The 57,671-nt window shown below is 51.9% G+C and carries 55 protein-coding genes and 1 pseudogene (2 of these 56 only partly in view); 24 read left to right on the top strand and 32 right to left on the bottom strand.

Annotated elements, in window-relative coordinates:
- Both MKO97_RS07875 and MKO97_RS07880 read left to right on the top strand, forming a co-directional pair.
- Positions 1-529 carry the 3' portion of a protein-L-isoaspartate(D-aspartate) O-methyltransferase gene (locus MKO97_RS07875; RefSeq protein ID WP_241102663.1) on the top strand. It extends 113 nt beyond the left edge of the window, so the window shows 529 of its 642 coding nt (coding positions 114-642); its start codon lies off the left edge, out of view; it ends in the stop codon at positions 527-529.
- Between the two features lie 4 nt (positions 530-533).
- Positions 534-1,811, top strand: a complete 1,278-nt coding sequence (locus MKO97_RS07880) for a T9SS type A sorting domain-containing protein (protein WP_241102664.1) — start codon at positions 534-536, stop codon at positions 1,809-1,811.
- On the opposite strand, the gene smpB is transcribed toward MKO97_RS07880, so the two are convergent.
- Genes smpB through MKO97_RS07910 form a run of 6 tightly spaced genes read right to left on the bottom strand, consistent with a single transcriptional unit; the run spans position 1,808 to position 7,016 of the window.
- Positions 1,808-2,263, bottom strand: a complete 456-nt coding sequence (gene smpB / locus MKO97_RS07885; RefSeq protein ID WP_241102665.1) for an SsrA-binding protein SmpB — start codon at positions 2,261-2,263, stop codon at positions 1,808-1,810. The two genes, MKO97_RS07880 and smpB, sit on opposite strands and share 4 nt — an antisense overlap.
- A 41-nt stretch (positions 2,264-2,304) precedes the next feature.
- Positions 2,305-3,894 carry a hypothetical protein gene (locus MKO97_RS07890; protein ID WP_241102666.1) on the bottom strand — a complete coding sequence of 530 codons (1,590 nt, stop codon included), beginning with the start codon at positions 3,892-3,894 and terminating at the stop codon, positions 2,305-2,307.
- 9 nt (positions 3,895-3,903) lie between these two features.
- Positions 3,904-5,052, bottom strand: coding sequence for an ATP-binding cassette domain-containing protein (locus MKO97_RS07895; RefSeq protein WP_241102667.1), 1,149 nt, complete (start codon positions 5,050-5,052; stop codon positions 3,904-3,906).
- Between the two features lie 51 nt (positions 5,053-5,103).
- The gene (locus tag MKO97_RS07900; protein WP_241102668.1) at positions 5,104-5,529 is read right to left on the bottom strand and encodes a hypothetical protein; all 426 of its coding nucleotides are present in this window, start codon (positions 5,527-5,529) and stop codon (positions 5,104-5,106) included.
- 42 nt (positions 5,530-5,571) lie between these two features.
- Positions 5,572-6,159: a GNAT family N-acetyltransferase gene (locus MKO97_RS07905; RefSeq protein ID WP_241102669.1), complete on the bottom strand. Its 588-nt coding sequence runs from the start codon at positions 6,157-6,159 to the stop codon at positions 5,572-5,574.
- Complete coding sequence (locus MKO97_RS07910; protein WP_241102670.1) at positions 6,156-7,016, bottom strand: aldose 1-epimerase family protein; 861 nt, start codon at positions 7,014-7,016, stop codon at positions 6,156-6,158. Before MKO97_RS07910 ends, MKO97_RS07905 begins: the two co-directional genes overlap by 4 nt.
- A gap of 143 nt (positions 7,017-7,159) precedes the next feature.
- Between MKO97_RS07910 and MKO97_RS07915 the strand changes: the two genes are divergently transcribed.
- Positions 7,160-9,406: a M1 family metallopeptidase gene (locus tag MKO97_RS07915; RefSeq protein ID WP_241102671.1), complete on the top strand. Its 2,247-nt coding sequence runs from the start codon at positions 7,160-7,162 to the stop codon at positions 9,404-9,406.
- Between the two features lie 67 nt (positions 9,407-9,473).
- On the opposite strand, the gene MKO97_RS07920 is transcribed toward MKO97_RS07915, so the two are convergent.
- From MKO97_RS07920 to glyA, 17 genes are all read right to left on the bottom strand, one after another.
- A complete protein-coding gene (locus tag MKO97_RS07920; protein ID WP_241102672.1) occupies positions 9,474-10,019 on the bottom strand; it encodes a DUF4199 domain-containing protein in 546 nt (181 codons plus the stop codon).
- Positions 10,020-10,115: 96 nt separating this feature from the next.
- Positions 10,116-10,562: a response regulator transcription factor gene (locus MKO97_RS07925; RefSeq protein WP_241102673.1), complete on the bottom strand. Its 447-nt coding sequence runs from the start codon at positions 10,560-10,562 to the stop codon at positions 10,116-10,118.
- A 200-nt stretch (positions 10,563-10,762) separates the two neighbouring features.
- On the bottom strand, positions 10,763-11,611 hold the full coding sequence (locus MKO97_RS07930) for a polysaccharide deacetylase family protein (protein WP_241102674.1): 849 nt from the start codon (positions 11,609-11,611) through the stop codon (positions 10,763-10,765).
- Between the two features lie 38 nt (positions 11,612-11,649).
- Positions 11,650-12,048 (bottom strand): hypothetical protein, encoded by a 399-nt coding sequence (locus tag MKO97_RS07935; protein WP_241102675.1) that lies wholly within the window; start codon positions 12,046-12,048, stop codon positions 11,650-11,652.
- Positions 12,045-12,440, bottom strand: coding sequence for a glyoxalase (locus MKO97_RS07940; protein WP_241102676.1), 396 nt, complete (start codon positions 12,438-12,440; stop codon positions 12,045-12,047). Before MKO97_RS07940 ends, MKO97_RS07935 begins: the two co-directional genes overlap by 4 nt.
- Before the next feature lie 3 nt (positions 12,441-12,443).
- Positions 12,444-12,641 (bottom strand): hypothetical protein, encoded by a 198-nt coding sequence (locus MKO97_RS07945; protein ID WP_241102677.1) that lies wholly within the window; start codon positions 12,639-12,641, stop codon positions 12,444-12,446.
- 48 nt (positions 12,642-12,689) lie between these two features.
- The gene (locus MKO97_RS07950) at positions 12,690-13,199 is read right to left on the bottom strand and encodes a hypothetical protein (protein ID WP_241102678.1); all 510 of its coding nucleotides are present in this window, start codon (positions 13,197-13,199) and stop codon (positions 12,690-12,692) included.
- A gap of 39 nt (positions 13,200-13,238) precedes the next feature.
- Positions 13,239-13,790: a hypothetical protein gene (locus MKO97_RS07955; RefSeq protein WP_241102679.1), complete on the bottom strand. Its 552-nt coding sequence runs from the start codon at positions 13,788-13,790 to the stop codon at positions 13,239-13,241.
- Between the two features lie 46 nt (positions 13,791-13,836).
- A complete protein-coding gene (locus tag MKO97_RS07960) occupies positions 13,837-14,460 on the bottom strand; it encodes a carboxypeptidase-like regulatory domain-containing protein (RefSeq protein WP_241102680.1) in 624 nt (207 codons plus the stop codon).
- Positions 14,457-14,912: a hypothetical protein gene (locus MKO97_RS07965; RefSeq protein WP_241102681.1), complete on the bottom strand. Its 456-nt coding sequence runs from the start codon at positions 14,910-14,912 to the stop codon at positions 14,457-14,459. Before MKO97_RS07965 ends, MKO97_RS07960 begins: the two co-directional genes overlap by 4 nt.
- Positions 14,913-15,077: 165 nt before the next feature.
- Entirely contained in the window at positions 15,078-15,866 is a 789-nt protein-coding gene (locus MKO97_RS07970; protein WP_241102682.1) for an NYN domain-containing protein, read from the bottom strand.
- A 312-nt stretch (positions 15,867-16,178) separates the two neighbouring features.
- Positions 16,179-16,724 (bottom strand): flavodoxin family protein, encoded by a 546-nt coding sequence (locus tag MKO97_RS07975; protein WP_241102683.1) that lies wholly within the window; start codon positions 16,722-16,724, stop codon positions 16,179-16,181.
- Between the two features lie 50 nt (positions 16,725-16,774).
- Positions 16,775-17,368 (bottom strand): Crp/Fnr family transcriptional regulator, encoded by a 594-nt coding sequence (locus tag MKO97_RS07980; RefSeq protein ID WP_241102684.1) that lies wholly within the window; start codon positions 17,366-17,368, stop codon positions 16,775-16,777.
- 79 nt (positions 17,369-17,447) lie between these two features.
- The gene (locus MKO97_RS07985) at positions 17,448-17,942 is read right to left on the bottom strand and encodes a GNAT family N-acetyltransferase (RefSeq protein ID WP_241102685.1); all 495 of its coding nucleotides are present in this window, start codon (positions 17,940-17,942) and stop codon (positions 17,448-17,450) included.
- 29 nt (positions 17,943-17,971) lie between these two features.
- Positions 17,972-18,565 carry a tRNA-(ms[2]io[6]A)-hydroxylase gene (locus tag MKO97_RS07990; protein WP_241102686.1) on the bottom strand — a complete coding sequence of 198 codons (594 nt, stop codon included), beginning with the start codon at positions 18,563-18,565 and terminating at the stop codon, positions 17,972-17,974.
- A gap of 179 nt (positions 18,566-18,744) precedes the next feature.
- The gene (locus MKO97_RS07995; RefSeq protein ID WP_241102687.1) at positions 18,745-21,189 is read right to left on the bottom strand and encodes an outer membrane beta-barrel family protein; all 2,445 of its coding nucleotides are present in this window, start codon (positions 21,187-21,189) and stop codon (positions 18,745-18,747) included.
- 114 nt (positions 21,190-21,303) lie between these two features.
- On the bottom strand, positions 21,304-22,578 hold the full coding sequence (glyA, locus tag MKO97_RS08000; protein ID WP_241102688.1) for a serine hydroxymethyltransferase: 1,275 nt from the start codon (positions 22,576-22,578) through the stop codon (positions 21,304-21,306).
- A 98-nt stretch (positions 22,579-22,676) separates the two neighbouring features.
- Between glyA and fahA the strand changes: the two are divergent.
- From fahA to MKO97_RS08020, 4 genes and pseudogenes are all read left to right on the top strand, one after another.
- A pseudogene (gene fahA, locus MKO97_RS08005) lies at positions 22,677-23,961 on the top strand (fumarylacetoacetase).
- Between the two features lie 105 nt (positions 23,962-24,066).
- On the top strand, positions 24,067-25,248 hold the full coding sequence (locus MKO97_RS08010; protein WP_241102689.1) for a hypothetical protein: 1,182 nt from the start codon (positions 24,067-24,069) through the stop codon (positions 25,246-25,248).
- Between the two features lie 74 nt (positions 25,249-25,322).
- Positions 25,323-26,198 carry a carbon-nitrogen hydrolase gene (locus MKO97_RS08015; RefSeq protein WP_241102690.1) on the top strand — a complete coding sequence of 292 codons (876 nt, stop codon included), beginning with the start codon at positions 25,323-25,325 and terminating at the stop codon, positions 26,196-26,198.
- 92 nt (positions 26,199-26,290) lie between these two features.
- The gene (locus tag MKO97_RS08020) at positions 26,291-27,349 is read left to right on the top strand and encodes an agmatine/peptidylarginine deiminase (RefSeq protein WP_241102691.1); all 1,059 of its coding nucleotides are present in this window, start codon (positions 26,291-26,293) and stop codon (positions 27,347-27,349) included.
- On the opposite strand, the gene MKO97_RS08025 is transcribed toward MKO97_RS08020, so the two are convergent.
- Both MKO97_RS08025 and ytxJ read right to left on the bottom strand, forming a co-directional pair.
- A complete protein-coding gene (locus MKO97_RS08025) occupies positions 27,346-27,957 on the bottom strand; it encodes a hypothetical protein (RefSeq protein ID WP_241102692.1) in 612 nt (203 codons plus the stop codon). The genes MKO97_RS08020 and MKO97_RS08025 overlap by 4 nt on opposite strands.
- Before the next feature lie 30 nt (positions 27,958-27,987).
- Positions 27,988-28,371 carry a bacillithiol system redox-active protein YtxJ gene (gene ytxJ / locus MKO97_RS08030; protein WP_241102693.1) on the bottom strand — a complete coding sequence of 128 codons (384 nt, stop codon included), beginning with the start codon at positions 28,369-28,371 and terminating at the stop codon, positions 27,988-27,990.
- 230 nt (positions 28,372-28,601) lie between these two features.
- Here ytxJ and clpB point away from each other — a divergent pair, with 230 nt between their 5' ends.
- From clpB to mazG, 6 genes are all read left to right on the top strand, one after another.
- Complete coding sequence (clpB, locus tag MKO97_RS08035) at positions 28,602-31,196, top strand: ATP-dependent chaperone ClpB (protein WP_241102694.1); 2,595 nt, start codon at positions 28,602-28,604, stop codon at positions 31,194-31,196.
- Positions 31,197-31,570: 374 nt separating this feature from the next.
- On the top strand, positions 31,571-32,869 hold the full coding sequence (locus tag MKO97_RS08040) for an MFS transporter (protein ID WP_241102695.1): 1,299 nt from the start codon (positions 31,571-31,573) through the stop codon (positions 32,867-32,869).
- Positions 32,870-33,049: 180 nt separating this feature from the next.
- Positions 33,050-34,345: an anthranilate synthase component I family protein gene (locus tag MKO97_RS08045; RefSeq protein WP_241102696.1), complete on the top strand. Its 1,296-nt coding sequence runs from the start codon at positions 33,050-33,052 to the stop codon at positions 34,343-34,345.
- Between the two features lie 103 nt (positions 34,346-34,448).
- Positions 34,449-35,039: a peptide deformylase gene (def, locus tag MKO97_RS08050; RefSeq protein WP_241102697.1), complete on the top strand. Its 591-nt coding sequence runs from the start codon at positions 34,449-34,451 to the stop codon at positions 35,037-35,039.
- Positions 35,040-35,053: 14 nt separating this feature from the next.
- Positions 35,054-35,482: a DUF5606 domain-containing protein gene (locus MKO97_RS08055; RefSeq protein WP_241102698.1), complete on the top strand. Its 429-nt coding sequence runs from the start codon at positions 35,054-35,056 to the stop codon at positions 35,480-35,482.
- A 335-nt stretch (positions 35,483-35,817) separates the two neighbouring features.
- Positions 35,818-36,588, top strand: coding sequence for a nucleoside triphosphate pyrophosphohydrolase (mazG, locus tag MKO97_RS08060; RefSeq protein WP_241102699.1), 771 nt, complete (start codon positions 35,818-35,820; stop codon positions 36,586-36,588).
- 297 nt (positions 36,589-36,885) lie between these two features.
- Here mazG and MKO97_RS08065 read toward each other — a convergent pair whose 3' ends face one another.
- A complete protein-coding gene (locus tag MKO97_RS08065) occupies positions 36,886-37,413 on the bottom strand; it encodes a hypothetical protein (RefSeq protein ID WP_241102700.1) in 528 nt (175 codons plus the stop codon).
- Positions 37,414-37,868: 455 nt separating this feature from the next.
- Between MKO97_RS08065 and MKO97_RS08070 the strand changes: the two genes are divergently transcribed.
- The 11 genes from MKO97_RS08070 (at position 37,869) to MKO97_RS08120 (ending at position 48,588) form a co-directional block, all read left to right on the top strand.
- A complete protein-coding gene (locus MKO97_RS08070; protein WP_241102701.1) occupies positions 37,869-38,123 on the top strand; it encodes a type II toxin-antitoxin system Phd/YefM family antitoxin in 255 nt (84 codons plus the stop codon).
- Positions 38,123-38,380, top strand: coding sequence for a Txe/YoeB family addiction module toxin (locus MKO97_RS08075; protein WP_241102702.1), 258 nt, complete (start codon positions 38,123-38,125; stop codon positions 38,378-38,380). The genes MKO97_RS08070 and MKO97_RS08075 overlap by 1 nt, the downstream gene beginning before the upstream one ends.
- A 126-nt stretch (positions 38,381-38,506) precedes the next feature.
- Positions 38,507-39,937 carry an APC family permease gene (locus MKO97_RS08080; protein WP_241102703.1) on the top strand — a complete coding sequence of 477 codons (1,431 nt, stop codon included), beginning with the start codon at positions 38,507-38,509 and terminating at the stop codon, positions 39,935-39,937.
- Between the two features lie 99 nt (positions 39,938-40,036).
- The gene (locus MKO97_RS08085) at positions 40,037-42,481 is read left to right on the top strand and encodes a heavy metal translocating P-type ATPase metal-binding domain-containing protein (RefSeq protein ID WP_241102704.1); all 2,445 of its coding nucleotides are present in this window, start codon (positions 40,037-40,039) and stop codon (positions 42,479-42,481) included.
- Positions 42,482-42,490: 9 nt separating this feature from the next.
- Entirely contained in the window at positions 42,491-42,676 is a 186-nt protein-coding gene (gene ccoS, locus MKO97_RS08090; RefSeq protein ID WP_241102705.1) for a cbb3-type cytochrome oxidase assembly protein CcoS, read from the top strand.
- Positions 42,677-42,678: 2 nt separating this feature from the next.
- On the top strand, positions 42,679-44,868 hold the full coding sequence (ccoN, locus tag MKO97_RS08095; protein WP_241102706.1) for a cytochrome-c oxidase, cbb3-type subunit I: 2,190 nt from the start codon (positions 42,679-42,681) through the stop codon (positions 44,866-44,868).
- A 5-nt stretch (positions 44,869-44,873) separates the two neighbouring features.
- The gene (locus tag MKO97_RS08100) at positions 44,874-45,065 is read left to right on the top strand and encodes a CcoQ/FixQ family Cbb3-type cytochrome c oxidase assembly chaperone (protein ID WP_241102707.1); all 192 of its coding nucleotides are present in this window, start codon (positions 44,874-44,876) and stop codon (positions 45,063-45,065) included.
- Positions 45,062-45,997 carry a cbb3-type cytochrome c oxidase N-terminal domain-containing protein gene (locus tag MKO97_RS08105; protein ID WP_241102708.1) on the top strand — a complete coding sequence of 312 codons (936 nt, stop codon included), beginning with the start codon at positions 45,062-45,064 and terminating at the stop codon, positions 45,995-45,997. Before MKO97_RS08100 ends, MKO97_RS08105 begins: the two co-directional genes overlap by 4 nt.
- Positions 45,998-46,009: 12 nt before the next feature.
- Positions 46,010-47,428: a cytochrome c oxidase accessory protein CcoG gene (ccoG, locus tag MKO97_RS08110; protein ID WP_241102709.1), complete on the top strand. Its 1,419-nt coding sequence runs from the start codon at positions 46,010-46,012 to the stop codon at positions 47,426-47,428.
- 12 nt (positions 47,429-47,440) lie between these two features.
- The gene (locus tag MKO97_RS08115) at positions 47,441-47,887 is read left to right on the top strand and encodes a FixH family protein (protein WP_241102710.1); all 447 of its coding nucleotides are present in this window, start codon (positions 47,441-47,443) and stop codon (positions 47,885-47,887) included.
- Positions 47,887-48,588, top strand: a complete 702-nt coding sequence (locus tag MKO97_RS08120) for a sulfite exporter TauE/SafE family protein (protein WP_241102711.1) — start codon at positions 47,887-47,889, stop codon at positions 48,586-48,588. The genes MKO97_RS08115 and MKO97_RS08120 overlap by 1 nt, the downstream gene beginning before the upstream one ends.
- A gap of 4 nt (positions 48,589-48,592) precedes the next feature.
- On the opposite strand, the gene hemN is transcribed toward MKO97_RS08120, so the two are convergent.
- The 6 genes from hemN to MKO97_RS08150 all read right to left on the bottom strand — a co-directional run.
- Positions 48,593-49,951 carry an oxygen-independent coproporphyrinogen III oxidase gene (gene hemN, locus MKO97_RS08125; RefSeq protein WP_241102712.1) on the bottom strand — a complete coding sequence of 453 codons (1,359 nt, stop codon included), beginning with the start codon at positions 49,949-49,951 and terminating at the stop codon, positions 48,593-48,595.
- Positions 49,952-50,057: 106 nt separating this feature from the next.
- A complete protein-coding gene (locus MKO97_RS08130) occupies positions 50,058-52,082 on the bottom strand; it encodes a DUF349 domain-containing protein (RefSeq protein ID WP_371820453.1) in 2,025 nt (674 codons plus the stop codon).
- Positions 52,083-52,548: 466 nt separating this feature from the next.
- Entirely contained in the window at positions 52,549-53,280 is a 732-nt protein-coding gene (locus MKO97_RS08135; protein ID WP_241102714.1) for a shikimate dehydrogenase, read from the bottom strand.
- Positions 53,277-54,680 (bottom strand): lipopolysaccharide assembly protein LapB, encoded by a 1,404-nt coding sequence (locus MKO97_RS08140; RefSeq protein WP_241102715.1) that lies wholly within the window; start codon positions 54,678-54,680, stop codon positions 53,277-53,279. Before MKO97_RS08140 ends, MKO97_RS08135 begins: the two co-directional genes overlap by 4 nt.
- A gap of 257 nt (positions 54,681-54,937) precedes the next feature.
- Positions 54,938-56,146 carry an aspartate aminotransferase family protein gene (locus tag MKO97_RS08145; RefSeq protein ID WP_241102716.1) on the bottom strand — a complete coding sequence of 403 codons (1,209 nt, stop codon included), beginning with the start codon at positions 56,144-56,146 and terminating at the stop codon, positions 54,938-54,940.
- Between the two features lie 348 nt (positions 56,147-56,494).
- Positions 56,495-57,671 carry the 3' portion of an OstA-like protein gene (locus tag MKO97_RS08150; RefSeq protein WP_241102717.1) on the bottom strand. Its footprint extends 473 nt past the window's final position, so 1,177 of the gene's 1,650 nt are visible here — the last part of the coding sequence; its start codon lies off the right edge, out of view; it ends in the stop codon at positions 56,495-56,497.

The raw sequence follows: 57,671 nt of genomic DNA on the forward strand, positions 1-57,671 counted from the left end.
TCTTTTCCTGAACTCGGGCTTTGAGGAGTTCGCCTACCAGGATAAGGCCTTTCCCATCGGCGCAGGGCAAACCATTTCCCAGCCGTATACGGTGGCGTTCCAGTCGCAGCTACTCGAGGTAAAAAAAGACCACAAAATCCTGGAGATCGGAACAGGATCGGGTTACCAAACTGCGGTGTTGTTTGCAATGGGTGCGAAGGTCTACAGTGTCGAGCGTCAAAATGAACTCTTTAAGTCCACATCCGTTCTGCTGCCCAAACTAGGCATCCATCCCAAACACCTGTCGTTCGGAGACGGCTACAAAGGACTTCCCAACTACGCGCCTTTTGACAGTATCATCGTCACCGCAGGCGCTCCTGTCGTACCGAACGCCCTTCTCGCGCAGGTAAAGATTGGGGGTCGTCTCGTGATTCCGCTGGGGGAGAAGGAACAGGTGATGACATTGCTGATCCGCAAAAACGAAACACAGTTCGAGAAGCACGAATTTGGTGGATTTCGCTTCGTTCCGCTACTCGAAAATAAAAACTGACGGTATGAAACGAATATGGGTCTTCTTCTTACCCCTGGTGGCAGCCGCGCAGGGGTACACGAGTTATTTTACGGGTAATGCCAACAATGTAGCTACCCAACCGTCATTCGGAGTCTGCCTCATGGGTGGGGCTACCGAACACGACAACGCCATGAAATGGCTGCTTCAAAAAGCGGATGGAGGTGATGTGGTCGTACTTCGCGCCACCGGGAGCGATGGCTACAACGACTACCTCTACAGCGAATTGGGTATCAACGTGAATTCGGTCGAAACACTCGTCATTACGTCGGTGGCGGGCGCGACGAATCCGTACGTTCTCAACAAGGTCGCAAATGCTGAGATGATCTGGCTGGCCGGTGGCGACCAATACAATTACGTCTCATTTTTCCGTAACAATGCGCTTGGAGACCTTCTCAATGAGCATGTGGCAGTCAAACACTATCCGATCGGCGGCACAAGCGCCGGAATGGCGGTACTCGGTGGTTACTACTTCTCGGCCCAAAATGGTTCTATTACCTCCTCAACCGCCACGTCCAATCCGTATGCTTCGAATATGACAATTGGTGCTGGCGACTTTATGACGGTTCCGTTTTTGGAGTCGGTCATCACCGATACACATTTTGATAACCCCGACCGTCGTGGGCGTCTTTCGGCGTTTATGGCGCGCATCACGCAGGATTATGACGTACGGTCATTCGGGATCGCCGCTAATGAATATGTAGCGGTGTGTGTCGACGAAACGGGTTTGGCACGGGTGTATGGCGATTATCCGAATTATCAGGAGTTCGCCTATTTCGTGCAATCGGGATGCAGCGGCGATTTCGGACCCGAACTCTGCAGCGCGGGCCAACCGCTTACCTGGAACTACGGAGGAAGTGCGCTTAAGGTCTACCGTGTGCCCGGTACTATGACGGGCCAAAACTATTTCAAACTCAACGACTGGCAGACCGGATCGGGTGGGACATGGTTTCACTGGAAAGTCACAGACGGGGCTTTCCTGCAGACGAGTGGAACGCCCGCGACCTGCGCCCTTTCGGTAGGGGACGAAGAAGTGCCAATGGCGAAGTTATATCCGAATCCGTTTGGGGATGTGTTGGCGATTGAAATGACGGATGTGGAACCCAAAGAACTAAAGGTGTATAGCATGCAGGGCCGTTTGGTCTACCAAGGACGTGCGCAGGGCACTGCCAACCTTGATACGGCTTCCTGGCCGTCCGGACTCTACATCATCGAATTGTGGGATGCACGCGGCGTTACGCGCTACAAAATGATTCGCGACTAGCGCATGGCTTTTTTGATGCGGTCCAGGTCACGTTTGCTGTCCGCTTCCTTGAGTGATTCACGTTTGTCGTAGGTCTTCTTACCGCGGCATAGTCCGATTTCCAGTTTTGCCAACCCTTTTTCGTTCGTATAAAGTCGAAGTGGGACAATAGTGAGTCCTTTTGCCTGCACAGAGCGATGCAACGATTTCAGTTCGCGTTTGTTCAATAACAATTTCCGCTCGCTCCGGGCCGCGTGGTTGAAGCGGTTGCCGAAGGCGTATTCTTCCACATACGTATTGATGGCAAAAAGCTCGAGGTCATGGAATTCACAGAAACTCTCCGCAATCTGTGCCTTTCCCAATCGGATCGACTTGATTTCGGTACCGGTCAGCACAATGCCCGCCGTATAGGTTTCGAGGATTTCGTAATCGAACCGCGCGCGCTTATTGAGTATGTTGGCCGTTTTCTGCATCAGGCGGCAAAGATACTACATCTGGGGCAATGCGGAAAGCATCAGTCTTCCGGAATGCCCTTCCAGCGTCGGATAACAGGTGAGAGCAAGGCAACGGCGCCAAAAACGAATAAGATGTTACAATAGTGCACGATCCGCATGACGGAGTTATCATCGAGCGATTCGAGAACCGGGAAATCGACGAGGGTATTTTCGGATTGGTAGTAACCCGATACTTGCTTTGCCAACTCAATTCCCAATGTGTAGCAAAGTAATACGACCCCCGGAAGCTGCCATAGTAGGGTATTCAGGGCAATACCCGACCACTTTTTTCGACCTTCCCGCCAAATGCGGGCGAAATAGATATTGAATATAATCACCGTAAGAAGGATCATCACAAGAAAACTATCCCCACTGCTGAATACGACCGCCAGTAATGTTTCGGTAATACCGAGTACACCGGTTGTTATAAGGGCAATGAGCCAGTTGCGCCCCGAGCTAACACGGTAGGAAAAAATCAGGAGGGATAGGATCGCCGAGACGTAAAATACGGCGATTAACCAATCAAAAATATCGTACTTGTCGCGGTAGCTCTTCCGTAGTTCCTGATAGGATACCTCGAGATTATCCCCCGGAACGAAGTATTTGTTATAGACGTAGTCCTGTCCGTCTACCGTTCGCACTGCCTGCGTTGTAGAGTCGATCGTGGCAAGCTCCGCCGTGGGCTCCTCCCCGGTGACGACAACTTCTGCATCGGTGGTGTCAATCGCGGTTGGTGCGGCGACCACACCTGGATAATAGCGTTCACGTTCTTTTTTTCGTATACGGACATAGTCGGTAAAGTCCGGTGCATGATAGACCATCCCCAACCATTGTTTCGCCGAAACCGAGTGGGCCAGGTGATGTTCATCTGCCAACCGAATAAAGTCTGTCAGCAGTTGCTGCACCGAATCGCGTCGGTCGTTATACAACCATTCCCTCATCTGGTGGGTGGACGTGGTATCACCGAACGCTTTTATGGGTTGGACAACGTCGTACTCGTACTCCGGATAGTTATGTTCTGAGACATTTGCCAACCTATTGAAAAGGGAGTTCACAGCATAACGCTTGTCACGGTACGAAAACGATGAAACATGTTGCACATGCCATATCCTTCTCACACTGTCAAAACGCTTAATGTCACGGTCCTGGTAGGCACCTTCATAAAAAAACGATGCGCGTTCAATGATTTTCGACCTATGGGCGAGTTCTTCCTCACTGAAATAACAGCGTTTGCGGAGGCCTTCGGCGAAAAAGAAGCTGGCAGGCATGCACGCAATCAGGAAACATCCCAAAAAAACGAGCGCCCATTCGGCGAAGAGACTGAATCGTGCACGCGGATACAATGCCTTAAAGGAGTTGTTTTTCAGGTAATAGACCAGCCAAATGATCAAGACCAATAATCCCAGTACAATAGCCAGGAAAAACACCGCTGGATAAATTGAGGAAAAATATTCCTCGTGACTATCAGCAAAGTCGATGGCGCCGTTACCGAATCCCCATGCAAAAAACAGGGCGTTCAGGAGCAGGAGTACAACCGTTACGGGAATGATGCGAGTGTTCCATATGAGGGGGCGGCGCAGAAGAAGATGGTGCTGTAATTTTGAAAACATGGTCGCGGATTAGGAAGCGAAGAAACGCCGTGTGGATAATGAGATGTCGCGGAAGTACAGAAGCGGGATGTTCTGGTCGATGATCACTTTCAAGACATCGGAAACCGACGTCCCTTCTTTGAAATACACGATGTAGGTGCCGCCATTGAACTGGATAGAATCAATAGTAGTGGCAAACGCGTCGTAAAGTTGTCCCTGCGTCCAGGCACTTTCCAACTCGATGGCTAATGGGGGTGCTGCCGCTTCTCCTGAACCTTTTTCGAAAAGATTGCGTTGTGCCCCGTTTTTCAGGAATACCACCTGATCGGACGTTTTTTCTACTTCGTACAATTGCTGTGAACTCAATACAATGCCAATCGGACGGAAAGGAGATTTGGCGATGGAACGGAAATCTTCCAGTATCGTCTGTTGGGCCAGGATGTCAAGGTTGGCCAACGGTTCATCTATCAGCAGGATCTTCGGTCGACGTAACAGCATCCGGGCAAGCTCAAAACGCATCTTGTAACCCGATGACAGGCTTTTCCAGCTGTGATCCCTGAATTTACGCAGTCCTAAACGACTCACGATCAATTCCACGACCCACTCGTTTTCTTCGGGGCCATATCCATAGAGTGTGCCCGTAAAAAGCAGGTTCTCGCGCATCGACCCATACCACGTATCCGTGCGTTGCGGGATGTAGACCAATTGAGTGCGAAGGTCATAACCGTCGGTGTAAGGAAAATGATACACCAGTTCCCCTCCGTCGTGCACCAGTTCGCGCGCCAACGAACGCAACAGTGTTGTTTTGCCATTTCCGTTCTCACCGACGAGACCGATGATCTCCCCTTGTTTTATCTGTAAATCAATGGGGCCAAGGCGGAAACGCCCTCCGGAATAGGATTTCGAAAGGCCTTTCGCTACTACCAACAAGTCGTTGTTGGCAAGCGGTTTCTTAGAAAGGGTCGCGTGAAGGGCTGCAAGGCGATGCTCCAGTTTTGGGTTCACAACCGACGCGTCGGTGTGATGGTCAAGCCACTGTAGAAGATCGACGGTTTCTTTGTAGTGGGAAAGCGCTTCTGTGTCAAGTGTAAGATCGATGATGCGTTTTACGACGAGCGAGGTATCACCGAAGCGCAGGAAGTCGCAGATTTCTGCATACTGCCTTTCGAATTCATTCATGTGGCGTGGTTTGCACCAAATATAAAAAAATCCCGGTTGCCCGGGACTTTCTTATTCTGTTACGACGACGTTTCGGACGAAGTAATCGGTGTTACTCTTCTTAAACTTCAAAACGTAGGTCCCGGAAGTAGTCGGCGTGAAGGTGTAGGTCTGGGTCAGCGTACTTTCCTGATCCTGGCAACTACAACCATCGTATTTCGTATTGACCGTGATTTGTCTTTCCGTAGCGTCGATATTTTGCTGGTAGAAGCGATCAAAGCTGTAGCATTGGTTCGGAATTTTGAAGGAGACGCCGAAGGTGACAGGCGTACCCGTAACGACGGTTGTGGTGCCGCCCTCTTCACCCGTCACGGCCGTAGCGGCTGTACCGATGCCGGATGCCGTACAGGTTTGGGAGGATGAAGATCCTATGTCACATCCGCTCAGGAAGATAGACAGGAAAAGAGCCGTGGAAAACAGTAAAAAGCGTGATTTCATAACTAATATGTGCAATGGTTTTGATGTTGTAAAGATAGAATTTTACCGGGGTGGTTGCGCAAGCCAACGGCTTTTCAGCAATGAATAGACCATAGAATCGATAAAAGTGCCCTCAAAGAACTCATTTTCTATGTAATGCGCTTCCTTAACGAACCCGTTCTTTTCCAAAACACGGGCGGATGCGGTATTAGCCGGGTCGATGATGGCCTCGGTCGAATGGAGTTGCATCGTTTCGAATCCGTAGCGAAGGACAGCATGCAGTGCTTCGGTCACGAGTCCACGACCCCAATACGGGCGCAGTACCATATAACCGACTTCTGACCGAAAATGCTCGACGTGTATTCTATAATGACCCATCACGCCAATCGCTTTATCGGGCTGCTCGCGAAGATACAGTCCCCAATTGATTCCTTCATTCGCCTCGATTTTGGACGTAATCAACTGCAGGTGCTGTTCGGCTTCCTCTCGTGTCTTCACCAGCGGACGGTTGACATACCGCATCGTCTCCGGATCGGAACGCAATTCGAAAAGCATATCCACCTGTTGGTCATCGAGTTGTTTCAGGATCATCCGTTCGGTTTCCAAAACGGGAAACGGATCAAAGTTCACATATAGCGTCGGAACGGTCATGGCACGTGAATTTTAATGGTGTAGGCGGTATGGAAATCTTGCCCAGATGCCAACTGGCGTATACCTTTTTTGTTTTCAAGTACGCCGGATGCATCTGTCGTATCGGCATACCCGTGCCACGGCTCGATGCAAAGGAAAGGCGCACCGGGTTTCGTCCACAGGCCTACATCCGGAAAGTCCCTCAGGTCGACTGAGAGCAGGTCATGGCCCTCTTCGCGGATGGTCAACGTTTTGCATGACTGCGATGTAAACACCAAAGCATCCCGCTCGAAAAGGCGGTAATCAAGGGCGAAATGGCCCGATGTCGCATCCAGTTCCGCCGTTTCATCCGACAGTAAGTCGCGGTCGAGTAGGCGATAGGTCAACACAGCCGCCGGTTCCACAGCCACCGAATACGAGTCGAACGCTTGGGGCAACGCAAACGCCGGATGGCCTCCCACAGAAAAGAAAAGGATCGAGGTGTCGGTATTCCGCACTTCGTAGGTAACGGTGAGGGTGCTGTCGGAAAGCCGATACCGAATCCGGAATTCGAAGGCAAACGGATACATCGCCCGCGTCTCGGCATCGTCGGTGAGGAGGAATACGGCTTCGGATCCTGATTGCTGTTCGAGCGAAAATGTCTTGTCCCGCGCGAAACCGTGACGTCCCATCGTATAAGTGACGCCGTTATACCTATACTGGTTGTCTTTCAGTGTTCCGACAATAGGGAAAAGCACCGGCGCGTGTTTGCCCCACACGTCGGGTCGGCCTTCCCACATATAGTCCCGGCCTTTGGCGTCGCGCAGGGATACGAGTTCGGCTCCTTTGAAGCGTACCGTTGCGTTTAGTAGGTTGTTTTGGAGTGTAATTTCGGTCATACGACAAAGCTACGATTTTTTGATACGGTCGGAGTTTCGTTGCCCACTACCACCTTTAACGTATTTTTATGGTAAGAGCGGATCATGTGAAACGCAGTGTTCGTATTTTTTCTGTTAATTTGTCCCGCTAATCCTTTATGAAGATGAGAGATCTCCGCATGGGTGGCCTGGCCCTGGCCTCGCTGCTTTTTGTTTCCCTGTCGGCCCTGGCCCAGGACGAGGACGTCAAGTCCAATTACGACTACCACGAAGCCTTCGCACCGGGGTTTTATACGAAAGACGGAAGCCCCACGCGGTCATCCGGAGGTCAACCGGGTCCGGCCTACTGGCAGAACCGCGCCGACTACCAACTGACGGCATCACTCGATCCGGCCACGCGTACCATCCGCGGAAGCGAAGTCCTGACGTACACCAACAACAGTCCCGACAAACTCTCTTTTCTTTGGTTGTATGTCGACCAAAACCTCTTCGCCAACGATTCGCGCGGGAAGGCGGTCATTCCGGTAACGGGCAGCCGTAACGGGGATAAAAATGAAAAATTTGACGGCGGCCATCGAATTGGCGCAGTGAAACTTGTGTCTACCGTGAACGGAAAGACCTCTGAACAAGTGCTGAAATATGAAATCACCGATACCCGTATGCAGGTGTTCCTTCCAACGGATCTGCGTCCGGGCGGCACCGTCAAACTGAAGATTGATTTCTCGTTCGTGTCGCCGATCTTCGGTTCTGACCGAATGGGCGTACAGGCGACCAAAAACGGCGATATTTTCTCTGTCGCCCAATGGTATCCACGCATGGCGGTGTATGATGATGTGAGAGGATGGAACACGCTTCCGTATCAGGGAGCCGGAGAATTCTACCTCGAGTACGGCAACTTCGATGTGTCGATAACCGCTCCGGCCAACCACATTGTTGTATGTTCAGGTGAATTGCTGAATCCGACGGAAGTGTATACGGCGGCTCAGGTAAAACGTTGGGAAGAAGCGCGGAAAAGCGACAAAACGGTGATCATTCGCTCTGCAGCTGAGGTAACCGAGGCGTCATCGCGTCCGTCTGGCAAGAAAGAGCTCACCTGGCGTTTCCGCATCCAGAATGCGCGCGATGTGTCGTGGGCGTCGTCGGCTGCCTTTATCGTCGATGCGGCCCGTATTAACCTTCCAAGTGGAAAGAAATCGTTGGCCATCTCGGCTTATCCGGTCGAAAGTGACGGAATGGACGCATGGGGACGGTCAACCGAATACACGAAAACGAGTATTGAGAATTACTCCAAGCGTTGGTTCGAATACCCGTATCCGGCCGCTACCAATGTGGCGTCGATTGTGGGTGGGATGGAATATCCGGGCATCGTATTCTGTGAGTATACCTCAAAAGGATCGGATCTGTGGGGCGTTACCGACCACGAGTTCGGCCACGGCTGGTTCCCGATGATCGTAGGTTCAAATGAACGCCTCTTCGCCTGGATGGATGAAGGCTTCAATACGTTCATCAACTCGCTGAGCGCCGAAGATTTCAATAAAGGAGAATACCTCTACAAGCGTCCGAATGTCAACTACAAGTCGGAAGAATTAACCTCTCCCGACCTGGAGCCGATCTACACCATGCCCGACGGACTGAAGGAGGCGAACCTGGGGGTGCTGGCGTATGACAAGCCCGCGACCGGACTCACCATTCTTCGTGAACAGGTATTAGGTAAAGAGCGTTTCGACCGCGCCTTCCGCGAGTATACCCATCGTTGGGCGTTCAAGCACCCGATGCCGGACGACTTTTTCCGTACCATCGAAAATGTGGCGGGCGAAGACCTTTCCTGGTTCTGGCGTGGTTGGTTCATCAACAACTGGCGCTTCGATGTGAAGATCGACAACGTGATGTACCAGAAAAACAAACCCGAGAAAGGAACGGTCATCACCATCACCAATCTCGAAAAAATGCCGATGCCGGTAACCGTGGAAGTAACGGGTAAAAGCGGTACGAAAGTGCGCAAAACCCTTCCGGTGGAAATCTGGCAACGCAACAAACAATGGACATTCCGTTTCCCCTCCACAGAAGAGATCACCCGTATTGAGCTCGATCCGGATCACGCCCTTCCTGACGTGAACGCAGTGAACAACGTCTGGACGTCTGATAAAGACAAAATCGAAAAAGATACGACCATCGATGTAACTGAATTCGTTGGGGTATTTGGTAATCCGATGTTGCCGGTGAAATTGACGTTTTCGGATGAACGCGGCACGTTGACCCTAACGCTTCCAAATAACCCGCCCATTCCATTGGAGTCAAAAGGCAATGATAAGTTTGGCGTACCCGGACTTGATGTCCAGTTCAACGAAGACCGTTCTAAAGTGATCCTGTTCGTACAGGGACGCGAACTGCCGTTTGATCGTGAGAAATAGAGTGACTGAGTAACTAAGTAACTGAGTAAAAAGACAAAAGGGCTGTCATTCCGACGGCCCTTTCTTTTTAGGTATGCGACAGTTGGGAAGCTCCGTGTGCCGGTTTTCGTTTCATGATCAGCGCTGCCAGTAAGGACATTCCCAGTCCGATCGGTAAAATCTCAATGGCCGTCAGGCCGATAAACACGAGTGGGTTATCATAATGATCGGCCATCCATTTGGTATCGGCCGTTTCGGCTGCAATTTGCTGGGCGGTGTGACCCGCTTCCTGAAGTTTCGTTACTTCCATAGCCAGGTACTGGTCCATGAAATCGGGAAAGAAAAAGTGATAGGATACGCCCCAGGCGCCCACGTAGGCCGTGGTGGTGATCAAGGAAATCAGGAGACAGATCGAAATTGCTTTTCCAAATGAAAGCCCTTCGATTACATGATCGCGACGGTAACGAGCCAGCGCGACAAAGTTAAAGGCGAAGGCGATGAACATACCCAGAAAGCCAATCGCCATGCTGCCTTGGCTATCGGGGTGGTTTTCGTGAATAATGACCGCAGCGATCATCATCGCTACTACAATAGAAGAGGCAATCGCGCCGTACGTCCAAATGACTTTTTTCATGGTGGTGAATTTTGTGTTAGTGGTGTCAAAGTTGCCGTGTCAAAGTTGAAATGGGGTCATACTTTTGGGTGATTTTGTAAAATTCATCCGTTAGTACTAGTTAATAAGTCCCAGGTTTTTCGCCTTGGTCACGGCCTGCGTGCGTCGTTTTACATCAAGTTTCCCATATAGTGAGGAACTATGGGTCTTGACGGTATTGGTAGAAATGAAGAGGCGTTCGGCGATCTCCTCATTACTGTGCCCGGCGGCCATGAGTTGTAAAACGTCCATTTCACGGGCACTAATTCCAAGTTGTTGTCGTAGGGCGTCATCAGCAACTGAAGTAGGAGTAATCGTTTGGGGAGTAGTGGTTTTGTCAGACTTGGGTTTGACCGAGGTAGCGATCCAGGCGCCTATGCAGGCAAAAACAACCGCAACGACCGCGGCATATATTTCAAAACGGTTGGCCGAAACCGTAAACCGATATTGTGCCGCTTCCAACCCCACCAGCAGTAGCGCGGCACCCACACCGTAGAGAACGATATCGCGTTTGGGTATCCTCATGACGCAAATATAACGAACGTCAGCGAAGCAAAAAGAAAGGCCATCCGGGGGGGATGGCCTTCACATAACATAAACCAAAAACAAATCGATCTAACAAATAAGGTTCATAGCAAATTCTCCCATTGTTATGCCTTGTAGATGCATATACGCAATAGGGGTTGCTTTGGATTGGGAAAAAAAATAAAAAAAAGTTTCAGCCGTTAGGGACGACGTCGAAGGTCCGCGTAAGAAATGAGCTCTATGTGCTTGTCCGACAGGAATTTTCGCACTTCCGGTGACAAAAACAACTGTGTCACTCCGGCACGGTCGACCGCTACATTTTCGTAGCCGATATGGTGGATGGCCCGTAATTCCGGATCGTCATGACCCGGGTGATCGAGAAACATATAGGTTTTACCGGGTTCGAGCTTTGACAAGGCCGACAGAAAGGAAGCCATCTTTTCTTTAGGCGTACCCGACGGACCATCATAACGAAACGTACCGACACCTAATTCGTCGAGATCAATGTCAATCTGGTATTCTTTGGCAAGTCGCTTCGCCATGGCTTTCACTTCGGGTGTCATTTCCGTACACCACATGTGCGATGAAATGTGGCTGACCTGCGGAATTAGCCTCCTGGCCATTTCAATTTGTGCCCGAAATTCCGCTTCGATATCGCGAAGATCCCAGTGGTTTTCCAACAACGCCTTTCCGGGATAGTTCGGGTTCGGCCATATCATCGGGCGGAAGTAGCCATTTTCATCCGTAAGGGAAGCCGCCTTGGTAAGCGGACGCCATTTCACATTGTCCCATTCACTGGTAAGGGTTAAGTGTACGCCCACATCTACATTCGGATGTTCCTGTAACATCTTCACTGCTTCCGGAAACCAGGGCGAAGGCACAATAACCTCAATGGTTTTCTGTATGCCTCCCTTAAAGCATTCCATCAGCGCTTCATTGCCTGAATGCGAGTAGCCCATGTCGTCACCCCGAACAATCAGGCGGGTCGGTTGTTGACCGGTGGCGATCAGTGCAAGAAGGAAAAGGCAAAAAGAAAACGACACTTTCATAGGAACGAAAATAGAGATGACGGTAAGGCAACAATCGCTTATTGTTTCACCATCCGTAAACGGACGGGCGTGCCTTCAAGCACAAAAAACGTATTGCCGCCGGAACTGTCGATAGTGATCTGCATGGTCTGGAAATGATCGGCTTTCGATCCGATACGGAGGTTCTTTCCTTCCAACACCCAATCATTGGTAGCCAGTTTAGTTGCAATAAGCCCGAAGGTGCGCGACGTACTGGGTGACGAGAACTGCAGGTGGTGATCGGCTGAGAAAACAAACAACGCGTCTTTAAATCCCTGGTAGAGTTGACGCGTGCCGGGATCTTCCGCGGTCAAAACGACTTCCGACACCTTCCATTTTCCAATCAGCGCGCTTTCGGATAACTGGGCTGTAGTGGAAAGTGAGGCCAGGATGAGTACTAGGATAAAATAATATTTCATGGTGTGATAAAGGTACCAAAATGCCACAGAATACCGGATGGATCGTGCAGGAAACACTCGCGGCCCCAGTGGGCGTGTTGAACCGGTGTGAGACGTACGCCTTGAAACTGCGCCGGAAGATCGAGTGCAGCCAGCGCATCGTGTATGGCTTCGGTATTGGCGACTTCCATAAACACCTGTGTATTGTCAATCCAGTCTTTTACATAGGCATTCTGCAGGTAAAAAGAGAAACCCGAAGGCGTAGAAAACAACGCGAAGCCGTCCCATAACAGTGTCTCGGTAAAACCAATGGTACGATAGAAACGGCGGGAAGTTTCAAAATCCTTGGCGCCGAGGAAAGGGCGAAGGGATTGGACGCCCGTGAGTGGTTTTGCGGTAGAAGGTAGTTCCATCATTTATTGGTTCATGAAGTCCCGAAACCGTGTGTTTGAGACCAGTTTTACAAGTAACGCAATCAGGCCCGTTATCTTCAACACCAATGCGGCCATGAGCAGAATATTCGCGAACGGCCCATGCATGATTTTCCAGAAAGCTCCGACGAAGTCGAGTCCGAAGCCGGCCGCGATGAGGAAGAGGGCGTGTTTGATTTTCATAGTGTGGTTTGTACAAGGGAAAGATACGGAAGTTTTGGCACTACACCGTCATTCGTCTGAGCATCCGCTGCCGTCGTTTTCGGTTTGACAATGAAGGCGTTGGGGTTCAGAAACGACCTCAAGCCGTCCGGTAGATGGATTCGCGCACCATGCGGTCTTGATCGGGAAGGGTTGGCCATCATCGTCTAATTCTTGCACGATCACATAGGTACGGAAAACGGAGGTCGGTGCTTCACAGTCCACCATCACCCATCGTTTGTAGGGGGTGGAAGGCATTGTTTCCAGCTTGTCTAACAGGCGATAGTATGCCTTTCCTGCGCTGTCTCGCGACACAATCTCCAGAAAGGCGAAGACCGTCCGCTCGTCACTATGCCAAACAGATAGCGCGAAGCGACCTGACGTGCTGTCGTTACTGCGTACGATCTGTCCGCCGCCATCACGGAAATCGCGGAACCCATCCAGTTCGTTCAGGTTACGGAAAAAGGGCGTTGGACGAGGAGTTACGTCCTGTCCCCACGACACCGTCGTCCACAGCACCAAAAGCAAAAGTCTTCGCATGCTTTTTATTGCAAAATACGAAAAGGGCGCGATGTATACTCAGAAGGTATAGCCAATGCGTATGTGGACGTCGACCGCAATTTCATCTTCGGTATCGTTGATGTTGTACCGCGAAAGGAAAAGATGGCGGTAGCCGACGCCGATACCGACTTCATAGTGGAAGCGCGAAGATCCGATATGCCGACGAATACCCCATTTCGGGATGATTTGAAATTGCTCGATTACGTTGACATCACTTCGATTGGAAATCGTAAACCAATCCGGATGGTAGTCCATTCGAACCGCCAGGAAATTACCGCTATTACCAAAAATGTTCTTTCCGGCTGATGCCCGTTTGGCAAGATTGTAGTAAAATCGGGGTTCTACATTGAAAACAGGTGCCCATATCCGCGTTGTCTCGCCCACGATATCTCCACCCCGTAAACCGAAGTCAAGTCCGGCCTCGGTGCGAATCGCCCACAACCGTCCCAGTTTCCATTCGGCTCCCACCCAGGCACCGGCAAATCCGGTTTGGATGTAAGCGGTATTCGTCGCCGTCATTTCCGTTTCCGTTTGCGTTTCCGTCTGCGCCGTCGCCGTTTGTACAACCATTGTCAGACAAAAGAAGGTGCAGGTCGAAAAAAACAGGTGTCGTGCCCTATCTATGTACATCTACCTCCTTAATTACGTAGCAGCGCTGACCACGATTGAATTCAATTTGGTAGGCCTTACCCGGTTTGGTCATATATTTTTTGGTAACCCTGCCCGTGGAGATCCACAACATCAGATCTGATATGTTTTGGTACGGTTCACTTTCCCAGAGTTCGCCCGCACGTATCGTATGGGTTGCGAGCGTGCGCTCGTTAGGACCAAACCGGATGTCGAGTGGTGCGGTCGTCGGGTTGTAGACCCGTACGATAAACTGGTCGATATAGCCGGCAGATGCATGTACAGCATCGATCGGTATGAGGTTTACTTCCAGCTGCGAAACTTCCCCTTTTTTGGTCGATACAGGCAGTTCTGTTGGCTCATATCCGCTTTTGTATACCCTGATAAAGTAAGCTGCGTCACAACGGGCCGAAAGTTTGGCCACACCAGTCGCGTCGGTCATTACGTCTGGGGATATTGTATTGTTGCTATCCACCAAACTGACTGCCGCTCCGTCAATCGGATTTTGCAGGTCGGCCGATTTTACGGTCACGATGATATCGGTCTGGCAATCGGATTGTGAGAAACAACTAATGCCTATGAGAAGGCATAATAGTGAAAATAGCTTTTTCATCCTTGTGCGTCGGGCTTATTATTAGAGGCACTCTCAGGTCCCATCTTACCGAGCAGATAACCTGCTATGGTACCCAAAAGTCCCATGGCCGGCGCGATCTGGTCGTTGGTGTAGCCAGCCGTAATCAGGTAAAGCGACCCAATCACGATGATGGTCACCACGATGAACTTGATGGTGTCTTGTGGTGAGATCCCTAATTTCCATACCAATACGATTTCCCCTAAGAGGATCAGTAAGCCGAAGCCTAACACACAAAGCGATAGTTTGAAGGCAGAAGGACTCATAGGAAAGCGAACGGTCTGGCCGCTGGCTTCGGGTTGTTCGGTGGCTACTTCTTCCGGGATGGGATTGGAAGCCGGAATACTGTCGGCGGCCATGTGTGAAGGGATGGAATCCTGCGCCGCAACGCCCAGGCACAGGAAAGTGACAAGTGCAAGTAAGAATAGTCTCATAACGGTTCGATTGTTTTCGGTGTTTGTTTTGTTTTTTTGGGAGAAGTTTTTCGATTTCTCTATTCGTTGGAGGCGAATGTACAAAAAAATACAAATACCAACGTCGTCCTGTTATTCGCTTTTTTCTTTCGGAGCTTTCCGGTTTACAACGCAGTATAGGTCCGCCTATCGCCCGACTTTCTTCAGCAGTGAATGGGTGATGCCATTGGCTTCCTTACGGATGACTTCATAGCCGCCCAGATTCTCGAAAAGGTTGGTAAGGGTTTTGAACCCGAACGAACGTGCGTCGAAGCTGGGATCGATCTTCCGAAGGTTGAGTCCCATCTGCGAAATATGCACCTGCTCGTCTTCTCCGGCCGAGATTTCAAAGGCTTTGTTGATCAGCCGGATATCCACTTGCAGCTTCTTCGGGCGCGACGGCGGAAGCGGTTTTGCCCCTTTCCTTGAGGTCGATTGGCGTGATGGTTTTGCCGTCGTCTCTACCGCAACCGGTTCCGGAGCGGTTTCGGTTTCCGCCTCTCCGCTGATGGTTTCAGCAAATACGAACACTTCACACGATTGTATAAATGCGTCGGGTGTGGTCTGTCGTCCGATTCCCATCACGAATATACCTTCTTCCCGTATGCGCTTCGCCAATCCGGTATAGTCGCTGTCGCTTGACACAATGCAATAGCCGTCTACGTTACGCTCGTGCAATATGTCCATCGCATCGATGATCATCGCGCTGTCGGTTGAGTTCTTTCCTTTCGTATACGAAAACTTCTGTATGGGGTTGAACGAGTGCTGGTTGACAATGTCTTTCCAGCCTTTCATCTGATGGGTCGTCCAGTCGCCGTAAATACGACGGATGGTGGCTTTGCCATATTTGGCGACCTCTTCAAGTATCTCCTTTAATATTTTCGGTTGGGCATTATCGCCGTCTATCAATACAGCGATTTTGAAATTTTTCTCCATGGGTGATGCAGTTTTGCGGTAGGGCCGCCCGCTGGTCACCGGGGTTACTACGAAGCGAAGGTACGGGTTTTAGGTTTGGGTGTTGAGGTTTGGGTTTTGAGTGAAGGGTTTTTGAAGGAATTTATCCAGGCGGAGGGTTTGGACTGTGAGTCCCTTAGCTCCTGAGTCCCTTAGCTCCTGAGTCCCTGAGCGCCTTAATTCCTGAGGTTCTCAATTCCTCAATTCCTCAATTCCTCAGTTCCTCAGTTTCTCAGTTTCTCAGTTACTCCGTTACTCCGTTCCTCAATTCCTCAGTTGAGGACGTTTTAAGGACTATTGCTGTATAGCCAAACGGGCGATGCGTGCCCCAAATAGTTCCGCGGTGGCGACCCCCTTGGGCGTATGTACCTCGCCGATGGCATTATCGGAAAGGGTCATTAGTCCGAGGTAACTCGCCAGTCCGTTGGGTTCTTCTTTCTGTACGTCGTTTTCAAATTCGGGTAGGATGCCTGTTGGAATCCACAGCATGCCGTGTTGTGCGGCGAAGATGGATAGCTGCTGTAAGACCATGAGTTTATCGCCGTTCACGGTCGACGAATTCGTGAAGCCGGCCGCCAGTTTGTCGCGCCATTTCTGTTGGTACCAGAAACGACCCGTCGCTTCCATAAAGGTTTTGAAACCGGCTGACACGCTGCCCATATAGGTGGGCGATCCGAAGACCAGGGCGCGCGCTTCATGAAGCACGTCCCAGTCGGCCATGGCCTCTTCGGTTGACAATAAGCGCACGTCGGGCGTAATCGTAGTAGCACCTTTCGCGATGTGTTCAGCTACGATTTTCGTATGACCGTAGCCGCTGTGGTAAATGATAACGATAGACATATCCGTTGTTTTTGGCAAAGGACGTCACCTCGCATCGCAAAAAAGTTCAACTACTTTAAGAAATTGCCTTTGGCCCAACGACTCCGCATCATACTCAGGAAAACAGGCGTGACGCCCAGATAGGCAGCCAGTTGTTTCTGGGGTATGCGTTGTTCGAGCTGCGGAAACCGCTGCCGGAATTGCTGGTAGCGTTCTTCGGCCGACAGCGAAAGTGTCTGGTTGATGCGCTGCTGTTGGGCGATGAAGGCGTTCTGCAATAAGATCCGGAAGAAGCGCTCGAATTTCGGTACGCGCACATACAAATGTTCAAGGTCAGCTTTGGTCAGGCAAAGCAACTCGGTGGGCTCAAGTGCCTCGATGGAATGCAGCGCGGGTTTCTGTGAGAGGAAGCTGTACATATCGCCCACCCACCAGTTCTCGGTTCCGAAGAAGGTAATATGATCCACACCATCCGCATCGGTGGTAAATACCCGGACGCATCCTGTCACGATGAAATACTCGGCCGGACAGATAGCGCCTTGCTGCAATAGCAATTCCTTTTTGCGTAAGGTACGCGCTTGCAGCAATGAGGTAAAAAAAGCCACCTCGTCGGGCTCCAGGGTAATGTGTTGGGCGATGTGACGCAGAATGGCATCCGTTTCCATAGCCGGAAGATAGGAAAAAGTGGAAAGTCTAAAGTTTAAAGTCTAAAGTCAACAACCAATAACCAACAACCAACCACTCCTAACCCAACTCCTTCCCCATCACATAATCTTCCATCAAAAAGCCTTCTCCTATGTCGATATCTTCCAGGCTCATGACCACAAAGCCACGTTTTTCATAGAAGTAGCGGGCATTGTTGAAACGGTTGACATTGAGTGTAAGACGTTTCGATCCAGCCTCCTCGGCCAATGATTCGGCTTTGTCCATCAACAGCGCGCCGATGCCTTTGCCCTGTGCTTCCGGCAGGATGTAGATTTTGTGGAGTTTACTGGCGTCGCCCTCCAGTCCGTGCTCGATTCCTATAAAGCCTAACACGGCGTCATCCTCCCGGGCGAACCAGAATAGATGGCCCGCCGCTGCGTCGCGCTGTAGTTTCTCATCCGAATACAATTTGGCAATCATATACTCCAGCTGCTCTTTTGAAAGGATATTGCCATACGTCACCGGCCACGTTTGTTCGGCTATGTGACGGATGATCGGAAATTCGGACGGAAGAGCAGGGGATAGGGTAATCATGGAAAGTGGTTATTCAGTCAGTGTGTCGGTTAGCCATGCACCGTTTCTTTCTTTCCATACTTAGCGATCACCGTCGCTTCAAACGCCAGCCATTCGCGCCAACGCTTTTCAACGTCGATGCTACCGCCATATTTTCGGGCAAAGGTGATAAAGGTTGTATAGTGGCTGGCCTCGCTTTCCATCAGGTCGCGGTAAAAGGTGGCCAGTTCTTCGTCTTTGATGTTCTCCGAGAGTACCTTGAAACGCTCGCAGCTTCTGGCTTCGATCATCGCAGCGAACAACATCCGCTCGACGAAGGCCGACTGGCGGCTGCCGTTGGTGCTTTGCTTCATATAGTGGGCCAGTTCCCCTACATAGTCGTCCTTTCGCTCGCGACCCAGTTTGTAGCCGCGCTTCTTGATGATCTCATGCACCATCTCGAAATGCGCGATCTCTTCTTTCGCAATAGCCAGCATCTCGGTCACCAAATCGGGATAATCGGAATTCTGCGTGACCAGCGTAATGGCATTCGAAGCGGCTTTTTGCTCGCACCACGCATGGTCGGTCAGGATTTCTTCGATGTTCGTCTCGACGATGTCAACCCAACGTGGGTCGGTGGGAAGTTGGAGGCGGAAGGTGGACATGGTAATTAGCGAATGGATTAATTAGCAAATTAGCGAATGAAACAGACGTTCCTGATTGCAAAAGTAAGGCAAAATGAATTGGCTTGAAATAAGCGTAGGTGGAACATACTCTATATGAAAGTACTTATACGCCCTCTTCATCCATTCGCTAATTCGCTCATCACCTCATTCGCTAATTATCACGTTTTCACCCGACTCTTCTCACTCTCCGCCCCATTCGCATCATACGCTTTCGGTGTTTCAAAGGCCTTGCCGAAGCTGTAGTTGAGTGCCAAGGAGACGAAACGGGAATCGGGTTTGTTCGTCCAGTTCGCGTTCACGTTGGCTAGGTTGTTAATAATGCCGCGGTTGATGCCGGTGTAGAAAAGGTCATTGCCAATCAGCTTCACGCTGCCTTTTCCTTTCCATAGTTTATGCTGTACGGCCAGGTTCACACCGCCGCGTTCCAGCAATACGAACTGCGACGACACGATGTTGCTTTGGTAATAACCCGACACTTCCACACTCCAGTCAGAAGGCAGGATAAAGGTGTTGGTGGCGTTGAACACGCAGAACGTGCCCGACGCATCGAGTGTTTCGGTGTAAAGGCGACTTTCGTATTCGGTGCGGGTCAACTCGGCATATAGGTTTGACGTCCACCATTTGGTAAACGGAATCTGCGCATTGGCATTCAGGCTGTAAAAACGGCTTTGTCCGATGTTACCCGGGCGGCTGTAGTATATGCCATCGGTGATTTCAATGGTTTCATTGATGTCATCGCGGGTGAAGCCGTAGCTGGCTGTGGTCGAAAAATAGCCTTTGTAACGATACGACAACTCTACATTGTGCGCGAACGACGGGTTCAGGTACGGGTTTCCTGCATAAAACGTAAACTTGTCAAGCGGCGAGACAAACGGGTTCAGGTCTTCGTAATAGGGTCGGTTGATGCGTTTGCCGTACGACGTAACCAATACGTGATTGCCAATGGAATCCAATTGGTATTGCACGTACAGAGTGGGGAAGAGGTTTGTGTAGTTCCGTCGGAAACGCGACGCCGGTTTTTCAGGATTACCCAACTGATTTCCTTTAGAGTCAGTGTTTTCCAGTCGGAGTCCTGCCTGCACGGCGATACGCCCAAACGCACGGCTGCCGTTTACATAGCCCGCATGGATGGTTTCATCGTAGCGGAAATGATTGCTTTGGTCGTAATTCGGCACGAAAACACCTCCGATGGCATCGCGGTAATCGGCAATGTTGTCGGTTTTCGACAGACTGACTTTATAGCCGGTCTCAAAAGAAAGACCATTCTTGAATTGCCGGCTGTAGTCGGTTTTCAAGGAAACGATGTCGATGTCTGACGGTAAGTAGCCTTTTGATTCATCCTGGTTGCGTTCCTGTCCATCCGGACCGTAGACAAAGTTCCGGAAGCGCTGGTCGGTCTCGGTGCGGTACAACAGGTAGTCGGCATCGGCTGTCCATTTGGCGCCGTCGGCAAAATCGTGGCGCATGTTGAGGTTGAAGGTGAGGTTGCGGAAGGGTACCTCGTTCCGGTTGCGCGCCACGACGGTCGAGTCGAGTGCACGGGCTGCATTGCGCAACACACTATTAACATCGGATTCGACGGTCGATTCGCGGTACAGGCCGAATACCATCGCGCCAAAAGTGGTCTTGTCGGAGGCGTAATAATCGATGCCGGCCCGTGCATTTCCGCTTCGGGCTTTATTCTCGAGGATACTGTTCTGGTCGAAATACCGTACGACGGTTCCGTCCTCATCCTTGAAACGGCGGTAGATGTCGAGGTCGTTCACCGAGGCGGTATAGTCGACGCCGGCCGAACCGAATATCCGGACGTTGTCGCCTAGGTAATTGAGGTTGAGGTTCTCCCGTCCGCGAAAGCGCTTACCCTGCGTGAGCCGCGCACTGACACTGCCGTTGAAACCGCGGCTATTGGTTTTTTTGGTGGTAATATTGATGATGCCGCCACCGCCCGCCGCGTCGTATTTGGCCGGTGGATTGGTCATGAGTTCGACCTGGTTGAGGGTCGCGGCCGGTAACGACTTCAGGAAGGCTTCCAGGTCGGCGCCCGACAGATAACTGGGCTTTCCGTCTATGAAAACCGAAAGTCCGGATTTTCCTTTATAGGTAATGGTGCCGTTCTGGTCGATGACGATACCCGGTGATTTTTCGAGTACGTCCATCGCGTCGCCCCCCGCTGCCGACATGAGTGCATCGACATTAACGACGACCTTGTCGATTTTGTTTTCTATCAAAGGTTTCCGCCGCACCACCGTCACTTCCTGCAGGTTGGTGACTGCGGCTTTTTGCAGTTCTATCGTCGGTAATGACACGCTGCGGTGGGCATCGTCGATCGCGACCAGGCTACTTTGATAGGACGAATACGAAGGATCTTCCACCGATAAGAGGTAACCGTCGTTCGGAAGTCCGCTAAACCGGAATGTCCCGTTGGTGTCGGTCAACTCGGTGCGTACGATAGTTTTCGCTTCCGCGGATAACAGCACCACGACCACCGAGGCGGCAGGTTGCCCTTCGCTTCGGATGGTACCGTCGATCGACCCGGTTTCCTGGGCCGTTGCAAAAAAGGATACTAAGAGAAGGACAGACAGCAGCAGTTTCGGCGTTTTCATGTTTTATTCTTTTGGTTCCGATTGGTGCTACTTCCGCCTGTTTCGTTACACGACACGATCGTCCATAAAAAAACCGCCCGAAGGCGGTTTGGTATTTAGGAAAGGGAATGGGTCTTAGAAAACGAAAATCGCGCGTTCGCCCATCATCTCGTTTACTTCTTCGGCCACTTCCTCAATTACGGCTTCGTTTTGGATATTCGACAAGACGCGGTCGATCAGTTCCACGACTTTGTCCATGTCGGATTCAACCAATCCGCGGGTTGTGATAGCCGGAGTTCCCACACGGATGCCCGAGGTCACGAACGGTGATTTATCGTCGAACGGTACCATATTTTTATTGACGGTGATTTCGGCTTTTACAAGGGCATTTTCTGCTTCTTTTCCGGTGATGCCTTTGTTGCGCAGGTCGATCAGCATCATGTGGTTGTCGGTGCCGCCTGAGATAATGTCATAGCCACGGCTTACGAACGCAGCGGCCATCGCCTTGGCATTTTTCTGCACCTGCATCGCATAGGTAAAGAACTCGTCCGACAAGGCTTCCCCGAAGGCAACAGCCTTGGCTGCGATGATGTGCATCAACGGACCACCCTGGTTACCGGGGAAAACCGCCAGATCGAGTAGGGCCGACATCATCCGGATATCACCTTTCGGGCCCGTAATACCCCACGGATTTTCGAAATCCTTACCCATGAGGATCAAACCACCGCGCGGTCCGCGAAGGGTTTTATGGGTAGTTGTCGTCACGATGTGACAATGCGGAATCGGGTCGTTTAAGAGTCCTTTTGCGATCAATCCGGCCGGATGCGAGATATCCGCCAGCAAAAGCGCACCCACGCTATCGGCAATTTCCCGGAAACGCTTGAAGTCCATGTCGCGTGAATACGCCGACGCACCCGCGATGATCATTTTGGGTTGCTCACGTGTGGCGATTTCCTGCATTTTATCATAATCGATACGGCCTGTTTCTTTCTCGACGCCGTAAAACACCGGCTGGTAGAGTTTCCCCGAAAAATTCACGGGCGAACCGTGGGTGAGGTGGCCACCATGCGACAGGTCAAAGCCCAGGATTTTGTCGCCCGGCTTCAGGCAGGCAGCAAACACAGCAGTATTCGCCTGTGAACCTGAGTGAGGCTGTACGTTGGCATATTCCGCACCGAAGAGTGCCTTGGCGCGGTCGATGGCGATTTGTTCTACGATATCGACGACTTCACAACCACCGTAATAACGGCGTCCGGGATAGCCTTCGGCGTACTTGTTCGTCAAAACCGAACCGGCGGCCTCCATGACCTGGTCGCTGACGAAATTTTCAGAGGCGATAAGCTCCAATCCATTGATTTGGCGGTCTTGTTCGTCGAGTATGAGGTCGAAGATATCCTTGTCGTGTCGCATGTTGTAAAATTTTGTTAATTTGAGTGCAAAAATACGAAAACGGTTTGGCAAGGTCTATATTTGAAAACCGTTTTTTTACCACAAAAACCTACAGCCCCATGCCCATTACTGCCAACGATCCGAAGCGCTCCTCATGGCTTGAAGTGCCCGCCGATAGTGACTTTCCGATCCAAAATATTCCGTTCGGTGTTTTCCTGAGAACCGACGATATCATCACCACCGGTACCCGCATCGGCGATTGCGCCATCGATCTGGGCGCCCTGCAACGGTTAGGGTATTTCGAGGGTATTGAACTCACCGATGATATGTTCATGCAGGATACGCTGAATGACTTCATCTCCGACGGGAAAAAAAACATGGCGGTTGATCCGCAACCGTATCGCCGACATTTTTGACGCGAACAACCCCGAGTTGCGCGACAACGCAAAAGACCGTGCCGAAATCATCTTTTCGATAGACGACGTTGAAATGCAGCTTCCGGTCATGATCGGTGACTATACGGATTTTTACTCCAGCCGCGAACATGCCACCAACGTAGGCAAGATGTTCCGCGATCCGGCCAACGCCCTGTTGCCGAACTGGCTGCACATCCCCGTGGGTTATCACGGACGCAGTTCGACCATCGTACCGTCGGGTATCCCGGTGCACCGTCCAATGGGACAAACCGTGCCAAATGGCGATAACACGCCTGTTTTCGGTCCGTCGCGCCTCATCGACTTTGAACTCGAAACGGCTTTCATCACGACGGATGCCAATGTCATGGGGGAGAACATCCCTGTGCACGAAGCCGAGGACTATATTTTCGGAATGGTATTGCTGAACGACTGGAGTGCACGCGATATCCAGAAATGGGAGTACGTGCCGCTCGGGCCCTTCCTGGCCAAGAACTTCGCCTCGTCGATCTCTCCGTGGATTGTCACGATGGATGCGTTGGAACCCTTCCGTACCAAAGGTCCGAAACAAGATCCGACGCCGCTTCCGTACCTCCAGCAAAAAGGAAAACATGCCTTTGATATCGACCTTGAAGTGTACATCCAACCGGATGGTGCCGAACCCACGCTGGTTACCCGTTCGAACTTCAAGTATATGTATTGGTCGATGAGCCAGCAGTTGGCGCACCATACGTCAAACGGTTGCCGCGTCAATTCCGGCGACATGATGGGATCGGGTACGATTTCAGGCCCTACACCCGACAGTTTCGGCTCGATGCTCGAACTGACATGGGGCGGCAAGAACCCACTCAAAATGTCGGATGGCACCGAACGCAAGTTCATCAACGACAACGACACGGTGATCATGAAAGGCTATTGCGAGAATGCGGAAGTACGTATCGGCTTCGGCGAGGTGTGCAGCAAATTGTTGCCGCCGTTTGTGCGTGCCTGATCACGTTCGCCTCCATTCCCTGCATAAAGAGTAGCAAGGAGAACCCATTGCGGTACACTCCTAAATATCTACTTCCTTTCCTATATTTGCCCCAAACCAAACCACATGAGAAAACTATTCCTCTTCCTGGCGTTTGCGGGCCTTGTGTCGTGCGCCAAAAAAGAAACCCGCTACATGCTCACCTCGGGCGACTACGACGGCGCCATCAACATGGCAGCGCAGTCGTTGCGAAGCAATAAAGACGCCAAACGCAAGCAGGAATATGTCTACATGCTGGAAGAAGCATTCGCCAAGGCGAAGGAACGCGACAAGCGAAATATCGATTTGTGGTTTAAGGATGCCAATCCGCAGAACCTCGAGAAAATCTACCAGACCTACGTAAACCTGAACAGCCGCCAGGAACTCATCCGTCCGTTGTTGCCGCTGCGCCTGCAGAAAGAAGGACGGGAAGCAGCTTTCGCTTTTGAAGACTACTCCGACCAAATCGTCAGCAGCAAGAATGCGCTCGCCAAGTTCCTGTATGAAAACTCAAAGGCGCTGATTGCGACTAAAAACAAAGACAACGCACGTCGTGCTTACGATGACCTGTTGTACCTCAATGAGATTTCACCCAATTTCAAAGATGCGGCCAAATACGTTGCGATTGCCCAGAAAGCGGGTACCGACTTCGTTTACGTCTACACCAAAAACGAAAGCGATGTAATGATCCCGCGTCGCCTCGAAGACGAATTGCTCGATTTCAATACGTATGGCCTTAACGAAAAATGGACGGTCTACCACGGCCGCCGTCAATCGGATGTCAACTACGACTTTGCCATCGTGGTAGCGTTCAAACAGATCGCCGTATCGCCCGAGCAAATCAAGGAAAAAGAGTTCGCGCGCGAAAAGGAAATAAAAGTCGGCACACGCAAGAAGACCGACCGCCAGGGTAATGTATTGCTCGACAGTTTGGGCAAACCGATTTATGAAGACGTGATGAAACTGGTCAAGATACAGGTTAACGAATTCCGGCAGACGAAAGCCGCGAAGGTCGCAGCCGTCGTGGAGTATGTAAACATGAAAGATAACCAGACGATGCAGAAGTTTCCGCTGTCATCCGAGTTCGTTTTCGAAAATGTCTTTGCCCGTTTCCGCGGTGATAAGCGCGCCATCGAAAAAGAATACTGGCCGCTATTTGACGCTGCCGCCGTGCCGTTTCCACCGAATGAACAAATGGTGTACGACACCGGTGAAGACCTGAAGGCCAAACTCAAGGACATCATCGCGCGGAATCGCATCATCCGCTAAACAAGACAAACGCCGGATAGTTCCCGGCGTTTTCCTTTTTCGTATTTTTGTGCCTCATTTTTCAGTATACCACCATGTCAAAAGTAAAAGTCGGCCTCGTGCAGATGTCGTGCGTAAAAGAGCAGCAGCCTAACCTCGACAAAGCCATCCGCGAAATACGGAAAGCCGCGAAAGACGGCGCCCAGATCGTATGCCTGCAGGAACTGTTTACCTCGCTCTACTTCTGTGACGTAGAGGATTACGAGAATTTCAAACTGGCAGAATCCATCCCGGGGAAATCGACGGCAGCGCTTTCGGAAGTCGCCGCGGAACTCGGTGTGGTAATCATCGCCTCCCTTTTCGAAAAACGGGCCGAAGGCCTTTACCACAATACCACCGCGGTCATCGATGCCGATGGCACCTATCTGGGCAAATACCGCAAAATGCACATCCCCGACGATCCGGCCTTTTATGAGAAGTTCTACTTCACGCCCGGAGACCTCGGATACAAAGTATTCAAGACCAAGTTCGCTACGATTGGCATCCTGATCTGTTGGGACCAATGGTATCCGGAAGCCAGCCGAATCACCGCGTTGATGGGGGCTGAAATCCTGTTTTACCCCACCGCCATCGGCTGGGCCACCGACCAGGACGAAGAAACCAACCGCGACCAATACAACGCCTGGCAAACCATACAGCGTTCGCATGCTGTGGCCAATGGAGTTCCCGTGGTCAGCGTGAACCGCGTTGGCTTTGAACAGGAAGGACGCATGAAATTCTGGGGCGGCAGTTTCGCCACGAACGGACAGGGCAAACTCCTGTATCTCGCGTCCCACGATGAAGAAGAGACCGTTGTGGTCGACATCGACAAAAACGAATCTGATTACTTCCGTATGCACTGGCCATTCCTTCGCGACAGACGGATTGATAGTTATCAGCCGATTATGAAGCGGTTTATTGACGAGGATTAATTAGCGAATTAGCGAATGAGTCGATTAGCGAATGCAAAGCACATGCGTACAATAATTGGCACATTCGCTAATTCGCTCATTCGCTAATTTATATGACTCCCAACCAACTCGGTTTCTCCTTCCCCCCCGAATTCGCTCCGCAAACCGCGCTCTGGCTTTCATGGCCGCACAAAGAAGCGTCGTGGCCGGGTAAGATTGATACGATTTACGATCCCTATTGCGAGTTCATCCTGCAAGTAGCGGATCACCAGACGGTAAACATCAACGTCGCGGATGAAGGGATGAAAGCGTTCGCCCTCGACAAAATACGGACGTGCTCGTATGCCGCTGCCGTCGAGGTAGAGGAGTTGCTGCCACACGTCCATTTCTATTTCCATCCCACCAATGATGCCTGGTGCCGCGATCACGGACCAGCTTTCCTTATCAATACCGCCACAAAAGAAAAAGCAATTGTCGACTGGGGCTATAACGCCTGGGGAGGGAAGTATCCGCCCTTTGACCTCGACGACGTCATACCGACGAAAATCGGGGCCGCACTGGGACTGCGCGTGTTCCATCCGGGGATTGTGATGGAAGGCGGCAGCGTAGAGTTCAACGGACGCGGGACGCTCTTGACGACGACCGCCTGCCTACTCAATGAAAACCGGAATCCGCACCTGTCACAGGCAGAGATTGAGGCGTACCTCCGCGACTATTATGGTGTTACCCACATCCTTTGGCTGGGGGACGGTATTGTCGGCGACGACACCGACGGCCATATCGACGACATCACCCGATTCGTGAATGAAACGACCGTCGTGACCGTGGTGGAAGAAAATCCGGAGGATGAAAACTACCACTTGTTACAGGAAAACCTCGCGTTGTTGAAGCAGATGAAACTCGAAAACGGCGAACCGCTGCAGATAGTGGAATTGCCCATGCCATCGCCCGTCATTTGGGACGACCAACGGCTGCCAGCTTCCTACGCCAATTTCTATATTTCAAACCGAAAAGTGATCGTGCCTACCTTCCGCGATGCCAACGACGCCCGTGCACTGGCGATCCTACAAGCGTGTTTCCGAGATCGTACCGTCGTAGGTATCGATTCGACCGACTTGATTTGGGGATTGGGTTCGTTCCATTGCCTGAGCCAGCAGGAACCCGCGGTTTAAAGCGTTTCCACTGGCGTGCGCCCGAAGACAGGGTCACTGACGCGCCACCTTTTTCCGGTCCAGCACAGCAGCAGGTACATCCCGCTGTGGAACGCCATCAATAAGCCTATGGCATAAAGTGGTATGCCCAGTACCTGATACGGCCAATGGTAGGTCCATACACCCAATTTCACGGTGACGATCTCCCCAATCGTAGGGAACAGCGCCGAAACCAGCAGCGTCAGGCAAAATTTCACGCCAAACGAACGGATGCGGAAGGCCAGTATATAGGCCCGTTCAAAACTATAGAGGAACGTAAAGGCGAGTCCCCAGGCGAATGGCAACCAATATGGAAACGTACGCCCGTCAGACAGGTCGTGATACGTCCAGTGGCCGTTGGAGATGCCCCAGTGTTCGGCCATCACACCGCCGAGGGCCGACAGTATGTAACCCAGGAAATAGAGTTTCGCACCCGGCATCTTCTTTTTGCGGAGGTACACCACAATCGAATAGGCCGCGAGAAGGAAGGCCACGGTAAGGTCGTCCTGGTGCAGCACGCCAATCACCGCCCCGGCTACTGCCAGTGCCATGATCCGTTGCAACGTGAATAAAACGACCTCGTTTCGCATAAACGGGGCAAAGATAAACGTTTGCGGGTTTTAGAAATGGGCGACGACGGCCTTTGCCTCGATATTTTCGTGTGAACTGTGGTAAACGACCGCCCCATCCCGCAGCACGATTACCTGCGGCGATTGGTGCTGGACGCCCAGTGTTTCCGCAATGGCGTTCGATACGTCGCGGTATTCCAACAGGTCGAGGTAGTAGAGTGCGGCGGCCTCATCTGAACGATATTCCTGCTCAAACTGCTTCAGCGCGAACCGGCTGATGCTGCAACGTGTACTGTGCTTGAACACCACTACGGGTGCGTTGTGCGATGCCTCGATCGCTTCGGCCAATTGACCGGTTGAGGTCAGCGCCGTCCACGGAAACCCCGAAGATGCGGTACGTTCCGAGTTTCCAAAAAGGCTATTCAGTATGCCCATATGTCTCGTTATTAGCCATTTTGGCGTTTCTGGGGTAGTAAAAAAACCGAATATACGCCATTTTGGCGGAAACTGCGTTATGGAATGGGGATTGACAAGAAGGGGAGTCAGGAATTAGGAGTTAGGAGTTGGGAGCTCGGAGGAAGGTGTTAGGCTTAGTTCCAACAACCAACAACCAACAACCAACAACCCCGAACCCTGAACCCTGAACCATCAACCCTCAACTACATATGACATTCAATAACTTCACCATCAAATCACAGGAGGCCATCCAAAAGGCGCAGCAGATCGCCCAGACCTTCCAACATCCACAGATCGAAAACGAGCACCTCTTCAAAGCGGTGTTTGAAGTCGACGAGAATGTGGCACCCTTCCTGCTTAAAAAACTGAACGTAAACGTGCCGCTGTTCCGGCAAGTACTCGACAGTACGCTGCAATCCTTTCCGAAGGTAAGTGGAGGCGAACAACAGTTGTCGCGCGAGACAGCCAAAACCCTCAACGACGCTATTTCCATCGCGCAAAAGATGAACGACGAGTTCATTTCGGTCGAACACCTACTACTCGCCATCTTCAAATCGTCGTCGAAAGTGGCGCAGATACTGAAAGACCAGGGCGTCACCGAAAAAGGACTACAGGCTGCGGTCGAGGAATTGCGAAAAGGCGAACGCGTGACGTCGGCGTCCGCTGAGGAAACCTACAATGCCTTGTCGAAATACGCCCGAAATCTCAACGAACTGGCAGCCAATGGCAAGCTGGATCCGGTAATCGGCCGTGACGAAGAAATCCGTCGGGTGCTCCAGATCCTGACGCGCCGCACGAAAAACAACCCGATGCTCGTCGGCGAACCAGGCGTAGGTAAAACCGCCATCGCTGAAGGACTCGCGCACCGCATCGTAGACGGCGACGTGCCCGAAAACCTGAAAGACAAAATCATCTATTCGCTTGATATGGGGGCGTTGATCGCCGGCGCCAAATACAAAGGCGAATTTGAGGAACGCCTGAAGTCGGTCGTGAAGGAAGTCACCACCTCGGATGGCGACATCGTCCTCTTTATCGACGAGATCCATACGCTGGTGGGAGCAGGCGGGGGCGAAGGGGCCATGGATGCGGCCAACATCCTCAAACCGGCACTGGCCCGTGGGGAACTCCGTGCCATCGGCGCCACTACGCTTGACGAATACCAGAAATACTTCGAGAAAGACAAAGCGCTCGAACGCCGTTTCCAGAAAGTGATGGTCGACGAGCCCGATACCGAATCGGCGGTTTCCATCCTTCGCGGTATCAAAGAGAAATACGAAACCCACCACCAGGTGCGCATCAAAGACGAAGCTATCCTGGCCGCGGTAGAGCTGTCGCAACGCTACATCACCAATCGTTTCCTCCCCGACAAAGCCATTGACCTGATGGACGAGGCCGCGTCGAAACTCCGTATGGAGATCAATTCCAAACCGGAAGAACTCGACGTACTCGACCGCAAAGTCATGCAACTCGAGATTGAAATCGAGGCCATCAAACGGGAGAACGACGATGTAAAATTGAAATCACTCGGACTCGAACTCGCGAACCTCAAAGAAGAGCGAAACGAGATTTTCGCCAAATGGAAAAGCGAAAAAGACCTGGTGGACAGCGTGCAGACCACCAAGGCCGAAATCGAGAATTTCAAGGTAGAAGCCGAAAAGGCCGAGCGCGAGGGCGATTATGGTAAAGTAGCCGAACTTCGCTACGGCAAGATCAAGGAAGCCCAGGCCAAATTGGAAGGCTTGCAGAAGCAACTGGCTGAAAACGAAGGGAAAGCCCTCATCAAAGAAGAAGTGACCCGCGAAGATATCGCCGAAGTTGTAGCGAAATGGACGGGAATTCCGGTCACCAAAATGCTACAGGGCGAACGCGAGAAGCTCCTGAAGCTCGAAGAGGAACTCCATAAACGCGTTGTCGGCCAGGAAGAAGCCATCTCCGCCGTGTCTGATGCCGTACGCCGTAGCCGGGCCGGTTTGCAGGATGCGAAGAAGCCCATCGGGACCTTCCTTTTCCTGGGTTCGACCGGTATTGGTAAGACCGAATTGGCGAAAGCACTGGCTTCGTACCTTTTTGACGATGAGAATGCGATGACCCGTATCGATATGAGCGAATACCAGGAGCGACATGCGGTCAGCCGCCTTGTGGGCGCGCCTCCGGGGTATGTCGGATACGATGAAGGGGGGCAACTTACCGAAGCCGTCCGCCGCAAACCCTACAGTGTAGTGCTGTTAGACGAAATCGAGAAAGCCCACCCCGATACGTTCAACATCCTGTTACAGGTATTGGATGAAGGCCGCCTTACGGACAGCAAGGGTCGTCTGGCGGATTTCCGTAACACCATCATCATCATGACATCGAATATGGGCGCTGAGGTAATACAGGAAAAATTCGAGAACCTGCGCGGTGGCATCGAAGCAGCGACCGAAGCGGCCAAAACCGAAGTGCTGGCGTTGTTGAAGCAAACGGTGCGTCCGGAGTTTCTCAACCGAATCGACGACATCGTGATGTTTACGCCGCTTTCGCAGGAGGACATCCGTGAAATCGTCGCGCTCAACCTCAAAGGCATCACCCGGATGCTCGCCCAGCAGAACATCACGCTCGACGCCACGCCCGAAGCCATCGATTACCTGGCCCAAAAAGGATTCGACCCGCACTTTGGGGCACGGCCTGTGAAACGCGTCATCCAGAAAGAAGTGCTGAACGAGTTGTCAAAGGAGATACTCGGAGGTACGATTACGACGGACGCGATTATCCTATTGGATAGTTTTGATGGGAAGTTGGTGTTTCGTAACTCTCTGGTCGCATAAGTCGAAGCGCATCCGCTACCCATATTGTACAATAGATTGTCTGATCGGCTTAGGAAGCGTTAATTAACAAAATAGGCGGTTTTTCCGTAAAGGCATGTCCGCGGGAAAATGTATCTTGGTCTTAGGGGAGGGGCGGATGCGTCCCTTACCGAAAAATCGCGATATCCGATTACGGGAAAACGGCATCTTTTGTTAAAATTACAGTCTGGTCAAAACGGAGTGGGGTTTGGTAGCACGCTTCAGTTATAAAGAACCCAAAGCCCGAGCGGAAAGCTTGGGCTTTTTTGTGTAGACTCCTGCCTTTTTTGTGTTTGGTGGAAGTAGGGCCATCCCAAAACCCGTATTTTTGCCGCTCAGAAACCGTCCCAAACGATATGCAGACCGGCAACCCCGTTCCGTTTCCTGAAAAAGGCTTCCTGGCCAAGAATCCGGCGCTGCGCATTGCCGAGTTTCGCTACTACCTCTCGATGCGGGTCGGTATCATCTTCGCCCTCAACCTGCAGTCGACGACCTTATATTACTGGGTCTACGAACTTACCCACGACAAGCTCGCCCTTGGTTACGTCGGCCTCGCGGAAGTCATCCCGGCAATTGCCTGTTCCTTTTTTTCCGGTCACTTCGTCGACCTGAACGAAAAGCGCAAAATGGTGATGCTGTGCCTGGTGGGGTACATCCTCTCCGCCTTTGCCCTCGCGGCCCTGGCCTTACCGGATGTCGAGGGGTCGATGTCGTCTTTCATGACGGTTCAGCTGGTTTATTTACTGGTGTTCATCGGCGGTGTGATTCGCTCGTTCTACGGTCCGTCTATGTTCTCGCTATCCGGCCTGTTGGTGCCGCGCACGCTTTACCCCAATGCGACAAGCTGGAGCAGCATGGCGTGGCAGGTAGGCGCCGTCGCAGGTCCGTTGGTAGCCGGTTTCCTCATCGCATTGACCAGTGTTAAAACGGCGCTGTTCGGAGCCGCCGCCATCTTACTGGTGATGTTGGTGGTACCGCTTTTTTTCATCAGTCCCAAACCCATCCATAAAAAAGAAAAAGAACCCATCCTGAAAAGTGTGACGGAAGGACTCCGTTTCGTCTGGCGTACGCCTGCACTCCTCGGCGCGCAGGCACTCGACATGTTCTCGGTGCTGTTCGGAGGGGCGGTAGCGTTACTGCCCGTCTACCAAAAGGAAATCCTGTTTGTAGATGAAATGGGCTTCGGGATGCTCCGTGCCGCGCCCGGCATAGGGGCGTTGGTGACGATGGCGTTGCTGGCGTTCATCCCACTTAAAACCCATCCGGGAAAGAAACTGTTGGGCTGCGTGGCCGGATTCGCCCTTTCCATCATCGTTTTTGGCATCTCACGGAACTTCTATCTCTCGTTTTTCATGCTGCTCTTTTCGGGCATGTTCGATGCCGTAAGCGTCGTCATCCGCAGCACCATCCTGCAACTCGTGACGCCCGATCACATGCGGGGCCGGGTGGCATCGGTCAATACCATGTTCGTCAGTTCCTCTAACGAACTCGGCGATTTCGAAAGCGGGGTAATGGCGCATTGGCTGGGCACGGTGCGCGCTGTCGTGACGGGTGGTTGCCTGACCCTGGGAATCGTGGCGTTTACGTTCTTTCGCGCCCCGGCGTTGCGGAACTTCACCTTTTCGACCAAATCCGACGACGAGAAAGAGGGGTAAGAGGGATGGGATACGTCGTCTCAGGTTCCATTTTGAGGATTTTTCATCCAGCGACCCCTAAACCCTTCCTTTTTTACATTTTTTTCATCCGTAACCGTAAAACGACACGTCCGGAACGTAACGTTTTAACGTTTTCGCCCCCTTCCTTCCTTGCCCGTAACTTTCGTAACTTAGCGCGGCATGCAACGATCCGTTACCACCTACACCGTTCCCGATGGGGCGGCCTTTCGCCAGAAGTTACTGCAATGGGCGCAGGCACACCGCGAAGTTGTTTTTCTGGAGAGCAACCGCTACCCGTCGCGCTTTGTCGAATGGGAGGCCGTGTTGGCCGTTGACGCGCTGACGCAGATTTGTACGGATAGTACAGGCGCCTTCGATGCCTTGTCGGAGTATCGGAAAACGACGTCAGACTGGCTGTTCGGCTATCTGTCGTATGACCTGAAAAACGACACCGAGGCATTGGTATCGGAGCATCCGGATGGTTTGGGCTTCCCCGACCTGTTTTTCTTCCAGCCCAAAAAATTGTTTTTCCTGTCCGGAACCAACGTCGCCCTACACTACCTGCCGTTGTGTGATGACGAAATGGAGGACGATTTCCAGCATATATTGGCTACGGAGGTAGTCGATGTACCGCCGCCTTCACTTCCGGCTATCGCGCAACGTGTGCCGCGCGAGGCGTATTTGTCGAAGATACAGGGGTTGCAGGAACACATCCACCGTGGAGACATTTATGAAGTCAATTTCTGTATGGAGTTTTATGCGGAAGATGCCACGCTCGATCCGCCGTCGGTCTACCAACGGCTCAACGCGGTTTCAGCTCCTCCGTTTGCGGCTTTCCTGAAACGCCACCGCGACTTCCTGATGTCGGCCTCACCCGAGCGCTACCTGGCTAAAAAGGGAACCCGCGTCTTTTCGCAACCGATAAAAGGCACGGCGCCACGCGGAGGGGATTCCCTTACCGACGAACGCAACCGTACCGCCCTGTCGGAAAGCGCGAAAGACCGGGCCGAAAATATCATGATCGTCGACCTGGTACGCAACGACCTCTCGCGTACTGCTACCCGTGGCAGTGTGGAGGTAGAGGAACTGTGCGGCATCCATACCTTTCCGCAGGTGCACCAGATGATTTCTACGGTGGTATCGGAAGTGACGCCCGAAACCGATCCGGTTGATATACTGCGGACGACCTTTCCGATGGGCAGTATGACCGGCGCCCCGAAAATCAGTGCGATGCAGTTGATTGAACTCTTTGAGGAAAGCAAACGCGGACTCTACTCGGGTGCCTTGGGCTATTTCACGCCAACGGGTGATTTCGACTTTTCGGTCGTCATCCGCAGTATCCTTTACCAGGCCGAACGGAAGTATGTCTCGTTTTCCGCCGGTAGCGCCATTACGGCTCTTTCCGATCCGGAAGCCGAGTATGAGGAGTGCCTCTTGAAGTCGGCGGCGATGAAGCGGGTGCTGATGACGCAATAATCAGTAGGAGAGAAGGTTGTGGGCGCGAAATGTTATTTTCGTCCCAAAACTACCATCAAACGCCCAAAAAATCTATTTTTGCAGCGCATCCAATCCTTGAAAGATGATTTTACCCATTGTAGGTTACGGCGACCCGGTGCTGCGCAAAGTGTGCGAGCCGATTACCCGCGACTATCCTGAATTGCAGCAACGCATCGCCGACATGTTCGAAACGATGTATAATGCATACGGGGTGGGATTGGCAGCCCCTCAGGTGGGACTCCCGATTCGCTTGTTCGTGATCGATACCGAACCGTTCAGCGACGACGAAGACCTGAGTGCTGACGAACAGGCACAGTTGAGGAACTTCCGCAAGGTGTTCATCAATGCCAGGATGCTGAAGGAAGAAGGCGAGGAGTGGCCCTTTAACGAAGGATGCCTCAGTATTCCGGAAGTGCGTGAAGACGTCTACCGCCATGAGCGCATCACGATCGAATACCAGGACGAAAACTTCGTGACCCACACGGATGTATTCGACGGACTGGCCGCGCGTGTGATCCAGCACGAGTATGACCACATCGAAGGCATCCTGTTCACCGACCACCTGTCGACCCTAAAAAAACAACTCATCAAGAGACGCCTTTCGAACATCATGGAAGGCAAAGCGCGTCCGGACTACAAAATGCGCTTCGCCGCCCCTAAGAAAGGCAGGTAACCTCCTTTTTACATATGAATTTAGAAAAAGTATTAGCCATTTCCGGAAAGCCCGGATTGTTCGTCCTGAAAGTACAAACCCGCACCGGTTTCGTGGCCGAGTCGCTGTTAGACGGCAAGAAAGTGACCGTCGGCCTGCGTTCGAACGTGAGTCTGTTGTCGGAAATCTCGATCTACACCGACACTGAAGAAAAACCGCTGACCGAGGTCATGCGCGCCATCGCGGTAAAAGAAAACGAAGGTCCCGCCCTCTCGCACAAAGAAGACAACGCCAAACTTGAGGCCTATTTTTCCGAAGTCCTTCCGGATTACGACCGCGACCGGGTGTATACCTCTGATATCAAAAAAGTACTGAACTGGTACAACCTCCTGCAGGCAAACGGACTCGTTTCGAAAGAAGCACCCGAAGCCGGCGTGGAAACCGATGCAGCCGCAGCGGAGTAGTTCATAACTTTTCCAAAAACAACACATCCCGTGAGTCGTTAAGGCTGACGGGATTTTTTATTTTTGGGGAAGGAGCGAGGAGCAAGTATCAAGTATCAGGTATCAGGTATCAGGTATCAGGTATCAAGGAGCAAGGAGGAAAGAGGAAAGAGGAAAGAGGAAAGAGGAAAGAGGAAAGAGCCAAGAACCAAGAACCAAGAACCAAGAACCAAGAACTACGAACTACGAACCAAGAACTTCTAATCCTCCTTCTCAGAAAAAGAATACATATCAAGCTTACCCGAATCCCAACCCAAAACCCAACACCCAACACCCAAAACCCAAAACCTCCTTCTATGTCCCGACCCGCCCAACTCGCCGCTTTTGAACGTTTGCTCAACATCATGGACGACCTGCGCGCGCAGTGTCCGTGGGACAAAAAGCAAACCCTGCAGTCGCTTCGCCACCTGACCATCGAGGAGACGTATGAGTTAGGCGATGCCATCCTCGACAGCGACCTGCAGGAGGTGAAGAAAGAACTGGGCGATTTGCTGCTCCACATTGTCTTTTACGCCAAGATTGGAAGCGAGACCGGTGATTTCGACATTGCCGATGTGTGCCATGAGATTTGTGAGAAACTCATCCACCGCCACCCGCATATCTATGGGGATGTGACCGTGGCGGACGAAGAGGAAGTCAAGCAAAATTGGGAGAAACTGAAATTGAAGGAAGGCAAGAAATCGGTGTTGGAAGGCGTGCCCCGCAGCCTGCCGGCGATGGTGAAGGCCAGCCGCATACAGGATAAAGTGAAAGGCGTCGGCTTCGACTGGGAACAACCCGAGCAGGTCTGGGAAAAAGTGCAGGAGGAACTGGGCGAGCTACAGCACGAAGTCGCAACGGCCGACCACGACCGCATCGAATCGGAGTTTGGCGATGTATTGTTCTCGATGATCAACTACGCCCGTTTCCTCAACGTCAACCCCGAAGACGCCCTCGAACGCACCAATAAAAAGTTCATCAAACGCTTCCAACACCTCGAAAAACGCGCCGCCGAAACCGGTAAAAAACTGGCCGATATGACGTTGGCGGAAATGGATGTGTTTTGGGAGGAAGCGAAGAAGCTGTGAGTAGCGGAGGCAATTTGCGAATGAGCCAATTAGCGAATTAGCGAATGTGGAATTAGATAATGAGAAAATTAGATAATGGGGTAGGAGCGTGGTAGTAAGGGGGATCAAGAATCATCGTATGCGCTAATGGGACAGGGGCAAAACCGAGTTTACCATATTAGTGTTGGGTAAGGGAAAAGCCGACGCTTAGAGCTAGATCGCCATCCAGGGAAACGAAACAGTTATCTCCTAGCTTAAAGAAACAGACCAGCCGCGCGTTGAAGAGACTTTTTAGTCTCAATTGAGAAACGGAAGACATTACATACAAAAATGGCGTCTTGCCATGCTGGCTCGACCGAACGGAACAGCCTTTCTTACATCGTGTGCCTGCCGTTCCTCCCGGTAATAAGCCGGCTCATTGGGTGCGTTTCGTCCGCTAAGGAAGTGGCGGCTCCACTTGACAGCCGTTGGAACAAATTCCTTTTTACCCCTCTTGAAAGCAATGACGGTTTTCTCCTCTTCCGTCGCCATTCGGATTTGGAAATTACGATTTTTGGAAGGATGAAACACCTTCAGGAGTTGGTCCACAAAAGCCTGTTTGATCGTGTCATTTGTGGTTGCAATCTGGAAGAAGGAAAAATGATCCTCCGGAAGGTCAGACAAATTAAAAATGTGATCATTGTGTTTCACAAAGTCAAAAAAATAGGCAGTGTCAACGCTGATCAGGTTCTCGGGCGTAAGGAACAGGTAGTTAGGATATTTATTGGCGGGAAACCCTGAGTCTCCACAACCAGACGTTTCCCGTTCGATTTCCGTTTGGTACAGGAAAACACGGTCTCGATCCAAAACAACGACGGTGTTGGAATACCACTTCAGGGATTCCGGTGTTTTTAGGCGTACTATCCGCGGTTCCTTCTTTTGCCTTTCGGCAAACAATGAGTCCTGTTTTGACACAATATAGTCAGTCGATTCACCGCGTTTACAACCCATACTGACCAAAATCAGAAAAAATACTACGTTCCTCATTTTTAGATGGATTCGTTTCATTGGGATAGGGTTGTAACCACGTTTCATTTTATCGTTTTTCCTTCCTGATTATTTCCATCTTTTTCTGTTCCCCCGTTCCCGCTTCCATCCCAAAAATAGCCCATTACCCAATTGCCTCATTCGCTAGTCCCACATTATCTAATTATCTCATTTCCTCATTATCTCATTTTCTAATTCGCTAATTATCTAATTGCCCTCATTTTCTCATTATCTAATTCGTATATTGTACTTATATTTGTACAAAATATACAACAATGTTCGTCGCCAATATCTCCGAATTCAGAAAAGACATCAAATCCTACCTTGATCGTGTTGCAAAGAATTTTGAAACCCTGATCATCAACAGGGGTAAGGATTCCGGTATCGTTGTCATGTCGCTTGAAGAGTATAATTCCCTCATGGCCACCAGTTATGAGTTGTCTTCCCGTGCGAACGAAAAAAGACTGGATTCGGCAATCGAGAAGCTGCGCAACGGGAAGGCATTCGATAAAGACCTGATTGAAGACTAATGCGGTACGTTTTTGTAGACGAATCTTGGGAAGACTACCTTTATTGGCAAAAAATCGATAAAAAGAAGGTAAAGCGAATCAACGACCTACTGAAGGATATTGCGCGGTCGCCTTTCGAAGGAATCGGAAAACCGGAACCCCTAAAACACAAATACTCCGGATTCTGGTCGAGGCGGATCGATGAAGAGCACCGATTGATCTATCGCTACCAGGACGATGAAATCCAAATCGTCAAATGCAGGCATCATTACGATTAGTGTTTCTTCGCCACTGATCTGCCCCCATTATCTAATTATCTCATTTTCTCATGATCTAATTCCCATTCGCTAATTCGCTAATTTCCTAATTCGCTAATTACTATCTTTAGCCAAACAACCAAAAACATGGCCGAAAAACACCAATTACAGCGTTCGCTCGGACTCGTGAGCGCTACTTCCATCGTAGCGGGCTCAATGATCGGGTCGGGCATTTTCATCGTAACCACCCTTATGGCGCGCGACATCGGATCGTCCGGCTATATGCTGTTGCTGTGGGTGTTGACGGGCTTCCTGACCATGACCGCGGCGCTGACCTATGGGGAATTGGCGGGGATGATGCCTACCGCGGGCGGACAGTTCGTCTACATCCAGCGGGCCTTCGGACGCCTGTGGTCGTTCCTCTATGGATGGACGGTATTCACGGTCATCCAAACCTGTACCATCGCGGCGGTCGCTGTGGCCTTTGCCAATTATACCGCGGTGTTTTTCCCAGCGCTTGAAACGAAGCTTTTCGAAGCGGGCGCGTATGTCATATCCCTCAAACAGGTGTTGGCATTGCTCAGCATCCTGCTCCTGACCTATATCAACACCAAAGGCGTACGGTCGGGTAAGGCGGTGCAGACAACCTTTACGGCCGCTAAACTGGTGGCGATCTTTTCCCTGATTTTCCTCGGACTCTACGTCGGATTGCAGACCGATACACTCGCCGCCAATTTTGCCGATATGTGGCATCCGGTGAAAACCGGCACCGACGGATCGATCACCGAACTCGCCGGTGGAGCGCTGGTGGGTGCGTTGGGCGCCGCCATCATCAACCCGCTTTTTTCAAGCGATGCCTGGAACAACGTTACGTTTATCGCCGGGGAAATACGCGATCCGAAAAAGAACATCCCGCGAAGCCTCTTCCTAGGAACTGCTATTGTGACGGTCATCTATCTTTTGGCGAACCTCGCGTATCTGTCGCTGTTGCCGCTCAATGGTAATCCGGATGGGGTTTCCGTACTGGAGCGCGGTATCATGTTCGCTGACCAGGATCGGGTAGGGGCTGCCGCCGCCAGCGTGATTTTCGGTAATGCCGGCGTGCTGATCATGGCCGGTTTGATTATGGTGTCGACTTTTGGTTGCAACAGCGGACTCATCCTCGCCGGTGGTCGTATTTTCTACGCCATGGCCAAAGACGGTATGTTCTTCCGCCAGGCCGGCGAACTCAACCGCCACGATGTTCCCGCCAAAGCCCTATGGGTGCAGTGCCTCTGGGCCAGTCTGTTGTGTTTTTCCGGTACCTATGGTACCTTGATCAAATACGCCACCTTTGCGTCGTTGCTTTTCTATATGGTCACCATACTTGGGGTGTTCCGACTGCGTAAGACCGAGCCACAGGCCGATCGGCCGTATCGCGCGTTCGGTTTCCCGGCGCTGCCCATCATCTACCTTTTGGTGACCCTGGGGATTTGCGGGGCACTCTTCCTTTATGATACCGTCAATACCGCGGTGGCCATCGGTGTCGTCGCACTGGGTGTGCCGGTGTACTACGGTTTCCTGAAGAAGAAAGCGTAGCCATTTGCGGGTGTGGTAGCGGAAATCGCGCCGTACTGATACTTGTCATATTCCTCTCGGGCCCGGCTCCGGAATTTTGCCTCAGGTAAATGAGCAAAAATGAGTTCCGGTACGTGTTTCCATTGCGGGTTACTGCTTCCCGCCGACGTGATTTCCTTTGATGAAAAGCGGTTCTGTTGCGAAGGTTGTAAAACGGTCTACGAGCTGTTCAGCGCCTCCGACATGTCGTGTTACTACGATTTTGCGGCAGCGCCGGGTGCTTCTCCCACTGCGGCGTCTGAAAAATACGGCTTCCTTTCGAATGCCGAGATCGCATCGAGCCTGCTTGATTTTCAGGAAGGCGATACGGCGATCGTCACCCTTCGTATTCCGCATATCCACTGCAGTTCCTGTATCTGGATACTGGAGAACCTCTCACGCCTCGACGCAGGGGTGCGGCAGTCGACGGTGAACTTCCCGAAAAAGAACGTCCGCATCCTGTTCGATCCCAACCAAACCACACTCGAACGGCTGGTCGGCCTGTTGTGCCGTATCGGATATGAACCCTACATCAGCCTTGAGAACTACAAAGGCGAGACCGTAAAGAAAGACCGGTCAGACCTTTACAAACTGGCGGTTGCCTTCTTCAGCTTCGGGAACATCATGTTGCTGTCGTTCCCCGAATACTTCGAACTGCACGAATACTGGCTCGACCAATACCGGGGTTTCTTTCGGTTGCTGATCTTTCTGTTGGCACTTCCGAGTTTCCTGTATTCCGCCAGTGGTTACTATAAAGCCTCATGGAAATCGATCCGTACGAGTCGGCTGACCATTGAAATACCCATCGCACTCGGCATCATCGTTATGTTCGTACGCAGCGTTGCGGATATGCTGCTGAACCACGGACCGGGCTTTTTCGACTCGATGTGCGGGTTGATCTTTTTTATGTTGCTCGGCCGCGCCTTCCAGACCAAGACCTTCCAGTTCCTGAACTTTGAACGCGATTACCGTTCGTATTTTCCGGTCGCGGTGACGCGTATCGTAAGCGGGCAGGAGGAGAGTGTTCCGGTGGACGAGATACGGAAAGGCGACCGGCTACTGATCCGCAACCAGGAATTGATCCCCGCCGATGCGGTGCTGATGTCGCCCACGGCCTCTATCGACTATAGTTTCGTGACGGGCGAGGCCCTTCCCGTACGGAAAACATCCGGCGACAAGCTTTTTGCCGGCGGACGCCAATGCGGGGTTTCCATCGAGATGGAGGTCGTCGCCGATATGTCGCAGTCGTACCTCACCAGCCTATGGGCCAACGAGATCTTCCAGAAACAGCACGAACGGGCGGTAGAATCGGTGACCGATCGCGTGAGCCGCTACTTTACGCCCGCACTGCTGGTGATTGCCTTCGGTGGTTTTTTCTTTTGGATGGGACGCGATATGACCACAGCGTTCAACGTCTTCACAGCGGTATTGATCGTGGCGTGTCCGTGTGCCCTGGCCCTCACCGCCCCCTTTACCCTTGGGAATATCCTTCGTATCCTCGGACGGCGTCGTCTGTATCTCAAAAATGCCCGGGTCATCGAGCAGTTGGCGTCGGTGGATACGATTATCTTCGATAAGACGGGTACGATCACGGCATCCGGTGATGGTGCCATATCCTACGACGGACGTCTTCTTTCCGAAGGGGAAAAACGCCAACTGGCCAGTGCCCTCAAGCATTCACAGCATCCTCTCAGCCGGATGTTGTATACGCATCTCGCTACGGGTGGTACTGATCCGGTCAGCACGTATGAGGAACTTCCCGGTAAAGGCATCCAGGCGGACGTAGGCGCGACCAACATCACGCTGGGTTCGGCTCTTTTTGTGGGCGCTCCCGTGCAGCAGGAAACCGCAGAGGTGCACGTGGCCATCAACGGAACCTACGCCGGTCGTTTCCGCTTTGCGCAACGCTACCGCGAATCTTTGGAAGAGGTCTTTACGGCGTTGTCGGCGCGGTATCGGGTGGGACTCTTATCCGGTGACAACGAAGGCGAACGCGAGCGACTCGAAAACCTGCTGCCAAAGGGTGTGACGATGCGTTTCAACCAGACGCCACAAGACAAACTCGAATACATCCGGTCGTTGCAATCGGAGGGAAGGAAGGTACTGATGATAGGCGACGGACTCAACGATGCCGGTGCCCTCGCGCAGAGCAACGTCGGGATTTCGATTACCGAAGATGTCAATATCTTTTCGCCGGCCTGCGATGGCATACTCGATGCCGCCGATTTCGCGGCCCTACCCGGATTCCTCTCCCTGTCCCGCAAAGCGATGTGGGTCATCACGATGAGCTTCGGTTTATCGCTGCTGTATAACGTCGTCGGTCTTTCCTATGCCCTTTCCGGACACTTATATCCGTTGGTGGCGGCGATCATCATGCCGTTGAGTACGGTGACGATTGTCAGTTTCGTGACCATCGTCGGCAACGCCTATGCCCGCTCGGTTTTTCGTAAGAAACCCGCTAAAAAAGCCGTTTCGGCTGATAATTATCATTTTTCCGGGTTACGGTCTAATCTACCTTTGAAATAGTAAACTGTTATGAGCGTCATCTGGATTTTAATCTCAATTAGTATCGTCATCGCGGCCTGTTTTCTTTTCGCTTTCGTAAAGGCAACACGCAGCGGCCAGTTCGACGATGATTACACCCCATCTGTCCGTATGCTTTTCGACGACGAGCTTCGCACGGATGCGGCAACAACTGAAAACCAAGCAAAAACAACGTGAATATGGAAATCCAAAAATTTTACTACGACAATAAGATCGTCCGGAACTTCCTCTACGCCACCATCGTATTCGGTGTCGTTGGGATGACGGTGGGCTTGTTGCTCGCCCTCTTTTTCCTTTTTCCGAACCTGACCGAGGGTATTCCATGGCTCAGCTTCGGACGTCTTCGTCCCCTGCATACCAATGCGGTCATCTTTGCCTTCGTGGGGAACGCGATGTTTGCCGGCGTCTACTACTCGATGCAACGGCTTCTCAAAACCCGGATGTTCAGTGATACACTGAGCAAAATCCACTTCTGGGGCTGGCAGTTGATCATCGTCGCCGCCGCTATTTCGTTGCCGCTGGGTATCACCACTTCAAAGGAATATGCCGAGCTGGAATGGCCGATCGACATTGCCATCACACTGGTATGGGTCGTATTCGGCATCAATATGATCGGGACGATTTTGCGTCGTCGCGAACGACACCTCTATGTGGCCATCTGGTTCTACATCGCCACGCTGGTGACGGTAGCCGTGTTGCACATTTTCAACAGCCTCGAACTGCCGGTCAATGCCCTGAAAAGTTACTCTGCCTATGCGGGTGTTCAGGATGCGTTGGTGCAATGGTGGTACGGACACAACGCGGTGGCGTTCTTCCTTACGACGCCGTTCCTCGGACTCATGTATTACTTCCTGCCAAAGGCGGCCGGACGTCCGGTATATTCGTACCGTTTGTCTATTGTTCACTTTTGGTCGCTGATTTTCATCTATATCTGGGCAGGTCCGCACCACTTGCTGTATTCGGCCCTGCCAAACTGGGCACAGAACCTGGGCGTTGTCTTCTCTGTGATGCTGATCGCACCGTCCTGGGGTGGTATGATCAACGGGTTGCTGACCCTGCGGGGTGCCTGGGATAAAGTGCGTCAGGAACCCGTGCTGAAGTTCTTCGTAGTGGCCATCACCGGCTACGGAATGGCGACACTCGAAGGCCCGATGCTTTCCATCAAAAAATTCAACGCGGTAGCCCACTTTACCGATTGGATCATCGCCCACGTACACGTAGGTGCCTTGGCTTGGAACGGCTTCCTGACCTTTGGTATCGGCTATTGGTTGATTCCGCGCATGACGAAAGGCAACCTCTATTCCAACAAACTCGCGAATTTCCACTTCTGGATCGCCACGCTCGGCATTGTGTTGTATGCCCTCCCGATGTATGTTGCCGGTTTCACCCAGGCGTCTATGTGGAAGCAGTTCAACCCAGACGGAACGCTGACCTATGGCAACTTCCTCGAAACCGTCAACCAGATCATCCCGATGTATGCCATGCGGGCGGTGGGTGGAACGCTCTACCTGATTGGTATGTTCGTTATGGTCTACAATATCGTATGCACCATCCGCGCCAATAAAGCGGTTGAAGATGAAGCAGCCGAAGCCCCAGCCCTTGAGCGCATCTCGAACCGTCGTTTCAAAGGCGAGAAATGGCACTCCTGGCTGGAAAGACGTCCGGTGCAGTTGACGATCCTGGCTACGATTGCCATCCTGATCGGTGGTATCATCCAAATCGTGCCGACGTTGATGGTCAAATCGAATATTCCCACCATCGCAAGTGTCAAGCCGTACACGCCGCTTGAACTGGAAGGCCGCGACCTTTACATCCGCGAAGGCTGCGTAGGCTGTCACTCGCAACTGGTGCGTCCGTTCCGAAGTGAGGTCGAACGCTATGGTCCGCAATCGAAAGCCGGTGAGTATGTATACGATCACCCATTCCTGTGGGGCTCCAAACGCACGGGTCCGGATTTGCTGCGCGTGGGTGGAAAATACAACGACAACTGGCATTTCAACCACTTGTATGATCCGCAAAGTACGTCGGCCGGTTCCATTATGCCTTCCTACAAATGGCTGTTCGCCAACAAGGCGCTGGACCTGTCGGAGACCGAAAACAAGATGAGAGTGATGCAGAAACTGGGCGTTCCGTATACGGATGCCGATATTGCCAATGCCCGCAAGAGTATTGCCGAACAATCGGCGGCGATTGAGAAGAGCCTGGAAATGGATCCCGATTTCGTGAAGAGTAACGAGAAGAGCCGGAAAGCTGCCGCCGCGAAAGGCGAGACCTTCGTGCCGATGCGCGAGCGCGAGATTACGGCCCTGATTGCCTACCTGCAACGACTGGGAACCGACATCAAAGTCAAACCGAACACCAAACCCTGATAGCCATGTTCGAACAAATCAAACACAATATGGAAACCATCGCAGGAGTCGAGATCTATCCGATCCTGTCGTTACTGATCTTCTTCCTGTTCTTTGTCGGATTGGGGGTATGGGTGATCTCATACAGCCGCGAAAGGATCCAACAACTTAGCCAGATTCCGTTGACCGACGATAACCTCCAAAACGCTGACCAATGAAAAAGCTGATTCCTGTTTATGTGCGCATTCCCGTTATTTTCTTCACTGTTTTCGGGGCGCTGGAATATTTCATCGACTCAGGCGATCGCCCGGCTTTTATCAAGTTCCCGATCGTATCGATTTTCCTCTTTGTCTTTTTCTTCCTCCTGGTGGCTATCGAAATCACCATCAGTGCGGTCGATAACGTGACCTATCACCTGCTCACCGACGAGCAGAAAAAACAACTGGAAGAAGCCACCGATACCAATGCGGCCCTTGCGGAGGCGTGGCGTAAGGTGATGAAAGTACTGACCCGTTCCCGTCCGATTTCAGAGGAGTCAGAACTGTTGCTCAACCACGACTACGATGGGATACAGGAACTCGATAACCGGCTTCCACCCTGGTGGCTCTACCTGTTCTACCTGACCATCATCGGCGGGGCGGTTTACCTCGTGCGGTTCCACGTGATCGGCACAGACGAACCCGAGCTCGAACTGCGTAAGGAAATTGCAGAAGCGAAGATGGCCATTGAAGCCTACAAGAAGACGGCACCTGACCAGATGACGGAAGAGAAAGTTACGTTGCTGACGGATGCTACTTCCCTGGCAGCGGGCAAGGCCATCTTTACCGCCAATTGCGTCGCCTGCCACCGCGCAGATGCAGGGGGACAGATTGGACCGAACCTCACTGACGAGTATTGGTTGCTGGGTGGCGGCATCAAAAATGTTTTCCATACCGTAACGAATGGCGGACGCGATGGCAAAGGGATGATTGCGTGGAAAGCGACGCTCAAACCGACGCAGATCCAGCAGGTGGCCAGCTACGTGCTGTCGCTGCAGGGCAGTAAGCCGCAGAATCCGAAGGCACCGGATGGCGAAATCTGGAAAGACGACGCAAAGGCGGCCAAACCGGCTGATTCTACTGCCGTAGCAGCGGCGGTCGTGAAGCCATAAGAACCACAAGGTATGAGCACATTTGAGGACGAGTCGTTCCGCGACAGCCTGAGTACGCTTGACGACACAGGCAAGCGGCGCTGGATTTTCCCGAAGAAACCGGAAGGACCCTATTATGAAAAAAGGAAGTGGGTAAGCTATTTCCTGCTGGCACTGCTGGTAGCTTTCCCCTTCCTTAAGATAAAAGGGCACCAATTCATGATGTTCAACGTGCTCGAACGGCGTTTCAACATCTTCGGGTTCCCGTTCTGGCCACAGGATTTCTACCTCTTCGTGCTTACGATGATCATCATGGTCCTCTTCGTGGCGCTTTTTACCGTCATCTATGGCCGGATTTTCTGTGGGTGGATTTGCCCGCAGACCATCTTCATGGAAATGGTGTTCCGCCGCATTGAATACTGGATCGACGGCGACCGCGGTGCGCAGATACGACTTGACAAGCAGGCGTGGAATGCCGAAAAGATTCGGAAAAGGGTGCTGAAATGGTTCGCGTTCTTCGTGATTTCATTTCTGGTAGCCAATGTTTTCCTGGCCTATCTGATCGGTAGCGATGCCTTGAAACTCATGGTGTGGGAGGGACCTTCGGCGCATGCCGGAACGCTGATCGCGTTGTTGATCTTTACCGGCGTATTTTATTTTATATTCGCTTCCTTCCGTGAACAGGTCTGCCTGATCGCCTGTCCGTATGGCCGCCTTCAGGGTGTGTTACTCGACCGTAAGTCGATAAACGTAGCCTACGATTTCGTGCGCGGCGAGAAAGAGAAGGGCAGGGCCAAGTTCAACAAATCGGAAGACCGGGCCGCGTCGGGGAAAGGCGACTGCATCGATTGTAACCAATGCGTGGTGGTGTGCCCGACGGGCATCGACATCCGTCACGGCGTGCAGTTGGAATGTACGAACTGTACCGCCTGCATCGACGTCTGCAACCATATGATGAGCAGCGTGGGATTGGAAAAAGGACTCATCCGATACGCCACGGCCGACGAAATCGAGAAGAAGGAACCGTTCCGGTTTACGCTTCGGATGAAAGGCTACACGGCGGTACTCGTGATTTTGTTCGGGGTGTTCGCCGGGTTACTTTTCCTGAGATCGTCTATCGATACGATGATACTGCGACTGCCCGGACAGCTCTACCAGCATAAAGGCGACAGTATCAGTAATGTGTATACCTGGCGGGTAATGAACAAGCGGCTCGAGACGATTCCGGAGGTTAGCTTCCGTTTGCTCTCCCATAAGGGGACGATCAAACTGGTAGGCGACCGTCCGAAGACCCTGAAACCGGAGGAGACCGTGAGCGGTACGATGTTTATCGTGATTCCGGAAGCCGCCCTCTCAGAAGACAAAGAAAAGATCATCATTGGCGTGTATAGCGGTGGCCAATTGGTCGATAAAGAAAAAACAAACTTCCTCGGACCGCGGGAATTCAACTAAAAAGCCACACGTATGAAAACATGGAATTGGGGAAAAAGCATCGTAGCTGCCTTCCTGTTGTTTATCGTCTTTATCTTCTCGTTCCTCTACCGCGTGCAGACCCAGCCGCAGTATAACAGCGAACTGGTGACCGAGGAATACTATAAAAAAGACCAGCGGTATAGCGAAGAATACGACGCCCGTCGCAACGCGCAGGCGCTATCGGAAGAACCGCAAGTGAAGAATACGGCATCCGGCATTGAAATCGTATTTCCTGCCGCGCTTTGCCCTGTCTCCAAAGGCACAGTGTCCCTCTACAGGCCGTCTGACAAGAATCTCGACTTCACACTTCCTCTTGTGTTGTCGGGAAGCTCTCTGCTCATACCTGAAAACCGTCTTGTCGGCGGCCGCTGGGACATTACCCTGGAATGGGTTTCAGGCGGAAAATCGTATTTCATAAAAGAACAATTGTATCGATAATGTGGACGGCTGCCCTGCTTTTCGGACTCCTAAGCAGTCTCCACTGTGTGGGAATGTGCGGACCCATCGCCCTTCTGTTGCCGGTTGACCGCAACAGCACGACCCGAAAAGCGGCGCAGATTATCGTATACCATATCGGACGGATCTCGGTGTATGCCACCATCGGGCTCCTCTTCGGATTACTCGGTAAAACCCTCTACCTGGCCGGTTTGCAACAACGGCTTTCCATCATCGCCGGAACGGTCATGCTGCTGGCGGCAATCCTTCCTGAAAAGACCCTTTTACGGTATGCCCTCTTGCGACCGCTGTATAACCTGACGGCAAGATGGCGCAGCCAGTCAATGCAGGTGTATAAGAAACGCTCGTTTTCCGCTTTTTTTGCGATGGGGATGTTCAACGGGGCCCTACCTTGTGGACTCGTATACACGGCGCTTTTTGGTGCCATGGCCATGCCAACGGTATGGAAAGGCGGTCTTTTTATGGTCGTATTCGGCCTCGGGAATATGTCGGTACTGGCTTCATTGGCCTATTTCAATCCGCTGATGGGCAGCACGTTTCGCACGCGTTTCCAAAAGATAGTACCCATCGCCGTAGGGGTAATGGGACTTTTGTTCATCGTAAGGGGATTGGGGCTCGCCATTCCGTATGTATCGCCCGATACACTGGCGCTGCAGGTCATGCAGGGACCTTCCTGCCACTAATTCATCAGACTGTCAGTGAAAACAACCGCGTTTCGGGCTTGTTGCGTCGTAAACGAAGATCGAGTGCCATGCAGATGTTGCGCACAAAAGGACGGCCGGCTTCTTCTACCACCAGCGACTTTCCAGATATCGTAAGCAATCCGTCTTTTTCAAATTCCTTCAGCTCCTCCAGGATCTCATCTGAAAATAAAAAGGCTTCGGCACCCGTCCACTCGGTTTTGAGCCGGCACATCAGGTTCAGGATGTGTTGCCGCACGATGAGGTCTTCTGTGGTCAGGATATGTCCGCGTAGCAACGGCAACGTATCCCATTCAATCAGTTGGTGGTAGTCCTCGAGGTTTTTGGTGTTTTGGGCAAAGCCATACCAACTGTCGCCGATGGCGGAAACGCCGAGACCGATCATCATCCGCGTGGAAGCGGTTGTATAGCCCATGAAATTCCGGTGGAGCGCGCCGTTTTCGGTGGCAGTGAACAGGCTGTCGGTGGTAAGCGCGAAATGGTCCATGCCGATTTCATGGTAGCCGGCGTCCGACAGCATCCGCTTGCCGGTTTCGTATAGCATCCGTTTTTCGGCGTCGCGCGGCAGGTCTTCCTCCCGGAAACCGCGTTGTCCGTTTCCTTTGAGCCAGGGTGTGTGTGCGTAGCTGTAAAAGGCCAGGCGATCGGGTTGCAGGGCTACGGTCTTCGAAATCGTATCGATGACATCGTTAAGCGTTTGGAAGGGGAGTCCGTAAATCAAATCATGGCCAATCGAGGTGTAACCCACCGAACGGGCGGCCTCTGTCACCTCCTTGACATGTTCAAAAGGCTGGAGCCGGTTGATCGCCCGCTGCACGCGTTCGGAATAATCCTGTACGCCGAAACTCACGCGGCGAAAGCCCAGTTTGTAAAGGGTTTCCAGGTGTTGGCGTGTGGTATTGTTCGGATGTCCCTCAAACCCCAATTCGGTGGTGGCGGTTCGTTGACCGAGCGCGAAAATGCCGTTGATGAGGTCTTCCAGGTTCTTTGAGGAGAAGAAAGTAGGCGTGCCGCCGCCGAGGTGGAGTTCCGCGATTTTCGGTTTCTCGCCCAACATCTCTACATACATCCGCCATTCTTTCAGCACCGAACGGATGTAGGGGTCTTCCACATCATGGTTTTTCGTAATACGCTTGGTGCAACCGCAAAACGTACACATACTTTCGCAGAACGGCAGGTGGATATACAGGCTGATGCCATCGTTCCGGCTTTCGTCATACGATTTCCGGATCGAATCGCGCCATGCCGTGGCGGAAAAGGTGTCGGCGTCCCAATACGGAACGGTCGGATAGCTCGTGTAGCGGGGGCCCGGAACGTTGTATTTCCGGATAAGTTGCTCGTTCATAACCTGGTGCGTTTGAACGGTAAAAGTAGGGGAAGGGGGATACCCCCGTCCTGATAAATGTCAGGAAAGGAAATGAAAACGCCGGATGGTGGATCCGGCGTTGTCGTTATTCTTCTGTGGGCGTTTCGGTTTCGGAGGCCTCTGCCTGCGCGGGTTTCGCCTCGCTGGCTTTGCCGATGTTCCGCAACTGTCGGAGTTTTTCTTTCAATACCTCCAGTTCGTCTTTATGACGCTGGATGTTCTTCCGTACCTCCGCTACCATCGGATTTTCCTTCTTCGGGTCCTTGCTGCTGAAGAACTGTATGTTGTTCTCCAATTGCAGGATTTCGGAGTTGGTCTCGTCGATTTTACGCATCAGGAAGATCTTCTCGTTATCCAGGCGACGGGTGTCGTTTCCACCGGCGAACTGATCGATACGGCTGCTGAAACGCGCCATTTCGGAGTCTTTCTTGCTAAGGCTGAGTTTTTCGAACAGCACGTCGAGTACTTTGTTGAACTTCCCGTCTACGTGGCGACGTGACATCGGCACTTTGCCCAGGGTTTTCCAATGCTCGATGTGGGTCTTGATATTGGCCAGATCGGTGCGGTGGTCACCCGTAAATTCAAAGTCTTTCAGGGTTTCGAGATACGCTTTTTTCTTCTCGAAAGCTTCCAGTTCCTCTGAATTCGCTTCGTTGCGGTTGGCTTTCAGGCGCTCGAAATAGAGGTTACAGGCCTCGCGGAAATCCTTCCAGATCTTATCGGAATACTTACGCGGCACATGGCCGATCGTTTTCCATTCCTCCTGGATTTGCTTCATAGCCGGAGTGGCCGCCGCGAAATCCTCGGTATCTTTCAGTTCGTTTGCCTTCGCCACGAGCGCCAACTTCCGGTTGAGGTTGTCGGTTTGCTCGCGCTTGATGTCTTTATAGAAGTTGTTCTTAACCGAGTTGAACGTCCGGACTGCCGTTTTGAACTCGGCCCAGGTTTGTTCGTTCACCTCTGATGGCACTTTTCCAACGGCGAAGAAGGCGTTGCGCAGCGCTTCGACTTTCTCGACCTGTTTTTGCCATCCGGAGTGGCCGGCTTGTTTTTCTTCAGACAGTGCCGCAATCTGCGCGATGATTTCCTTTTTCTTCTCAAGGTTGGCATTTTCGCGGGCACGGATTTCCTCCGACATCGATTCGCGCTTGTCGTGCATCTGCTTGGTAATCGCCGAGAAACGGTTCCAGACGTCTTCGCGGTGCTCGCGTGATACGGGCCCGATTTCTTCCTTCCAGATCCGGTGCAGGTCCTGCAGTTCGCGGAAGGCTTTGAGAATGTCGGTTTCGTTCAGCAACTCCTGCGCCCGGGTGATGATGCGTTCCTTTTTCTCGAGGTTATGGCGGAAATCGGCGTCGCGTGCATCGCGGTCAAGGTGGAGGTAATCGTAGAAGTTTTCCACGTGGAAGTGGTAATTGTTCCACACGTGGTTGTATTTGTCTTTCGGAATCGGCCCAGCGTTTTTCCACCGTTCGCGCAACTCGTTGAAGTGGCGGAGCGTATCCTTGATATTCTCGTTCGGGTTGATCAGCTCTTTCAGTTCCTCTACGATTGCCAGGCGTTCGGCCAGGTTGGTTTCGAGGTTCCGCTGCACGTCTTTCAGGTGACGGTTTTTGCTGTCGCGGTAGATGCTGTATAATTTGTCGAATTTCTGTTTGAGGGGCAGGTGGTACTGGAATTCCTCTGTACTTTCCGGCTCCTGTTGGTAGAATTCTTTCCGCTTTTCGTCAATGAAATGCAGGTATTTCGACTGGAAGGCATTGCGCAGTTTTTCCACATGGTGACGCACCGACATTACATTGTCGACCGCCGCCAGTTTCTCGAACTCGGCTACCAGTTCCTCAAGGTCAAGTGCTTCGTAGTCTTTTTCCGGAATCGTGGTCGTTTCGTGCTCGCCCTCTTCGGCATTCGATTCGTTAATGGCAGCCACGGCGTCGTTTTCCGTTACCTCTGGTGCGTCCTCTGAAGGGGTTGCATCAGCAGGGGCAGGTACTTCCTCCGCATCCGATGAAACCGTTTCTGTTTCTGCCACAGGTTCCGCGATGTCCGCTTCCTGCACACTGGCCGCAATCGCTTCGGCAATGCCTTCTTCCGACGGCGCTGCCACCATTTCATCTTCCGTATCCGACACCGGGGCATCGGTTACTTCCGTTTCCACTTCCGCTGTGGCACTGCCTTCAAGCGTTTCGGTTACCGGTTCGATTTCGTCGGATGTGACGTCTTCCGAAACGGCTTCTGCCTCTTCGGTTACGTCTCCAACGGTCGGTTCGGCTTCCGCTGTCTCGGCTTCGGCTACAGGGGCCTCAGGTGCGACTTCGTCAGGCACTACGGTTTCATCGGGTGTGATGTTCTCAGGTTGCGGCGCGACATTTTCAGATGTCGTTTGCGGCTGGTTTTCAGTGTTTCCGTCTGCTTCTTGCAGGTTATCCGGCTTCTCTTCCGTCATTATAAAAAGACTAAGGTTCGTAAATCAAGGCGCCTAAGGTAGTAAAGACGGCGCAAAATTCAAAGGAAAGCCCGTATTTGGTGCGGTTTTGACTGGAAGGCAAGAGGTTGCAGACGGACGGGTGACGTACTTAAAAGGACGATTGCCACAACTGCCACGCCGCTTCCGCCTGTGCGACCAGCATGTCATATCCGTTTTGGATAATCGCGCCCTGTGCTTTTGCCTTTGACAGGAAGGTCGTCTCAGCCGGATTGTAAATCAGGTCGTAGGCAACATGGTCAGAGGTAAAACCCTCATAGGGAAGGGGCGGAAAGACAGAGATGTCAGGATAGGTGCCCAGAGGCGTACAGTTGACGATGATACGGTTTTCCCGGAGGATGCCGACCGAGAGTTGGTCATAAGTTAGCTCACCTTCCCGCGATACTACCTCATACGGGATATGCAGTTGTGACAAGGCATAGGCAACCGCTTTGGAAGCACCTCCTGTTCCCAGGATCAACGCCCGGTCGTGGTGCGGACGTAGCAGCGGGCGCAGTGTTTCAAGGAAGCCGATATAGTCGGTGTTGTGCCCGATTCGTTTGCCGTCTTGTAAAACGATTGTATTCACGGCGCCGATTTCGCGGGCGGTGTCCGATAACGCGTCAAGGTAGCTGCGGATTTGTTCTTTGTATGGGATGGTAACGTTGATTCCGGACAGGAAAGGCGTTTGGAAGACGTGTGCCACTTCGTCAATCGATCCAAGGTCAAAATTGCGGTAGCTATACGCGTCAAGTCCCTTACGCGAAAATTTGTCGCTGAAATACGAACGGGAAAACGAATAGTCGATGTGACGGCCAATCAGCCCGAAAACCCGTGGTGTCAACTCCGGCCGTTGTTGTGTTTCCGGATTTCCGACTGTACGGCTTTGCGCGACCAAACCACCGGGAAGAGGTCTTCCAGCAAGGTCAGGTGTTTCGAATTGAGGCGTAGGCCGTTGGCGAGGTGAAACGAACCTTTTTCATCCTGGTGTTGCATGAAATACAATCCGGCCAGGCGGTACTCGATTTCGTATTCTTCCGGAAAGAACTCCAATGCCTGCAACAACGTATCGACGGCACTTCCGAATTCCCCCAAAAACTGCAATACATCCACCCAGAACAACCAGGTGTCGAGTTGGGCATCGCCGAATTCCACCGCTTTGCGATAACCGAGTTCGGCTTCTTCAAAGAGGTTCATCTCACGACAGATGGCGGCATAGCGTTTCCAGTACGAACGGTTCTGTTCGTCGATGTTGAGGGCTTTCCGTACATAGAAAAGCGCTTTCTGGAAATTCTTCTTCCGCAGGAACAAATCGGTGATGGCAATCCATCCTTTGTCCAACAGCGGATCTTCGTGTACGGTGCGGTTGTAGAACTTCAATGCCGTTGCCAAATCGCCCATCTTCTCATGGCATTTGCCAATGCGTAACAGGGCGTAGGAGGTGGCGTCGTCGAGTTCAATCGTACGGTTATAGGCTTCGATGGCCTCTTCGTAGCGTTTCAGCCGTTCGAGTGATTTGGCCTTTTCCATGAACGCACCCATGAACTCGTCGTCGATGAGGGTAGCGTAGTCAAAAGCCCGTAGCGAATCTTCGTATTGTTTCAGTCCGTAGTGCAGACGTCCTTTCTGGTGCCAGGCGATTTCACTGTACGGGTTGCGGTCGATATAGCCGTCGAGGTAGGTGATGGCATCGGCATTTTGGTCGAGGAATTCGTAGCAATACACCACGTTATACAAGGCTGCCTGGTCATACGGATCTTCCTCCAGGCAACGGGTAAAACTCTCCTTAGCCTTTTCCAGGTTATCCATGAAGAGGTATTCCATTCCCATCAGGTTGTAAACATCCGCCAGGTCATCGGTATAAGTCAACGCCACTTTCAGCAATTCAACGGCATTCTCGTGGTCGTCGCGTTTGCTGTAGATACTTGCTTTCTGTATGTAGATTTCCTCGTTCTGTGGCTCGATGGCGTAGAGTTCGTTCAGTAACTTCTCGGCCTGGTCAAGCTTGTCCTCGTAAATGAGCATTTCCACCTGCACCAACTTGAGTCCGGTAGAGCGGGGGTGTTGCTCGAGGGCGAGCTTCAGCGCTTTTTTGGCAAGCGAGGCCTTCCCCATGTCGAGGTAGTGGAGTATGATCTCTTCGAATTCCTCCGAATCAAAGAAGAAAACCTTGTTGGTCTTCAGCATGCTTTCGAATCGGGACAGAGAGAGGCTGTAGTCTTCTTCTTCGTTGCTGAGGTTCATGTTGTGCATCAATTAATTCTCCTTCCTAAAGGTAGCAACGCAATAACCGGGGCGCCGGTGGTGGGTTTCAATATTGTAAACAATTTAATTAACAGGTCAATTAGATAATGAGATAATTAGAAAATGAGATAATGGGGTGGATTGGTTACAATTTACGTGATTACTCTGGATGGGCTTTCTATTTTGTGATTCTCTTCATATAATCCTGTGCTGTATCTGCCCTTTCCATTCCTTCCTTCGCCCTCCACATCATTATCTCATTTTCTAATTGACAAATTATCTAATTCCTTCGCTATCTCATCCAGCGTTTCAAGCAGCACCGCGCATCCTTCCCTGATTTCGTCTTCTGAGACGGTGAGCGGCGGGGTGATCCGGATGGCACGTCCTTCGAACAACAGCCAGAATAAGATCAGGCCTTTTTCGTGGCAGCGCAACACCGCCTGGTTCGTAATCTCCGGATCGGCGGTCATCGCGGCAAGCATCAGTCCACGTCCGCGTACCTCTTCTATCAAAGGATGGACCAATAGCGTCCTAAACAGTTTTTCTTTTTCCAAAGCGGCCTTCATGAGTCCGGTTTCCGTGATTTCCTGCAGCGTCGCCAGGCAGGCAGCCGCTATGACAGGATGTCCGCCGAAGGTCGTAATATGTCCGAGTTTCGGATCGTGTGTCAGTAGGTCAAGGTGTTGGCCACTGGCTACGAAGGCACCGACCGGCATGCCGCCTCCCATTCCCTTTCCCATGATGACGATATCCGGAACGACATCGTAATTTTCAAATCCAAACAGCTTTCCCGTGCGTCCAAAGCCCGGCTGTATCTCATCGACGATCAGCATCGCACCCACCGCCGTACAGCGCTCCCGCAGGCGACGGAACCAGCCGTTTTTCGGTTCGATGAAACCGGCACCGCCCTGTATACTTTCTACGATCACACCGGCCGTGCGCTCGGTGATCCGCAGCAAATCGTCGTCGTTGTTGAACGTGATGAACGCCACATCGGGCACCAAAGGCCGGAATACCTGTTTGCGTTCTTCAAAACCCATAACGCTCATCGAGCCCATGGTATTGCCGTGATAGGCATTGTGGCAGGAAATAAGTTCACTGCGTCCCGTAACCCGTCGGGCGAGTTTCAGCGCGCCTTCCGTGGCTTCCGTCCCTGAATTGACCAAATACACCTTTTCAAGCGGTTCCGGTAGGTGCGCCACCAGCAACTTACAATACGCCACCGCCGGATCCTGGGCGTATTCCCCATACACCATCACATGCGAATACCGGTCGAGTTGGTCTTTGATGGCCTGGTTGACCCGTTCCGGGCGATGCCCCAGCGAACAGGCCGACACCCCCGCCACGAAATCAAGATAGCGCTTGCCGTTGACGTCGTAGATATACGACCCGTCGGCATGCGACACCTCCATCCCTAACGGGTAGGGAGAGGTTTGGGCTTGGTATTTTAGGAAGTCGGTAAGCAATTAATTAGATAATTGGGTAATTAGAAAATTAGATAATGGTATCAGGATGGATAAATAGTTTCGCCTTGCTTCAGGGATATAAGGTCAAATGTAGTGAACGCCGCGTGAGACATTTTCTAATTATCTTATTTTCTGATGGACTGTGGGTGCCTTTATTTAACTTATAGGGAGAGGTTTGGGCTTGGTATTTTAGGAAGTCAGTAAGCAATTAATTAGATAATTGGGTAATTGGAAAATTAGATAATGGTATCAGGATGGATGGATAGTTTCGCCTTGCTTCAGGGATATAAGGTCAAATGTAGTGAACGCTACGTAAGACATTTTCTAATTATCTCATTTTCTAATTTTCTAATTGACCGCCGGTACCTTCTTCTCCCCCGGATGGTTCTTATCATAATCCTTCGTTTCCTTTCGCACTTTCATCGGTGTATCCGCTTTCGCGTCGTCTTTCTTTTTCGCAGCCTGCATCGCCGCGTCGATTTCGTTTTCCTCCGGAGGGAAGATGTCGTCTTTCGTTCGGATCATCTCATCGCCCCGCCAGACAAATCCTTTCAGCAGTCGCGCGTTTTCCGGCAGGTCTTTCTCCGGATACAGGTCGCTGTCGGGCTTGTCGTATTGCGTGATCTCATCGACCTTATTATCGACCAACTGCAGGTTGATCCGGCTGCAGAAACTCTTGTTGATGCCAATGAGCCGGTCGTCGTCGTTGCGCATGTAGTAGAGGATTTCCGCGTTCTTCACCACATCTGCCTCGTGCAGCTTGTTGTCTTTGAACTTCCCATATAAAAAGATACCTTTCACCTGGTTATAGCCCGTACCGGCCGAGTCTTTCGAGATGATGAAGGTGTTCTGCAGCACCTTAAGCGAGTCGAGTTTCTGTGTTTCGTTATTTCCGATCAGGTGCATGACATCGCCTGTCAATTGGTTCTCGCCGTTCCACATCACCGGCTTTCCGATGAGCTTCGTGAGCGAGGTTTTCTCATCTGAGTGGATCGAATCGCATTTGCCGGTCAGGTCGGTCTTGAAATACCGTGCATTCGGCCACGCCCGCACCACACGGCTACCCGGTTTTCCCGTTACCAGGATGCGTTTGCCGTGCACGTAAACCGAGTCGTTGTCGACAAACGACACCACAACGGCGCGTTTCGTAATGAACATCGAGTCTTTCTGTTTATACACCTCGGCATAATGCCCGCGCGCCACACCCTTGTTAATCGTATCGGTGATCTTCACGTTGCGCGTCGCCGACGCAAATTCACGCGCCCGGTCATAGTAGAGGCTGTCGCCCTCGATCCGTCGGTCTTTGTATTTGATATACGATTTGTTGAGAAAGTGCCCCACATTCCGTCTGTTATCGAAGAATCCTTTCTCGGTGTAGATAAAGTCGCCGTTGGTGCCTGTAATCGTCGACGGACCGAACAAATACGCGTGCCCGGCGTTGTTGTAATAGTCGAGGTGGTTCGATTTCAACACATATTTTGGGTTCGTCACCGTCACCGCCGTCAGGAAACGCGTCTTCTTCTCG

Origin of the sequence: Flavobacterium sp. HJ-32-4, from assembly GCF_022532105.1 — a bacterium.
GTDB lineage: Bacteria > Bacteroidota > Bacteroidia > Flavobacteriales > Flavobacteriaceae > Flavobacterium.

Bases quoted from the DNA above. Each gene is read 5' to 3' on its own strand.
- MKO97_RS07880 (WP_241102664.1), top strand. From the start codon at position 534: ATGAAACGAATATGGGTCTTCTTCTTACCCCTGGTGGCAGCCGCGCAG.
- smpB (WP_241102665.1), bottom strand. From the start codon at position 2,263: ATGCAGAAAACGGCCAACATACTCAATAAGCGCGCGCGGTTCGATTAC.
- MKO97_RS07890 (WP_241102666.1), bottom strand. From the start codon at position 3,894: ATGTTTTCAAAATTACAGCACCATCTTCTTCTGCGCCGCCCCCTCATA.
- MKO97_RS07895 (WP_241102667.1), bottom strand. From the start codon at position 5,052: ATGAATGAATTCGAAAGGCAGTATGCAGAAATCTGCGACTTCCTGCGC.
- MKO97_RS07900 (WP_241102668.1), bottom strand. From the start codon at position 5,529: ATGAAATCACGCTTTTTACTGTTTTCCACGGCTCTTTTCCTGTCTATC.
- MKO97_RS07905 (WP_241102669.1), bottom strand. From the start codon at position 6,159: ATGACCGTTCCGACGCTATATGTGAACTTTGATCCGTTTCCCGTTTTG.
- MKO97_RS07910 (WP_241102670.1), bottom strand. From the start codon at position 7,016: ATGACCGAAATTACACTCCAAAACAACCTACTAAACGCAACGGTACGC.
- MKO97_RS07915 (WP_241102671.1), top strand. From the start codon at position 7,160: ATGAGAGATCTCCGCATGGGTGGCCTGGCCCTGGCCTCGCTGCTTTTT.
- MKO97_RS07920 (WP_241102672.1), bottom strand. From the start codon at position 10,019: ATGAAAAAAGTCATTTGGACGTACGGCGCGATTGCCTCTTCTATTGTA.
- MKO97_RS07925 (WP_241102673.1), bottom strand. From the start codon at position 10,562: ATGAGGATACCCAAACGCGATATCGTTCTCTACGGTGTGGGTGCCGCG.
- MKO97_RS07930 (WP_241102674.1), bottom strand. From the start codon at position 11,611: ATGAAAGTGTCGTTTTCTTTTTGCCTTTTCCTTCTTGCACTGATCGCC.
- MKO97_RS07935 (WP_241102675.1), bottom strand. From the start codon at position 12,048: ATGAAATATTATTTTATCCTAGTACTCATCCTGGCCTCACTTTCCACT.
- MKO97_RS07940 (WP_241102676.1), bottom strand. From the start codon at position 12,440: ATGGAACTACCTTCTACCGCAAAACCACTCACGGGCGTCCAATCCCTT.
- MKO97_RS07945 (WP_241102677.1), bottom strand. From the start codon at position 12,641: ATGAAAATCAAACACGCCCTCTTCCTCATCGCGGCCGGCTTCGGACTC.
- MKO97_RS07950 (WP_241102678.1), bottom strand. From the start codon at position 13,199: ATGCGAAGACTTTTGCTTTTGGTGCTGTGGACGACGGTGTCGTGGGGA.
- MKO97_RS07955 (WP_241102679.1), bottom strand. From the start codon at position 13,790: ATGGTTGTACAAACGGCGACGGCGCAGACGGAAACGCAAACGGAAACG.
- MKO97_RS07960 (WP_241102680.1), bottom strand. From the start codon at position 14,460: ATGAAAAAGCTATTTTCACTATTATGCCTTCTCATAGGCATTAGTTGT.
- MKO97_RS07965 (WP_241102681.1), bottom strand. From the start codon at position 14,912: ATGAGACTATTCTTACTTGCACTTGTCACTTTCCTGTGCCTGGGCGTT.
- MKO97_RS07970 (WP_241102682.1), bottom strand. From the start codon at position 15,866: ATGGAGAAAAATTTCAAAATCGCTGTATTGATAGACGGCGATAATGCC.
- MKO97_RS07975 (WP_241102683.1), bottom strand. From the start codon at position 16,724: ATGTCTATCGTTATCATTTACCACAGCGGCTACGGTCATACGAAAATC.
- MKO97_RS07980 (WP_241102684.1), bottom strand. From the start codon at position 17,368: ATGGAAACGGATGCCATTCTGCGTCACATCGCCCAACACATTACCCTG.
- MKO97_RS07985 (WP_241102685.1), bottom strand. From the start codon at position 17,942: ATGATTACCCTATCCCCTGCTCTTCCGTCCGAATTTCCGATCATCCGT.
- MKO97_RS07990 (WP_241102686.1), bottom strand. From the start codon at position 18,565: ATGTCCACCTTCCGCCTCCAACTTCCCACCGACCCACGTTGGGTTGAC.
- MKO97_RS07995 (WP_241102687.1), bottom strand. From the start codon at position 21,189: ATGAAAACGCCGAAACTGCTGCTGTCTGTCCTTCTCTTAGTATCCTTT.
- glyA (WP_241102688.1), bottom strand. From the start codon at position 22,578: ATGCGACACGACAAGGATATCTTCGACCTCATACTCGACGAACAAGAC.
- MKO97_RS08010 (WP_241102689.1), top strand. From the start codon at position 24,067: ATGAGAAAACTATTCCTCTTCCTGGCGTTTGCGGGCCTTGTGTCGTGC.
- MKO97_RS08015 (WP_241102690.1), top strand. From the start codon at position 25,323: ATGTCAAAAGTAAAAGTCGGCCTCGTGCAGATGTCGTGCGTAAAAGAG.
- MKO97_RS08020 (WP_241102691.1), top strand. From the start codon at position 26,291: ATGACTCCCAACCAACTCGGTTTCTCCTTCCCCCCCGAATTCGCTCCG.
- MKO97_RS08025 (WP_241102692.1), bottom strand. From the start codon at position 27,957: ATGCGAAACGAGGTCGTTTTATTCACGTTGCAACGGATCATGGCACTG.
- ytxJ (WP_241102693.1), bottom strand. From the start codon at position 28,371: ATGGGCATACTGAATAGCCTTTTTGGAAACTCGGAACGTACCGCATCT.
- clpB (WP_241102694.1), top strand. From the start codon at position 28,602: ATGACATTCAATAACTTCACCATCAAATCACAGGAGGCCATCCAAAAG.
- MKO97_RS08040 (WP_241102695.1), top strand. From the start codon at position 31,571: ATGCAGACCGGCAACCCCGTTCCGTTTCCTGAAAAAGGCTTCCTGGCC.
- MKO97_RS08045 (WP_241102696.1), top strand. From the start codon at position 33,050: ATGCAACGATCCGTTACCACCTACACCGTTCCCGATGGGGCGGCCTTT.
- def (WP_241102697.1), top strand. From the start codon at position 34,449: ATGATTTTACCCATTGTAGGTTACGGCGACCCGGTGCTGCGCAAAGTG.
- MKO97_RS08055 (WP_241102698.1), top strand. From the start codon at position 35,054: ATGAATTTAGAAAAAGTATTAGCCATTTCCGGAAAGCCCGGATTGTTC.
- mazG (WP_241102699.1), top strand. From the start codon at position 35,818: ATGTCCCGACCCGCCCAACTCGCCGCTTTTGAACGTTTGCTCAACATC.
- MKO97_RS08070 (WP_241102701.1), top strand. From the start codon at position 37,869: ATGTTCGTCGCCAATATCTCCGAATTCAGAAAAGACATCAAATCCTAC.
- MKO97_RS08075 (WP_241102702.1), top strand. From the start codon at position 38,123: ATGCGGTACGTTTTTGTAGACGAATCTTGGGAAGACTACCTTTATTGG.
- MKO97_RS08080 (WP_241102703.1), top strand. From the start codon at position 38,507: ATGGCCGAAAAACACCAATTACAGCGTTCGCTCGGACTCGTGAGCGCT.
- MKO97_RS08085 (WP_241102704.1), top strand. From the start codon at position 40,037: ATGAGTTCCGGTACGTGTTTCCATTGCGGGTTACTGCTTCCCGCCGAC.
- ccoS (WP_241102705.1), top strand. From the start codon at position 42,491: ATGAGCGTCATCTGGATTTTAATCTCAATTAGTATCGTCATCGCGGCC.
- ccoN (WP_241102706.1), top strand. From the start codon at position 42,679: ATGGAAATCCAAAAATTTTACTACGACAATAAGATCGTCCGGAACTTC.
- MKO97_RS08100 (WP_241102707.1), top strand. From the start codon at position 44,874: ATGTTCGAACAAATCAAACACAATATGGAAACCATCGCAGGAGTCGAG.
- MKO97_RS08105 (WP_241102708.1), top strand. From the start codon at position 45,062: ATGAAAAAGCTGATTCCTGTTTATGTGCGCATTCCCGTTATTTTCTTC.
- ccoG (WP_241102709.1), top strand. From the start codon at position 46,010: ATGAGCACATTTGAGGACGAGTCGTTCCGCGACAGCCTGAGTACGCTT.
- MKO97_RS08115 (WP_241102710.1), top strand. From the start codon at position 47,441: ATGAAAACATGGAATTGGGGAAAAAGCATCGTAGCTGCCTTCCTGTTG.
- MKO97_RS08120 (WP_241102711.1), top strand. From the start codon at position 47,887: ATGTGGACGGCTGCCCTGCTTTTCGGACTCCTAAGCAGTCTCCACTGT.
- hemN (WP_241102712.1), bottom strand. From the start codon at position 49,951: ATGAACGAGCAACTTATCCGGAAATACAACGTTCCGGGCCCCCGCTAC.
- MKO97_RS08130 (WP_371820453.1), bottom strand. From the start codon at position 52,082: ATGGTGGCAGCGCCGTCGGAAGAAGGCATTGCCGAAGCGATTGCGGCC.
- MKO97_RS08140 (WP_241102715.1), bottom strand. From the start codon at position 54,680: ATGAACCTCAGCAACGAAGAAGAAGACTACAGCCTCTCTCTGTCCCGA.